The sequence below is a fragment of the Pyrinomonas methylaliphatogenes genome (assembly GCF_000820845.2).
Lineage (GTDB): Bacteria > Acidobacteriota > Blastocatellia > Pyrinomonadales > Pyrinomonadaceae > Pyrinomonas > Pyrinomonas methylaliphatogenes.
Map to the genome: position 1 here is coordinate 514,635 of NZ_CBXV010000004.1, position 57,671 is coordinate 572,305.

46 protein-coding genes, 1 tRNA gene and 2 pseudogenes (2 of these 49 cut by a window edge) are annotated in these 57,671 nt (G+C 59.3%); 31 read left to right on the plus strand and 18 right to left on the minus strand.

The genetic code is table 11. The features are described from left to right. From PYK22_RS06765 to lnt, 3 genes are all read right to left on the minus strand, one after another. A protein-coding gene (locus PYK22_RS06765; protein WP_041975342.1) for a DNA translocase FtsK crosses the window boundary here: on the minus strand, window positions 1–1,028 show its beginning. 1,459 nt of this gene lie to the left of the window's left edge; 1,028 of the gene's 2,487 nt are visible here — the first part of the coding sequence; it begins with the start codon at window positions 1,026–1,028; the stop codon falls past the left edge of the window. A gap of 29 nt (window positions 1,029–1,057) precedes the next feature. Beyond that, a protein-coding gene (gene prfB / locus PYK22_RS06770) for a peptide chain release factor 2 (RefSeq protein ID WP_328286916.1) occupies window positions 1,058–2,174 on the minus strand; the annotation gives its coding sequence in 2 pieces (ribosomal slippage) (window positions 1,058–2,101 and window positions 2,103–2,174; 1,116 coding nt in all). Between the two features lie 60 nt (window positions 2,175–2,234). Next, complete coding sequence (gene lnt / locus PYK22_RS06775; RefSeq protein WP_157770719.1) at window positions 2,235–3,917, minus strand: apolipoprotein N-acyltransferase; 1,683 nt, start codon at window positions 3,915–3,917, stop codon at window positions 2,235–2,237. A gap of 905 nt (window positions 3,918–4,822) precedes the next feature. Here lnt and PYK22_RS06780 point away from each other — a divergent pair. Continuing rightward, window positions 4,823–5,029 (plus strand): 2-oxoisovalerate dehydrogenase, encoded by a 207-nt coding sequence (locus PYK22_RS06780; protein WP_041975346.1) that lies wholly within the window; start codon window positions 4,823–4,825, stop codon window positions 5,027–5,029. Continuing rightward, the gene (locus tag PYK22_RS06785) at window positions 5,026–5,262 is read left to right on the plus strand and encodes a type II toxin-antitoxin system HicA family toxin (protein WP_041975348.1); all 237 of its coding nucleotides are present in this window, start codon (window positions 5,026–5,028) and stop codon (window positions 5,260–5,262) included. Before PYK22_RS06780 ends, PYK22_RS06785 begins: the two co-directional genes overlap by 4 nt. A 358-nt stretch (window positions 5,263–5,620) precedes the next feature. Here PYK22_RS06785 and PYK22_RS06790 read toward each other — a convergent pair whose 3' ends face one another. The 8 genes from PYK22_RS06790 to lysC form a co-directional block, all read right to left on the minus strand. Then, a complete protein-coding gene (locus tag PYK22_RS06790) occupies window positions 5,621–7,360 on the minus strand; it encodes a tetratricopeptide repeat protein (RefSeq protein WP_041975349.1) in 1,740 nt (579 codons plus the stop codon). Between the two features lie 153 nt (window positions 7,361–7,513). Continuing rightward, a tRNA-Glu gene (locus PYK22_RS06795) sits at window positions 7,514–7,589 on the minus strand. A 268-nt stretch (window positions 7,590–7,857) separates the two neighbouring features. Continuing rightward, window positions 7,858–8,910, minus strand: coding sequence for an aspartate-semialdehyde dehydrogenase (asd, locus tag PYK22_RS06800; RefSeq protein ID WP_041975350.1), 1,053 nt, complete (start codon window positions 8,908–8,910; stop codon window positions 7,858–7,860). A 45-nt stretch (window positions 8,911–8,955) separates the two neighbouring features. Further along, a complete protein-coding gene (locus PYK22_RS06805; protein WP_041975707.1) occupies window positions 8,956–9,789 on the minus strand; it encodes a 2,3,4,5-tetrahydropyridine-2,6-dicarboxylate N-succinyltransferase in 834 nt (277 codons plus the stop codon). Between the two features lie 13 nt (window positions 9,790–9,802). Beyond that, a complete protein-coding gene (dapA, locus tag PYK22_RS06810; RefSeq protein WP_041975351.1) occupies window positions 9,803–10,723 on the minus strand; it encodes a 4-hydroxy-tetrahydrodipicolinate synthase in 921 nt (306 codons plus the stop codon). Continuing rightward, complete coding sequence (locus tag PYK22_RS06815; RefSeq protein WP_041975353.1) at window positions 10,720–11,436, minus strand: 4-hydroxy-tetrahydrodipicolinate reductase; 717 nt, start codon at window positions 11,434–11,436, stop codon at window positions 10,720–10,722. Before PYK22_RS06815 ends, dapA begins: the two co-directional genes overlap by 4 nt. A 70-nt stretch (window positions 11,437–11,506) precedes the next feature. Beyond that, window positions 11,507–12,517: a M20/M25/M40 family metallo-hydrolase gene (locus PYK22_RS06820; protein ID WP_041975708.1), complete on the minus strand. Its 1,011-nt coding sequence runs from the start codon at window positions 12,515–12,517 to the stop codon at window positions 11,507–11,509. A 32-nt stretch (window positions 12,518–12,549) separates the two neighbouring features. Then, complete coding sequence (gene lysC / locus PYK22_RS06825) at window positions 12,550–13,941, minus strand: lysine-sensitive aspartokinase 3 (protein WP_041975355.1); 1,392 nt, start codon at window positions 13,939–13,941, stop codon at window positions 12,550–12,552. Window positions 13,942–14,239: 298 nt separating this feature from the next. Between lysC and PYK22_RS06835 the strand changes: the two genes are divergently transcribed. After that, window positions 14,240–16,150, plus strand: coding sequence for a TolC family protein (locus tag PYK22_RS06835; RefSeq protein ID WP_041975359.1), 1,911 nt, complete (start codon window positions 14,240–14,242; stop codon window positions 16,148–16,150). 56 nt (window positions 16,151–16,206) lie between these two features. Then, a complete protein-coding gene (locus PYK22_RS06840) occupies window positions 16,207–16,977 on the plus strand; it encodes a glycosyltransferase family 2 protein (RefSeq protein WP_041975710.1) in 771 nt (256 codons plus the stop codon). A gap of 123 nt (window positions 16,978–17,100) precedes the next feature. Here PYK22_RS06840 and PYK22_RS17720 read toward each other — a convergent pair whose 3' ends face one another. Continuing rightward, complete coding sequence (locus tag PYK22_RS17720; RefSeq protein WP_041975361.1) at window positions 17,101–17,307, minus strand: hypothetical protein; 207 nt, start codon at window positions 17,305–17,307, stop codon at window positions 17,101–17,103. Between the two features lie 153 nt (window positions 17,308–17,460). Further along, a complete protein-coding gene (locus PYK22_RS06850; protein WP_157770720.1) occupies window positions 17,461–18,726 on the minus strand; it encodes a D-alanyl-D-alanine carboxypeptidase in 1,266 nt (421 codons plus the stop codon). 133 nt (window positions 18,727–18,859) lie between these two features. Between PYK22_RS06850 and PYK22_RS06855 the strand changes: the two genes are divergently transcribed. The 6 genes from PYK22_RS06855 (at window position 18,860) to PYK22_RS06875 (ending at window position 25,234) form a co-directional block, all read left to right on the plus strand. After that, window positions 18,860–19,699: a prepilin peptidase gene (locus PYK22_RS06855; protein ID WP_041975712.1), complete on the plus strand. Its 840-nt coding sequence runs from the start codon at window positions 18,860–18,862 to the stop codon at window positions 19,697–19,699. Window positions 19,700–19,793: 94 nt separating this feature from the next. Further along, entirely contained in the window at window positions 19,794–21,233 is a 1,440-nt protein-coding gene (locus PYK22_RS06860) for a sensor histidine kinase (RefSeq protein WP_041975365.1), read from the plus strand. Window positions 21,234–21,287: 54 nt separating this feature from the next. Beyond that, on the plus strand, window positions 21,288–21,476 hold the full coding sequence (locus tag PYK22_RS06865) for a hypothetical protein (RefSeq protein ID WP_041975367.1): 189 nt from the start codon (window positions 21,288–21,290) through the stop codon (window positions 21,474–21,476). 147 nt (window positions 21,477–21,623) lie between these two features. After that, a complete protein-coding gene (locus tag PYK22_RS17510) occupies window positions 21,624–21,770 on the plus strand; it encodes a hypothetical protein (RefSeq protein WP_157770721.1) in 147 nt (48 codons plus the stop codon). Window positions 21,771–22,148: 378 nt separating this feature from the next. Further along, complete coding sequence (locus tag PYK22_RS06870) at window positions 22,149–24,230, plus strand: LamG-like jellyroll fold domain-containing protein (RefSeq protein ID WP_162199811.1); 2,082 nt, start codon at window positions 22,149–22,151, stop codon at window positions 24,228–24,230. 263 nt (window positions 24,231–24,493) lie between these two features. Further along, window positions 24,494–25,234 (plus strand): LamG domain-containing protein, encoded by a 741-nt coding sequence (locus PYK22_RS06875; protein WP_041975371.1) that lies wholly within the window; start codon window positions 24,494–24,496, stop codon window positions 25,232–25,234. 357 nt (window positions 25,235–25,591) lie between these two features. On the opposite strand, the gene PYK22_RS06880 is transcribed toward PYK22_RS06875, so the two are convergent. Next, on the minus strand, window positions 25,592–25,981 hold the full coding sequence (locus PYK22_RS06880) for a winged helix-turn-helix transcriptional regulator (RefSeq protein ID WP_041975373.1): 390 nt from the start codon (window positions 25,979–25,981) through the stop codon (window positions 25,592–25,594). Between the two features lie 125 nt (window positions 25,982–26,106). Here PYK22_RS06880 and PYK22_RS06885 point away from each other — a divergent pair, with 125 nt between their 5' ends. The 17 genes and pseudogenes from PYK22_RS06885 to PYK22_RS06970 form a co-directional block, all read left to right on the plus strand. Next, window positions 26,107–26,700: a protoglobin domain-containing protein gene (locus PYK22_RS06885; protein WP_041975714.1), complete on the plus strand. Its 594-nt coding sequence runs from the start codon at window positions 26,107–26,109 to the stop codon at window positions 26,698–26,700. Between the two features lie 158 nt (window positions 26,701–26,858). Then, a complete protein-coding gene (locus tag PYK22_RS06890) occupies window positions 26,859–27,473 on the plus strand; it encodes an outer membrane protein assembly factor BamB family protein (protein WP_041975374.1) in 615 nt (204 codons plus the stop codon). A 287-nt stretch (window positions 27,474–27,760) separates the two neighbouring features. After that, window positions 27,761–30,073, plus strand: a complete 2,313-nt coding sequence (locus PYK22_RS06895) for an MGH1-like glycoside hydrolase domain-containing protein (RefSeq protein WP_041975376.1) — start codon at window positions 27,761–27,763, stop codon at window positions 30,071–30,073. Between the two features lie 136 nt (window positions 30,074–30,209). Next, on the plus strand, window positions 30,210–30,992 hold the full coding sequence (locus PYK22_RS06900; protein WP_041975378.1) for an SDR family oxidoreductase: 783 nt from the start codon (window positions 30,210–30,212) through the stop codon (window positions 30,990–30,992). Between the two features lie 665 nt (window positions 30,993–31,657). Further along, a complete protein-coding gene (locus PYK22_RS17920; RefSeq protein WP_041975381.1) occupies window positions 31,658–39,898 on the plus strand; it encodes a PKD domain-containing protein in 8,241 nt (2,746 codons plus the stop codon). A 16-nt stretch (window positions 39,899–39,914) separates the two neighbouring features. After that, the gene (locus PYK22_RS06910) at window positions 39,915–40,370 is read left to right on the plus strand and encodes a hypothetical protein (protein ID WP_157770723.1); all 456 of its coding nucleotides are present in this window, start codon (window positions 39,915–39,917) and stop codon (window positions 40,368–40,370) included. 292 nt (window positions 40,371–40,662) lie between these two features. Beyond that, window positions 40,663–41,043, plus strand: a complete 381-nt coding sequence (locus tag PYK22_RS06915) for a hypothetical protein (protein WP_041975384.1) — start codon at window positions 40,663–40,665, stop codon at window positions 41,041–41,043. 1 nt (window position 41,044) lies between these two features. Next, window positions 41,045–41,350 (plus strand): hypothetical protein, encoded by a 306-nt coding sequence (locus PYK22_RS06920; protein ID WP_041975385.1) that lies wholly within the window; start codon window positions 41,045–41,047, stop codon window positions 41,348–41,350. Window positions 41,351–41,599: 249 nt separating this feature from the next. Beyond that, the gene (locus tag PYK22_RS06930) at window positions 41,600–41,914 is read left to right on the plus strand and encodes a DUF433 domain-containing protein (RefSeq protein WP_041975715.1); all 315 of its coding nucleotides are present in this window, start codon (window positions 41,600–41,602) and stop codon (window positions 41,912–41,914) included. Then, window positions 41,914–42,261 carry a DUF5615 family PIN-like protein gene (locus PYK22_RS06935; protein ID WP_041975389.1) on the plus strand — a complete coding sequence of 116 codons (348 nt, stop codon included), beginning with the start codon at window positions 41,914–41,916 and terminating at the stop codon, window positions 42,259–42,261. The genes PYK22_RS06930 and PYK22_RS06935 overlap by 1 nt, the downstream gene beginning before the upstream one ends. Window positions 42,262–43,316: 1,055 nt before the next feature. Beyond that, window positions 43,317–43,568: pseudogene (locus tag PYK22_RS06945) on the plus strand (N-6 DNA methylase); the annotation flags it as partial. 187 nt (window positions 43,569–43,755) lie between these two features. Next, on the plus strand, window positions 43,756–45,513 hold the full coding sequence (locus PYK22_RS06950) for a hypothetical protein (RefSeq protein ID WP_041975396.1): 1,758 nt from the start codon (window positions 43,756–43,758) through the stop codon (window positions 45,511–45,513). Further along, complete coding sequence (locus PYK22_RS06955) at window positions 45,513–46,457, plus strand: hypothetical protein (RefSeq protein WP_041975397.1); 945 nt, start codon at window positions 45,513–45,515, stop codon at window positions 46,455–46,457. The genes PYK22_RS06950 and PYK22_RS06955 overlap by 1 nt, the downstream gene beginning before the upstream one ends. 7 nt (window positions 46,458–46,464) lie before the next feature. Then, window positions 46,465–47,214: a DUF6339 family protein gene (locus PYK22_RS06960; RefSeq protein ID WP_041975399.1), complete on the plus strand. Its 750-nt coding sequence runs from the start codon at window positions 46,465–46,467 to the stop codon at window positions 47,212–47,214. Beyond that, window positions 47,211–48,488, plus strand: a complete 1,278-nt coding sequence (locus PYK22_RS06965; RefSeq protein WP_060635430.1) for a DNA cytosine methyltransferase — start codon at window positions 47,211–47,213, stop codon at window positions 48,486–48,488. Before PYK22_RS06960 ends, PYK22_RS06965 begins: the two co-directional genes overlap by 4 nt. Before the next feature lie 12 nt (window positions 48,489–48,500). Further along, window positions 48,501–48,929 carry a very short patch repair endonuclease gene (locus tag PYK22_RS18310; protein WP_083437674.1) on the plus strand — a complete coding sequence of 143 codons (429 nt, stop codon included), beginning with the start codon at window positions 48,501–48,503 and terminating at the stop codon, window positions 48,927–48,929. Between the two features lie 82 nt (window positions 48,930–49,011). After that, window positions 49,012–50,789, plus strand: a pseudogene (locus PYK22_RS06970) (type I restriction endonuclease subunit R); the annotation flags it as partial. A gap of 308 nt (window positions 50,790–51,097) precedes the next feature. On the opposite strand, the gene PYK22_RS06975 reads toward PYK22_RS06970, so the two are convergent. The 4 genes from PYK22_RS06975 to PYK22_RS06990 all read right to left on the minus strand — a co-directional run bounded on the left by PYK22_RS06975 (window position 51,098) and on the right by PYK22_RS06990 (window position 54,081). Beyond that, complete coding sequence (locus PYK22_RS06975) at window positions 51,098–51,517, minus strand: OmpA family protein (RefSeq protein WP_099606178.1); 420 nt, start codon at window positions 51,515–51,517, stop codon at window positions 51,098–51,100. A gap of 442 nt (window positions 51,518–51,959) precedes the next feature. Next, entirely contained in the window at window positions 51,960–52,532 is a 573-nt protein-coding gene (locus PYK22_RS06980) for a hypothetical protein (RefSeq protein WP_041975401.1), read from the minus strand. Window positions 52,533–52,541: 9 nt separating this feature from the next. Then, window positions 52,542–53,465, minus strand: coding sequence for a hypothetical protein (locus PYK22_RS06985; RefSeq protein ID WP_041975403.1), 924 nt, complete (start codon window positions 53,463–53,465; stop codon window positions 52,542–52,544). Between the two features lie 82 nt (window positions 53,466–53,547). Further along, window positions 53,548–54,081, minus strand: coding sequence for a hypothetical protein (locus PYK22_RS06990; RefSeq protein WP_041975405.1), 534 nt, complete (start codon window positions 54,079–54,081; stop codon window positions 53,548–53,550). A gap of 169 nt (window positions 54,082–54,250) precedes the next feature. Between PYK22_RS06990 and PYK22_RS06995 the strand changes: the two genes are divergently transcribed. The 4 genes from PYK22_RS06995 to PYK22_RS07010 form a co-directional block, all read left to right on the plus strand. Continuing rightward, window positions 54,251–55,465, plus strand: a complete 1,215-nt coding sequence (locus PYK22_RS06995; RefSeq protein ID WP_041975407.1) for a hypothetical protein — start codon at window positions 54,251–54,253, stop codon at window positions 55,463–55,465. Window positions 55,466–55,657: 192 nt separating this feature from the next. Next, window positions 55,658–56,530, plus strand: a complete 873-nt coding sequence (modA, locus tag PYK22_RS07000) for a molybdate ABC transporter substrate-binding protein (RefSeq protein WP_060635432.1) — start codon at window positions 55,658–55,660, stop codon at window positions 56,528–56,530. 58 nt (window positions 56,531–56,588) lie between these two features. Then, the gene (locus PYK22_RS07005; protein ID WP_060635433.1) at window positions 56,589–57,419 is read left to right on the plus strand and encodes an ABC transporter permease; all 831 of its coding nucleotides are present in this window, start codon (window positions 56,589–56,591) and stop codon (window positions 57,417–57,419) included. A gap of 50 nt (window positions 57,420–57,469) precedes the next feature. Then, a protein-coding gene (locus PYK22_RS07010; RefSeq protein WP_157770726.1) for a helix-turn-helix domain-containing protein crosses the window boundary here: on the plus strand, window positions 57,470–57,671 show its beginning. 311 nt of this gene lie beyond the right edge of the window; only the first 202 of its 513 coding nucleotides appear in the window; its start codon is at window positions 57,470–57,472; its stop codon lies off the right edge, out of view.

The window sequence follows — 57,671 nt, forward strand, 5'->3', positions numbered from 1 at the left end:
AACTCGTAGTCATCGATAGGACGCTGGGCGGGGAGTTTGGAACTCCCCTCTTCGCGCGGCTCTTCGTTGATCTCTGTGCGCACTACGGCTGCCGTGCGCAGCATATCCTCGATCTCAGCTCTCGCTTGATCTTCCGTTGTGACGGCGCGTTCGGTGGCGGTTTCTGGAGATGCGCTCGCGCGAAGGTCGGCTCGAGAAGCGTTTGAGGCGGCGAAGCTGGGCATTATGGCCGGTTCGATGGATGGCGCATCGTTCGTTTCCATCGGTTGCGGCGTCGTCGCTCGCATGAACTCCGCGACTCGTTCGGCAGCCGTTTGCGACCGCTCGCGCCCTTTAAGCCTTCGCTCCTTCTCGCGCGCGGCGCGCGCTTGCCGACGAGCCTCGGCCCGTTCCAACGCGCGCCGATGCCGTTCTTCGCGCCAGTGACGGATGCGCTCGGCTGCGCGTGTGAAGAAAGCCAAGCGTTCGCGCAAAAGCTGTGCGATCTTCTCGTAAAAGAGGGCAAATGAGAAGTTCGTCGCCAGGAGCACGCCGACGGCGGCTAGCGCCGTAAGAAGCACGCTCGCGCCGACCGCGTTCAATCCTGCCGCAAATAGTTGCGCGATGGCGCGTCCGATGAATCCGCCCGGTTCGACGCTGCGATCGAAGATCGGCGTTGTGACAGCGAGCGAAAGCAAGGCCGCGCAGCTCAGCAGTAGGAGCGCTAAGCCGCAGGTGCGCGTCAGCGGGGCTTCTAACTCCCGTGTCCGAAAACGTCGCCATCCGATGAAGAACAGGAGCGGAGGGAAGGCGTAGGCGATCAAGCCAAACGTTTGCAGAAACGCGGCGGAGAGATGGGCTCCGACAGCGCCGACGAGGTTGTGCAGATTTTGGTTCGAGGCGGTATTCCACGATGGATCGTTGGGATTGAAAGAGAGCAAGCAGAGCAGAAGCAGTAGGCTCGAGGCGAAGAGCGCGATGGCGAGGATCTCGTTGCGTCGTGTGTTACGCGACGTCTCGCGTTGCGCGTTCGTTTTCGCTGTGGCCATCGTGATCCACCTCCGATGCGCGGAGCAGCCTATCGTTTGGCAGTGCGACGCGAAAGCAGATAGGCTTTGATGAAATCATCGAGATCGCCGTCGAGCACGGCATCGACATCGCCACGCTCATAGCCCGTGCGCGTATCTTTGACTAAACGGTAAGGCGCGAGCACGTAGCTTCTGATTTGCGACCCGAAAGAGATGTCGGCTTTGCTGGCCTCCAGTTCCGCCGTCTCGGCGCGCCTCTTCTCCAGTTCGAGTTCATAAAGACGCGCGCGCAAGATCTGCATGGCGACGGCGCGATTCTGATGTTGCGATCGCTGATTCTGACATTGCACGACTATGCCTGTCGGCAGATGCGTGATGCGCACGGCGGAATCGGTCTTGTTGACGTGTTGCCCGCCAGCGCCGGTCGAACGGAAAGTGTCGATGCGGAGATCCTTCTCATTGATCTCGATCTCGATCTCTTCATCTATCTCCGGGTAAACGAAGAGCGAGGCGAAGGATGTGTGGCGACGTGCGGCCTGGTCGAAAGGCGAGATGCGCACCAAACGATGCACGCCGGCTTCGGCTGAAAGCAGGCCGTAGGCATATGGCCCTTCGACGCGGAAGGTGGCGCTCTTCAGCCCCGCCTCTTCGCCCGGTTGGTAGTCGAGGATCTCGGTCTTGAAACCGCGCCGTTCGGCCCAGCGAAGATACATGCGGAGCAGCATTTCGGCCCAATCCTGCGCATCGACGCCACCGGCGCCCGGATGGATCGTGCAGATGGCATTGCGCGCATCGTTTTCGCCCGAAAGGAGCGCTTCCGTCTCGGCTTGGCTCACCTCCTTCTCTAGCTTTTCGATGAGCGATAAAGCCTCGTGTAAGCTAGCCTCGTCCTCTTCGGCGAATTCGAGGAGCACATGAACGTCCTCGATGGCGCGCTCGAATCCCTCTTGGCGTGAGATGATGCGTTCGAGACGGCTACGCTGCTGGAGAAGCTTCTGCGCCTCTTCTTGATCAGACCAAAAATCTTGAGACGCGGCGCGCTCCTCGATTCGCGCTAATTCCTCGCGCTGGCGATCGATTTCAAAGGAACCTCCCGAGTTGCGCGATACGGTCGCGCAGATCGTCATACTTCGTGTGAAGTTCCTGTAGATCCAAAACCTCTCTCATCGCTCCAATTCCTCTTCAAGAATCTTCTCGTTAGCAAGATCGCGGTCGAAAGTGCGAACGTTAAATTTTAATGCGGCCCGGGAGTCTGGACAAAGTTAACCGGTCGGCGGCGCGGGCGACGCTCAACAGGCTGATGAGCGCGCATAGGGCGACGAACAGGTCGCCATGTGCAGCGTAGAACGTCATCTCTTCACTGGCGCGCTCTACGGGCCAGATGCGCACATCGGCCTGAAAGCTCGGCGTTGCGTCGAGAACTTCGCCGCGCGGCGAAATCCAAGCGCTGATCCCCGTGTTGGTCACGCGCAAAACCGGCCGCCCTGTCTCGACGGCGCGCATGATAGCGTTTGCCAAGTGTTGATGCAATACCGGCGTTTCGCCCAGATAACCATCGTTCGAGATGTTGACCAGTAGATCGGCCCCCCTTCGGACGAACTCGCGCGCGATGGTCGGAAAGGCCGATTCGAAGCAGATGAAGACGCCAGCGCGCAGATCGCCGATAGGCATTAAAGTGTAGCGCGTCCCCGGAGTGAAATCTCCGACGATCGCGCTGATCAAGCTGACGCCGGGCAGCCATTTAGGCAGCGGGATGTACTCGCCGAAGGGCAGCAGTTTGATCTTATTGTACTGCGCGACCAGTTGACCCGATTCATCAAGAAGTATCGCCGAATTGTAGACGCCATTCGCTGGCGCCGGTTCCATCGCGTTAAAGAGCATGAAGACGCGATTGGCTCGCGCAAATTCTGCGATGAACTCGCGAAAACTCGCGTCGCGCGCGTACCGGAAGTTCATCGGCGATTCAGGCCAGATGACGACCCGTCGTGTGTGATCTTCGCTAGATGGCGAGGTCGTGCGAGATGCCGAAGAGTCGATCGAAGTGGCGCGTCGTGTCTGATCTTCGCTAGATAGCGAGGCCGCATCTGACGGAGAAGACGAAGAAGTCGCCGAGCCGAGCGTTGCTCTCAACCCTTCGAGACTCAGTTGGACATGTCGTCGGAGCAGGATCTCGGTTTCGGAAAGCGTGCGCTGAAAATCGGCTGGCACGTTCGGTTGGACGGCGATGAAAAGAGTTGTCGGAGCGGAAAACGCTACGTCCCGCCGATAGCGGGCGCTCAAGATAATCGCTGTCAGGACCGATAAGAGAGCCACGATGCAGATCGAGACTGCGCCCCTCCTTCGCTCAGCAAGCGCTAGAGCGAGAGCCGAATTGGTCATCGCGATCAAGAAACCGACGGCGTAGACTCCGCCCCAGCGGGCCGATTGAATTAGAAACGGGACGTAGGCTTGCGAGTAACCGAGGGCATTCCAGAGTTGACCCGTAACAAAAAAGCGCGCCCATTCAAATGTCGCCCAGAGGAGCGGGAAGAGAAGAAGCGCGCGCCTTCCTAATTTTTGACAGAGCCAGGCCAGAAGCGCTCCCGAAGCGGCTGGGAAGAGACCGAGGATGAGCGCGCCGGGAACGAGCAGGGGAAAGGCCACCCAAGCGGGAAGATCGCCGTAATAGATCATCGCGTGGGTTAGCCACCAGCATGAGCCGTAGAAGAAGAGCGCGCCAATCGCCCACCAGAGGAGAAAGGCCCGTTTTGCGCTTTTCATACGCGCGGTCGTGATGAGGATGGGAATGAAGGCGACCCACGCGAGGAACCAGAGATCGAAGTCGGGAAAAGACGAAACGAGAAGCGCTGCCGACAGCAGCCCGCTTGCCCATTCGGTCGGTTTAGGAACCCGGACCGGTCTCTCACGCAACAAGGCAACTTGGCTGGTTCGTTTGAGCTCTCGCACGAACCTAAAGTTTAGCAGAACATCGGTTGCTGCGCAGTCCTGACCAAAAGGTCGTGTGGCGCGCAGGATTGGACCCGATCTTCCGAAAAAGGTTTGCTAGTTCACCGAAATCTTCTGATGATGTTCGCGGCCCACATCAGTTTGAACGAAATCGTTCAACTGACGTTTCAAAATGAACAGAAAGTGTCAATCAGACAGTGACAAATTTTGTTCGGCTGTCAAGGGCGCGACACTTGCTGTGGATTGAAGGACGGTCTCTTCTTCAGATCGATTTGGACGTTCGGAGCGAGCCGTTTCGAGAAGGGCGCTTGAAAAATGCGGGAGAACCCGGCCCCATTCGAGACCGGGTTCCGAGAAGGAGGGCGCGACGGAGGGGACGCACGGCAGGTTACTGGCGCAGCGGCAGGCTACGCTCAGAGGAGTGTTGGCGGCGGGGTCACGAAAGTTCTTAATAGCCTTTCGTGCTTGCCACCCTCGTATAAGCACATCGCGTGCCAAAACTCGGTCGGGAAGCTGGTTCGGTTAGCCACATGGGGTTCGAAGGTCTGCTTGCGGCCAAGATGGTATACATCTCGAATTTCTTTTCAGAGATGTCATTAGCGTTCGAGGGTCTGCTTGCGGCCAAGACGGACCACTGGTTGCCGTCCTTTTTAGGGTTGAGACCTGCTTGCTGAACAATGGACAAACACAGCTAAATCGGTCATGCTATCTGCCTACCGCCAGTTCGGCGGGGAAGTGACGCCTGTGGACATTGGCTGCAGTGTCGGTGGATGAAGCAGGAAGCAATCGGGACAGGTGTTGTGTGACATTTGTCCATGAGTTGCAGAACGCCTACGCAAACAGTCTATAGTGGCCGACAGGAGGCAAGCATGAACGAGATCATCTTCGTCGTGGAAGAAGCCCCTGAGGGCGGGTACACCGCACGCGCACTGGGGGCCTCCATTTACACGCAAGCGGAAACAGTAGAATCCTTGCGCGAGCAAGTACGTGACGCCGTGCGCTGTCATTTCGACGAGGAAGACAGACCGCAATTGATCCGCTTGCATTTTGTTCATCAAGAAGTGATCGCAGCATGAAGCTGCCGCGCGATGTCTCTGGTGATGATCTTGCCCGGGCGCTTGAGCATTTCGGTTACGATGTCGTGCGCACAACCGGCAGCCACATGCGCTTGCGCACCTACAGGAACGGCGAACATTACGTTACCATTCCGCGCCACCCCACTCTGTACGTCGGCACGTTGGCTTCGATTTTGCGCGACGTGTGTGATCACCTAAAAATCAACAAAGAAGAAATCATCCGCTATCTTTAGAAAAACTGGAGGTTGAGACCTGCTTACTGAACAATGGACAAACACAGCTAAATCGGTCATGCTATCTGCCTACCGCCAGTTCGGCGGGAAGTGACGCCTGTGGACATTGGCTGCAGTGTCAGTGGATGAAGCAGGAAGCGGCCGGGGCAGGTCCTGGACGAATGAGCTGCAGAACGGGAAAAGATGGCAGAATCGTCGTTATGTCCATTTTGGCGAAGCGATTGTAGTGTGATGGCGCATGATGGAAGAGATGATCGCACCACTGAGCTGCTCTCTCGCCGGTCCGATAACGCTTGTCAGCGCAGGTCTGCGTGGCTAGGAGTCATCCGAAGATAAGTTGCTGCATCCGGTTTCTGGCTCATTTGATGCCGGTCTCGACTTGGCGTTGAAGCGCGATAGCTTCCGGATTGTTCGGATCTATTTGGAGCGCGTTCTTCGCGTAGGTCATAGCTTGGGCGCGGTCGCCGCGATCGAGAAAGATGCGACCCAAGGCGATATGCGCTTCGATTAGCCGCGGGTTCCAAAAGATCGCCGTGCGGAGCGCGCTGACGGCGGCATCGAGATCGCCGCGCCGTTGGTGAATGTAGCCGAGAATTAGATAGGCTTCAGCGCTCATCGGCTCTATCGTCAGCGCGCGGCGCAGTTCCGGCAGCGCTTCATCGTCGCGCCCGGCGGCGTACAGCTCACGCGCTTTGGCGAGAAGGTTCTTCGCATCGACATTTGTGCCCTCATCTTGAGCCAGACGATCGCGCGCGGCATCATAGTAGTCTAAACGGTTGAAGTTTTGATAAAGCCGGAGCGGGACTTGACTCAAGGTTTGCGAACGCAGCCACTCTGTCTGCCATCTCGCGTAGGCTGGGAGGAAACGTCTCGATTCGTTATCAGCGGAATTGGCGGCCTCGGCCTTGCCCATCTTCTCGAGCGCTTTGGCGAAGAGAAAGAGGGCTTCGCCATCCCGCGGATTGGCCGTGATGACAGGGCGAAGCTGGTCCGCCGCTTCCGCATATTTGCCCAGCAGCAGGAGGGCGTAAGCGTAGTTGAAGCGAACGAGGGGATCTTCCGGTGCGGATTCGGAAGCCCTTTGCAGAAGGGCCGCGCCCTGTTTCAACAGGCGGTCGCGCTCTTCGACTTTGGCTTCGCTGCGCGCGGCCTGAATGGAGATCGCGCCCGCGTTGTTATAGACGCTCTTCATGCGCGTCTCCGTCGTCAAAGGCAGAAGCGCGCCGAGCGCGCGCGTGAGATCGTTCATGCGCCAATAGGCGATGGCGGCGTAGAAGGCCGCTTCAGCGTAGTGGCGATCGCGTTTCTGTAGTCTGGAGAGATACTCCGCCGCCTCCTTCCAATCTTGACGCTCGAAATAGAATTGGCCCAGCTCGAAAGCCGCCTGCGTGTAGGTCGCTCCTCCGTTGACGCGCGCATATTCGAGCAGCGCGTTCTGCAGATAGGCCTTCTTCTTCTCTGGATCGGTCGTCAGCGTGCCCTTCACATAGCTTTCGAAGGCGCGAGCGGGGACTTTGGTCGCGCGCTCGATGAACTGATTGAGCGAGAAGGGAAAAGCTTTGTCGCGTTGATAGAGGATCTGGTAGGCGAGGCGACCTTGCATCGCTTGTAGCGTCTTGAGCGGTCCGCCGAAATCGAATTGTTGACTGGCCCAACGTCCGTCTGCTAGTTGCTCGCCCAGCAAACGCCCTTCATTGACGCGGATGACGCGCGCCGTCCCCTGTATCTCCGCGGGAGCGTTTTCGCCTTGGACCGGCGTGACTCGATAGGCACCATAAACGACGAGCGTCGCTTGGGCTTCGCGCCCGATCTTGATCGCCGTCGCGCGTGTCGGAATGACGGTCAGCGGCAAACGCAGGCGCTGATAGATCAATTCGCGTTCATCGCTTGCGACGACGCGCAATCCCGGAACGCTCAGAAGCTCCGACAACGCATCGACGAAGCTCTCTCCGATCCAGTTGTATTCTTTGAAGTTCGATGTATTCTCGAACGGTAGGACCAGGACCGTATCGCTGCCGGACGTTTGGGCTACGGCGATCCGGGAGGCCAGATAAAAGCAAAGGCTCAAGATCGAAACGGCATTTAACAACCTTTTCATGATTCAGCCCCCGCTCGGCACGAACGAAGATCTACGCTCGCGCTAGGTTCCGCTCGGATGAATCTCGATGCGCGCGCGTTGCTCGAAAGTTCCCGCTAAAGCGATCAAGGCCGCAACCCTTTTGAGAGTTCTGCGGCCTTTAAGATTCAAATCTGGCGTCCCCGACGGGAATCGAACCCGTGTTACCGCCTTGAAAGAGCGGTGTCCTAGGCCACTAGACGACGGGGACGTGGGCGAACTTCCTGTTCATAATTTAATGACCGGCCCAGTAGTTTCCGCTGCCGGCCATCTTTGATCCGCCATGAGACGGCAGCTTTCGCTTGAGGACCGATCGCTCTTTATCATGTGGATCGAGCGGTGATCAGCCCAAGATTTTGTAAGTTAACTCAACCGTTCCGCCTCTGTCAAATGCGGACGCGACGCTCGATAGAAGGGATGCGCGCCAATCGGAACGCTTCTGAGATATTCCGCTTGCGCCCTCTGGCCGAACAAGCGCTTTAAATGTATTCAAGCGCGACGAGGAGTTCGGCGTTCAAGATCGCCGCGCCCGCTGCGCCGCGTATCGTGTTGTGACTGAGCGCGACGAAACGAAGATCGAAGATCGGATCGGGTTTAATGCGCCCCACGGTAACGCTCATGCCGCCACCCGCATCACGATCTAGGCGTGGTTGCGGTCGGTCCGGTTCCGTGCGGACGATGATCGGATGAGATGGCGCAGAGTGCAACTCAAGCTCTTGCGGCAAGCTGCGCCATGAAGCGAGCGCGTCGGTGATCTCCTCGAGCGAAGCGGCGCGTTTCAATTTAACGCGGATGGCCGCCATGTGGCCATCCGTCACGTTGACGCGATGGCATTGAGCGCTCACCTTCATCGGCGCCTCTTCGATCGATTCGCCGCGCAGTTTGCCGAGTATCTTCAGCGTTTCGGTTTCGATCTTCTCCTCCTCTTTCTCGATGAACGGCAGGACGTTATCGCAGATATCAAGCGATGGGACGCCCGGGTAGCCCGCGCCGGAAAGGGCTTGCAACGTCGTCACGACCGAAGCTTCCACGCCGAAACGCTGATGGAGCGGGGCGAGCGCTAAGGCCAACATGATCGTCGAGCAGTTAGGATTGGTGACGATAAATCCACGGTCGAAGCCGCGCTCGCGCTTTTGTCGTTCGATCAGCGAGAGGTGTTCATGATTGATTTCCGGGATGACCAGCGGAACATCGCGATCCATGCGAAATGCCGATGAATTGCTCAGCACCGGATAACCGGCTCGCGCGAAGCTCTCTTCGATCTCGCGCGCGATGCCGGCGGGAAGGCTCGAAAAGACGAGATCGCAATCGAGCGGCGGCTCCGGCGCCGCGACTTCGAGCGCGCGCACGCCACTCGGCATCTCGCCTGAAAGGCGCCACGCGCAAGCCTCCGCGTAAGGTTTGCCTTGCGAACGATCCGATGCGGCGAGCGCCGTCACTTCAAACAGCGGATGACCGTCGAGCAATTGGATGAAGCGTTGTCCTACGGTCCCAGTCGCACCTAGTATGCCGACGCGATATTTTCTCACCATCGAACTAAAAAATGATTCTCCTTCGAGAGATTCGAAACGCGAATTCTACCTCAAGTAATCTTCCAATTGCACTGCGGCATCGGTCTTCTCGTCGCGGTATTTGACGATGATCGGCGCATAAAGCGAAAGCCCCCAGTCACGTCCGCGCTCGCTCGCGATGGCGCGCGCGCCCGGAACGACGACTGCGCCTTCGGGGATTTCGAGCGGGCGTTCGGCTGTGCGTCGGTAGATCTGCCCGCGGACCAGGTCGTAGACCGGCGTCGAACCGGTCAGCACTACGCCTGGAGCGAGCACGGCGCGCCGCCGCACGATGGTCCCTTCGTAAACGCCACAGCCGCCGCCGATCAAAACTTCATCTTCGATGATGACCGGCAAGGCTCCGACAGGTTCGAGCACGCCGCCGATCTGCGCCGCCGCCGAAAGATGCACGCGCTTGCCGATTTGCGCGCACGACCCGACGAGCGCGTGGCTGTCGATCATCGTCCCTTCATCCACGTATGCGCCGACGTTGATGTACATGGGCGGCATGCAGACGACTCCGGGCGCGACATAGGCGCCATCGCGTATGCTCGAGCCGCCGGGCACAATGCGCACGCGATCTTGAAGGGTCAAAGCTTTGATCGGATAAGTGTCCTTGTCGAAGAAGCGTAGCGACCTATCGTGCGGCGACATCTCGACGAGCGCGCCCATGCGGAATCCAAGGAGGATGCCCTGTTTGACCCAGACGTGGGCGCGCCAGGCTCCATCATCGCCGCGTTCGGCGGCGCGGATCTCGCCGCGCCCGAGCGCCGCTTTGAACTCCTCGAAGAGCGCTCGATCCGCTTCGGAGAACTTCTGTTTCTCGCTCGCCGCCAACGTTTCGATGCGTTGGCGAAGCATCGCGACTCGCCCTTCAGCTTGCGCCATGAGAGACCCCCTTTAACGCGCCCAATTCGGTGAGAATCTCGCGCAGACGCGCTTTGGTCTTCTCTTGAACGGGGACGAGCGGCAAGCGGTAGCGCTCTTCGATAAGTCCCATCATCGCGAGCGCGGCTTTGACTGGCCCGGGACTCGATTCCATGAAGTTGGCCTCCATCAACGGCAGCAAACGATAGTGCATCTGTCGTGCAGCGGCCCAGTCGCCAGCTAGCGCCATGTCGATCATACGCGAAGTCAGGTCCGGCACCTCGTTCGAAACGACTGAGATTAACCCATCCGCGCCGAGCGCGATGAGCGGAAGCGCGAGCGAATCATCGCCCGAGAAGACGCGAAATCCGTTGGGTCGCTCGCGCAGAATGGTCATGATCTGCGCGAAGTCGCCCGAAGCCTCCTTGATGCCGACGATGTTGGGCACTTCGCGCGCCAGCCTCAATGTGGTCTGAGCGGCGATGTTGCACCCGGTGCGCCCAGGGACGTTGTAGATGATGACCGGCAGATCTTGGACTGCTTCGGCGACGGCGCGAAAATGCGCATAGAGTCCCTCTTGCGTCGGTTTGTTGTAATAAGGCGCAACGAGCATCACGCCATCGACGCCGAGCGAGCGTGCGGCCTGTGAGTAGCGGATGGCATCGACCGTCGAGTTGCTGCCCGTCCCCGCGATCACGCGCGCGCGTCCGCGAGCTACCTCAACGGTGATTGCGATCACGCGCTGGTCTTCCTCTTCAGTCATCGTCGCCGATTCGCCCGTCGTCCCGCATGGCACGAGGAGGCGCACGCCGCCGACGATTTGTCGTTCGATCAAACGGCGCAGAGCCTCTTCATCAACTGCGCCATCGAGTTTGAACGGCGTCACCAAGGCCGTCGCGCAACCGCGCAGCCAATCGGTCTTGATCATGATCTTTTCCCCCTTTCTTCTATGATTCGATCGATCAGTTCGGAAAATTCATAACAGCCGCCCTGTTTCGTCACGATCCACTCTGCGGCGAGAAGCGCTCCGGCGGCGAACCCTTCGCGCGTGCGCGCTTCGTGTTGGAGGAGGATCTGATCATCCGTCGAATCGAAACCGACACGATGCGTGCCGGGGATGTGACCGGCGCGCGTGGCCGCAATCGAGATCTCCGCTGGCCAGTGCGGCGCAAGAAGCGCGCGCAGCTTCAATGCCGTCCCCGAAGGGGCGTCGCGTTTTCCCGCATGATGCGCCTCTTCGATGAACGGAGCGTAGTCGCTAAATGGCGCGATCAGCTTCGCCGCATGTGCGACGATGCGATAGAAGAGGTTGGCGCCGATGGAGAAGTTCGCTCCGTAGACCATCGCCCCGCCGCGCTCGTCGAGTATAGCTTGGGCCTGCGGCAGACGCTCATTCCAGCCGGTCGTCCCTTCGACAAGCGGGACGCGCGCGCGTGCGCAAGCTTCGATGTTCCGTAAGACCGCATGCGCCACGGAAAAATCAACCGCTACGGAGCATCCTTGCAGACGACCGGCCAACTCTTCCGCCGTGCGTTCGGCATCGCGCGAAGTGGCGATCACGACGGTCTGATGTCCGCGCGCCTGCGCACGCGCTTCGACGAGTCTGCCCATCCTGCCGTATCCGATCAGTCCGATCTTCATCGTAGCTTAAACGGGACATTCATTTTACTTATGGGTCGCTCGGCAAAAATACGAAAAAAGGCTTTCACTTTCAACGGTCGAGCGCTTTGAGTCGATAGACCAAGCGAACGTACAGGTCAACGGCTTCGAGCAGATCGCGTTTTTCGACATACTCGTGCGGCGTGTGCGCGACGAGGATCGAGCCGGGGCCGAGAAGGGCAGGTTGGCCCCAGTTCCTCAGGTGCGGGATGTCGGTCGCAAAGCGCACGACGCAGGTTTCAAACCCATCGACCGTTATCGTCCGCACGACGGGTGAAAGGGCTTTATACTCTAGTTCGGCATGGCCGGCCACGGCTCGTTCGAGTTGTCTTTTGACCGTCTCAACTTCCGTTACCAGTCGAATATGGAGATCGGCCTGAGCGTGATCGGGGATGACGTTTGGACGTGTGCCGCCGCTGATGACGCCGATGTTGCAGGTCGTTTCACCCAGCAGGTCATCGGCGGGCCAAGTGATGCGGCGCACGGCTTCGAGCGCATCGAGAAGCTTTTCGATCGCCGATTCGCCCTGCTCGGGATAGGCCGAATGCGCGGCGCGTCCAGTGGCACGGAGGCGAACGTGAAGCGCGCCTTTGGTCCCGATCGCCAATTTGTTCTCGGTCGGCTCCCCGTTGATGAGGAAGCGACACTCGGCGGCGAGCGGATGCCCGTTGGCCTTTTGGGCGCCCAGACTCGCCAACTCTTCGTCAACCGTGAAGAGAAGCCCGACATCGCGCACGCCTTCGGCGCGCAATCTCTCCACCGCCGTGATCTGTGCGGCGATGATGCCCTTAGCATCGCAGGCGCCGCGCCCGTAGATCCGCGCCGCATCTTCGCGCGAAGCGATGAAGGGCGGAACGGTGTCCATATGGGTTGACAAGACGATGCGCGGGGAGGCTTTCGGCTGATGCGCGATGACGTTGCTTCGCCCTTCAGCGATCGCTTGCAGTTCGACCTCGTAGCCGAGATGATCGAGATGATCGGCGAGAAAGAGCCCGATCTCCTTCTCCTCGCCGGTGATAGAGGGGATATCGACCAGTTTGCGCGTCAGTGTGAAAAGATCCATCGATCGTTTCCGTCCCATCCGGTTCCGCGGCGTTATCCTTGCTGGGCCGCTTGCTTTTCGTCTTCCGTTTCGAAGATCGCTCGGTGGAGGCGCGCGACCGCTTCTGCGACCCTCTCTTGATCGATGACGAAGGTCAAATTGATGCTCGAAGCGCCTTGCGAGATGAGCGAGATGTTGATGTCGCGCATAGCGCTAAAAACGCGCGCGGCGATGCCGGGCGTTGTGCGCAACCCTTCGCCGACGACGCAGATGATCGCGCGGCGCGGTTCGACTTGGACCGTGCCGAGTCTTTCGAGTTCGCGAACGATCGAATCGAGGGCACGTGTGTCATCAAGCGTCAGCGAAACGCTCACCTCTGAAGTCGTGACGACATCGACGACCGTGCGGTAACGGTCGAAGACTTCGAACAGCGCGCGCAAGAAACCGTAAGCGCCGAGCATGCGCGCCGATGTCACTTGAATGACGGTGATGCCGGTCTTGTGCGCGATCGCCTTGATGCGCGAGACTGAAGTTGACGATTCGGCACAGATCAAAGTGCCTTCCTCGGTTGGGCGGCGCGAATTGCAGACGCGCACGGGGATAAAACGCGCGACCGCCGGCTCGATCGTCTTCGGGTGAAGGACCTTGGCGCCGAAATAGGCCAATTCGGCGGCCTCTGCGTAAGACAAGCGCGGGATCGTGCGCGCCTTAGGCACAAGGCGCGGATCAGCCGTCATCACGCCATCGACGTCGGTCCAGATCTGAACCTCGCTTGCGCGAAGGGCGGCGCCGATGATCGCCGCCGAATAATCGGATCCGCCGCGCCCGAGCGTGGTGGTCCGCCCAGCGGTCGAAGAGGCGATGAAACCGCCGAGGACGGGTATTTCGCCACGCTCGATGAGCGGCAGAAGGTGATTGCGTGTGCTCGCTTCGGTCTCCGACATCAAGGGCGTGGCGCAGCCAAAGGTCTCATCCGTGATGATGCACTGACGCGCATCGATGTTGATCGCGGGCAGTCCCCTGGCGCGAAGGACGGCGGTCAACAGCATGGAGGAGAGTCGTTCGCCGTAGGAGGCGACCTCATCCTGCAGTGCGGGAAGTAGGGCTTCGCGCCTCGCCGCACGCTGCAAGATCTGTTTGAGGTCGGCCTTGGCATCTTCGAGCCGCCGCGCGATCATTTGCGCTTCTTCAGAAGGCAAGAGCGCATTGGCGACGGCGGCGTGACGCGCAAAGTGCGGTTCGAGCTTGAGCGTCGCTTCCTCTACCGCTCCATCGGAAGCGAGATGGAAACTTTCGATCAAAGCGTCGGTCAATTTGCTCATGGCTGAGACGACGATGACCGGCGCTCGGTCCTTATTCGTTTCGATGATCGTCGCGACGCGCGCAAACGCGGCTTCATCCTCGACCGACGTCCCGCCGAATTTCATGATCAGAGGCGTCTTCATGTCACTGCTCGGCGATCCGAATGGAGATCCTCTTTGTTTTTTGTTAAGGGACGCACAAGGGCCGACATCGGGCCGGAACATCCTCAGCGCGCTATTGCGGAAATATAGCGCATGCGTCGCCGAGACGAAAAGCTCAGAGGCGGCGCTGACTGGTTGCCGAGCGGTCGTTCGTAACGTCTCCGGGAGAAGCGGGGGCTCATTTGCGCGATCACTTTATGAAACCGCGCGCGGGCAAGCGACGTAGTAATCTTGTGCACGTTCACCTTCGGGTAGTTCAACCAGCAGGAGATGGAAGTAGATGCTTAAAGGTCTTCTCTTTTGGCAAGCCCGTTCTTCGATGAAAATAGGACGGTGCGCCGCGCTGATCCTTTTGAGCGGCGCGATGGTTCTAGCGCAAACGCCCCCGCCCGCTTCGGCGAAAGAGCCTGTTACGCCAAGGCAGGAAGGTTCTGCTGCTCCTCAAGAGCCGCGCGAGCCGAATCTGCCACAGGTCGAACCGCGTCCCGTGCCGCCATTGCCAAGTTTGCAAAGGGTGGGCGTACAGAAGGATCGCACGCTCTCTTTGTCGCTCAATCAAGCTATACGCTTGGCTTTGGCCAATAACAACGAGATCGAGGTGGCGCGCGACGATGTGCGCTTTGCGGAGAGCGTGTTGCGTTCGCTGGAGGGCATCTATGATCCGGTGATCAGTTTCACGCCGCAAATCTCCAGCACGATCGAACCCGTCTCCAGCGTGTTAGCCGGATCAGACCAGCGTGGAACGGTCAAGACGACCGATTTCAATTTCGGGCCGGCGATGAGCCAGCAGCTAAGGTTTGGCGGAGGCCAGTATCAAATCTTCTTCAACAACCTTCGCCGTTCGACGACTTCAACTTTCAGTCAACTCAATCCGTTCTATTCGTCGAGCCTTGGCGTGCAATTCACGCAGCCATTGTGGCGCAATCGGGCGATCGATCAGAACAGACGGCAGATCAGGATTCAGAAGAAAAGGCTCGAACAATCGGACGCCGATTTCCGTCGGCGCGTAAGCGAAATCATCGCGCAAGTCGAACAGGCTTATTGGGATTTGGTCTTCGCTTTGAAGGATCAGCAGAATAAACTCTCGAATCTCGAGCTGGCGCGCGAACAGTTCAGACAAACGGAAGCGCGTGTGGCGGCTGGGGCCGCTGCGCCGATCGAACGGGCTGAGGTCGCCACTGAGCTTGCCAGTCGCGAGACGGATCTGCTGCAATCGGCGCAGAACGTTTCGATCGCGGAGAACAATCTGAAACAGCTCATCCTCCGCGATCCTTTAGCGCCCGAATGGGCCGCGCAGATTACGCCGACCGATGAACCTAATTTCGATCCGACGCCGATAGATCTAGCGGCTTTGTTGACTGAAGCGAGAGAGAATAGACCCGAACTACAGCGTTTGCGCTTAGAAGAAGATATCAATCGCATCGATCTCGAGTTTTACCGGAATCAGACGCGCCCGCGCATCGACCTGCAGGCAACGGTGGCGACGACGGGATTGGCGGGGACGGCGGTCGTCCCGACCGGCACTTTGACCGGCGGATTAGCGGGCGTGTCGGGGAGCGCGAGCGGGCAAGTGCCGTTGATCTTCGGCGATCCGAACCTCAACGCGAACGCTTTCTTGCTCGCACAGATCAATCAACTGCGGGCGGCGCAAGGGCTGCCACCCGCTGAAGTGCCGCTCATCACGCCGCAGACGCAGACCGTTCCGACCCGCTTGGTCGGCGGGTACGCGCAGACGTTGCATAACCTCTTCAGTTTCGAAACGCGGAACGTGGTCGTGGGAGTGCGGATCGAATTGCCGTTGCGCAATCGGACGGCGGAGGCTAATCTCGCCGGGGCACTGGTCCAGCGCGAACAGTTGGCCGCGACGCGAAGATCGCAAGAGCAGCAGGTCGCGGTCGAAGTGCGCAACGCGGCGCAAGCCGTCGAGACGGCGCGCCAGCGAGTTTTAGCGGCGCGCGAGGCGCGCCGTAACGCCGAGTTGCAGTTGGAAGGGGAGCGGCGCTTATATCAAGTCGGGCGCTCGACGACCTTCCTCCTGTTCCAGCGTGAGAATCAGCTGGCGAATGCGCGTAACGCCGAGATCAGAGCCGAGACCGATTACAATAAAGCCGTCGCGCAGTTGCGCCGCGCCGTCGGCACGATCTTGCGTATGAACAACATCACGATACAATCGCCGCTGACGAAAAGATAGGTCGTTCGGCAGTTTGGCCGGACGGCTTTCCTGTGCTTTTCGCCGAAGTCGCGGATGTGAAGATAACGGCGACCATCATCACGTTCAACGAGGAGGAGAATATCGCGGCAGCTTGCGAATCGGTCGCTTGGGCCGATGAGATCCTCGTCGTTGATGCCGGATCGAGCGATCGAACGCGCGAAGTGGCCCGTTCGTGCGGCGCGCGCGTGATCGAACGGGAGTGGCCGGGCTTCGCCGCGCAGAAGCAGTTCGCTGCCGAAGCGGCGAGCCATGACTGGATCTTCAGCCTCGATGCCGACGAGCGCGTCTCGCCGCGCTTACGTGAATCGATCCTTAGTCTTCGCCATCTCGATGAGGGCGCTTTGGCCGATGGATATCGCGTCGCCCGCCGCTCCTTCTACATGGGGCGTTGGATTCGCGGCGGCGGTTGGTATCCGGACTATCAATTGCGCCTTTATCATCGCGCGCGCGGGCGTTGGCAGGGAGCTTATGTGCATGAGTCGGTGAAGATGGTCGAAGGGGCGCGGGTGGTGATTCTGGAAGGCGAGATTTTGCATTACAGCGTGCGCGATGCGGCGCACCATCACCGCATGATCGGCGAGCGATACGCGCCGCTCGGCGCGCGGCAGATGTATGAAGCCGGTCAACGCACATCACCCATCAAGATCGCGCTCGCTGGTCCAGCCGCTTTCCTGCGCAGTTTCATCCTTAAGGGCGGCTTTCGCGATGGGTTGGCCGGATATGCGATCGCTCGTTTCGCCGCGCATCACGCTTTCCTCAAACATCTGCTGTTGTGGGAGATGCAGCGCAAAGGTGAGAGCGAATGATCAATTCGCCACTTTTTCAGCGATCAATCTATCTAGCTCCATGTTTCAATGTGGGGATAAACAGACCCGATGAGGGTAGAGTCGTTAGGGTGCGGAGATCGCCCGGAAACGCCGGAGCTTCGGTTACTTGATCCAATTCCCGCCCAGTCTGAATTCGCGCCACACCTCGCTGACGGCGCCGAAGAGGATAAAGAGCCCTAAGGCCGCTAAGAAAATGGCAAACGAGAGGACCAGCCATGACGCGACGCCGCGGCTTCTATAGGTCCTGACCGTGGTCCATGCGGCGCCGCCTAAAAGAATTAAGCCTGTTGCTATTTCCAGAATGCGCATAAATTTGAGGTGCCGATCATCACACTAGAGCTACTCAGCTAGCGTAGATCGGCTATCATTCGTTTGTTTCGGTGAAGATACACCGAGAAGGATGCTATTGCAAACGAATTGGATCGAGGCGTCGCCGCGCGAATGGGCTTGGCGAGATTTGATCTACTCGCCGCTCTCTTTGGTTCCATCCATCTCGCTGAGCGAAGGAAGAAGCTGACGGCGCGTGAACGATTTAAGCGAAGCGCGCGGCAGGCTATGCGTGGCCAGCAACTCCGTTAGCAATTCATCCTCCATCTGGCGGCTCTCCCACACGCGGGGACCTTGGTTGAGCAGGGCGAAAAGGACTAATCCGTAGTCGTTCGTGTAGACGATACCCGCCAAGCTGGCCATCCCGCCATCGATCGTCGTCAACGTGCCGGTTTTGCCGACCAGCGCGCCCTCGAGCGGCGTGCCGCGCAAGCGATGGCGAAGCGTCCCGGCATCGGTTCCGGCAAACGGCAGGATGTCCTCCGGATCGAGCCCTTGTCGCTGAAGCTCTTCGACGAGCGCGCGAAGTATCGCGACGATGCCGCGCGGCGTCAGTCGGTTATGGCCCAGACCGGAGCCGCTCTCGAAGAGGAGTTGGTGATTGGGAATGCTGATCTGCTCGGCGAGGAAACGTTGGATCTCTGCTGGGCCGCCGACGAACGCCGCCAAGCGATCGGCGACGAAATTGCTCGAGTGAGCGTTCATGTAAAGCAGGACGTCACGCAAACGATAAGAGTCAATTGTGAAAGTTGGTTCGGTGTCGGGCGGAGCCGCGACAGCCGTCTTCATCGGACCGAGTTTCAGCGCCCGATTCAAGCGCGCCGCGGCTTCCGCGGGCGCGTCGGTGAAGTTGAAACAGAGGCCGGGGGCGACGAAAAGCGTCCCTATCGCCCTTTTGATGCCGAACTTGCGGCGGAGATCGTTGGCGATCAAGCTGGCCTGAATGTCGCCGAAGAGCGGATCGTCGCTCGCTACGTAGAGATCGCCGCGGAAGGTGCCGTTCTCAGTTGTGCCATCGAGATAGACGCGAGTGCGGAAGCGATAGTTAGCTCCGAATCTCTTCAGCGCGGCGAGCGAGGTGGCAAGCTTCGATAGCGAGGCGGGATTGAAGGTGACATCCGCGTTGAGCGAAGCAAGTGTGTGTTTGCCATCGAGCGTCTCGATGAGGACGCCATGGCGCTCGAGCTCTTCGCCGCGCGCCGCGTACCAAGCGGCAACGTCAAAGAGAGGCTTTTCGATCGCCGGCGTTTCGACATCCGCAGCGTATGTGGCGAAAGAGCGCGTGACGATCGGACGCGCGTCGCGTTGGCGTATCTTGAGCGAATAGGGAACGAAGCTGAGCGCCGCGATGATGATCAGACCGCTGAAGACCATCAGCGACACGGACCAGCGAGGCCTCAAGGTCGAATTCCTCCTCTAAATTTTTTATCTTCGATCGACACGCCTTCCCCTCGAGGACGCGAAGCGTTATCATGCGAAAAGCTGGCGCGCGCGTCAAGTTTCGCGAAGAGCGCTGGCGAATGATTCATAGATGATGGTTCAGCAAAACGGCGAGTACGCTCTCCCGATCGTCATCGTCCTCAGCGCCATTTTCGGCGCGGCTATCGGCAGTTTCTTGAACGTCGTCATTCATCGCGTCCCACGCCGGGAGTCGATCATCCGACCGCGTTCCCGTTGCCCGCAGTGTGGCGCGTTGATCGGCGTGCGCGATAACATCCCGATCCTAAGTTTCCTCATCCTCAGAGGGCGTTGCCGTCGGTGCCGGTCGCCGATCCCATTCCGCTACCTTTTGGTCGAAGCGCTGACCGCGATCCTTTTCGTCGTCGCCGCGATGCGCGCAGGGCTCCCGCTAGAACTCGCGTTCGATCTGGCTTTCATCGCCGCCATCGTCGCGCTTATCTTCATCGATGCCGAACACATGCTGCTTCCGAACGCGATCACCTATCCGGGATTCATCGGCGCACTCATAGCGCGCATCTTGGTGCCGCAGGTCGGTGGATCGCATCTTCTAGCCTCATGGCCCGCTTGGGCTCTCTCTCTCTTCGGCGGTTTGATCGGAGCGGCGTTCGGCGGTGGTTTGCTCTGGGTGCTCGGATGGTTCTGGCGACGGGCCCGCGGTATCGAAGCGATGGGATTAGGCGATGTGAAGATGATGATGATGGTGGGCGCCTACCTTGGGTTGGCACGCACGGCCGTCGCGCTGTTTCTCGCTTTCCTCATCGGCGCTGTGGTCGGCGTCGCGCTTTTGCTTCGTCGTCGTGAACGCGATTGGCAGATGATGTTGCCTTTCGGCATCTTCCTCGGGATCGGCGCGCTCGTGAGCCTGTTCTTTGGCGAGGCGATGCTCGCTTGGTACTTGAGCTATTTCGATTGACGGGAAGCGGGCCGACATCTTCAATCATCGGGCTTTGTGTAGTAAGGTTGTGGTGGTCCGAGTTAGTTGAACATTTCGCATCGCGTCTGATCATATGCTGTCACGTTACGAAAACCGCGCGCAGTTGGCTCTGGCCCTGCTTATCGGTTTGCTTCTGTTGGGGAATCTTTTCGCCCTCGCTTTCGTCGCCTTCGCTCCGGGTGCGCAAAATTCGCGCGCGGCGCTTCTGCTCTCGGTCTCGGTCGTGACGTTGATGGTCAGCGTGCCTTTCATCTTGCTCTTCCCGCGCTGGCTTTTGCGCCCTTTCAGGCAGCTTTTCGATGAGGCCGCGCGCGCGCCCATCGCGCAGCCACCGGTTAAAGCGCGCGACGAGACGGAGTTCGTGTTGGAAACCTTTCAAGCAATCGTCGCCGAACTGCGTGCTAAGGCAAATGAGCTAGAGCGACTGAACGAACAAGTGCGCGCGCGCGCCAGATCCGCCGAAGAGCTCAACGCGCGCATCATCGCCAGCATCCCTTCGGGATTGATCGCCTTCAACTCTCAAGGATATGCGACGGTCATCAACGATCCGGCAGCCAAGCTGCTTCAACTCGAAGGCGAGGCGATAGGCAAACGAGCGGACGAGCTTTTTCTGATCGCCCCAGAACTCGTCGAGATGGTAGACGCCTGTTTACAGCGTGGCGAGATCTATCGCCGCGAAGAGGTGACCGCCACCGGAGTTGACGGACGGGCGCGGCGCTTGGGCGTGACGGTAGCACCGATTGCGACGCAGGGCGGCGATGAGGGTAGGGGCGCCTTGTGCTTGATGACCGATATAACCGAGATACTGGAGCTGCGCGAAGCCGTGGCGCGCAAAAAGAACCTCGAAAGCTTAGGCGAGATGGCCGCGGGGCTGGCCCACGAATTCAAGAACGCGCTCGCCACGCTACAAGGGTATGCGCAGCTCCTTCAACGGACGGATCCAGAGGGCGTGCGAAACGTGGCGATCACCGCACTGCTCGAAGAGGTGCGCGATCTTTCGGCGATCGTGACCGCATTCCTCAATTTCGCGCGCCCGCGCCCTTTAACTTTGGAGGAGATTGAACTGCGCGGTCTGCTCGACGAATGTCGGGAGGAGCTAGGGCGATTCTACGAAGAGCGTCTCATCGAATTGATATTCGAGGGCGCTTTCGGTCGCGTCCGTGCCGATGCGATCCTCATGCGCCAAGCTCTGCTCAATATCTTGCGCAATGCGGCTGAAGCGATCCCTGACGGCGCGGCAGAGAGGAAGGTCTTCGTGCGCGGTAGATACGAGCTGGACCAGCGTGGCAACGGTTGGAACGTCATCGAGATCGAAGATACCGGGCCGGGCATCCCGCCGCAGAATCTGGAGCGGATCTTCATACCGTTCTTTACGACCAAACGACAGGGGCATGGCATCGGCCTAGCGTTAGCGCATCGCGTCATCGCCGATCATAATGGCACGTTACTGGCCGCCAACTCGAATCGCGGCGGAGCGGTCTTTACGATAAGACTGCCAGCTTTGGCAGGTTGAATCGCCTTAATGTATCATCTGCCGCAGGCAATTTACACTAGAGGAGCCTTTCAGATGAATAAGATCGGTCCAGTCATTCTCGGCATCGTCGGCATTGTCGTCGTCTATATCACCTTTCACTTGCAGAATATCAACGGTTCCAGAGGTTGGGGCGCGATCGGCGTCGATATCGTTTTCATCCTGCTGACGCTCTTTTTGCTCGCGACAGTGATCTGGCTACTTCGATCTCCCGAAAGACGTTGAGCCTCGGTGCCCGACTAAAAACAATGTGGCGTTAGCTCTGCCGTTTCCGCTCTTTGGAGGAGTGGCTTACGACGATAGAGGGGTGCGCCGCCAGCGGGATGGGCGAACCAGTACTACCAGCGCGAGCGCAACCATGAGGTTGGTTTCATGATTCGAGTGAGAACGTTGATTGGCGGTGGAGAGATGAAGAGCGAAGGGCGGAGAGGCGTTATGGTCGGTGGGCTTTTCAAGCTGCAAGGCGCGTCGCTTGCTGGCGATGTCTCGCTCGAGGATTTTGGAGCCTATCCGGTTTGACGCTGAACGCGCGCACACAGGCGTCGGTTAACTCAGAGGATTTTGATCTTGAATCCATCTTGCCAGAAACAGCGATCGCTCTCGATAGAAAAAAAGCGTTGACTTCTTCTGGGATAACGTGCTAGATCTTAACTGACCCTCGCTTTGCGGCAAGCGAATAGTTTGCCGGACCACTTCGTTAAGTGTCACTTCAGGTCCGCCGTCGCCTCTAAAACACGCCGCAACTTTTTCGCAGTGAATCGAAATGCTTTTGCACCTTCACCGGAAGCGAAAGGAGATTCGATTTTGATCGCCAACTCATGCACGCCAGGTAGCTTTGATCCCTTGTCGCCATCGCTCGCACGCCGAAGCCGTTCGAACTTGATTCGACTTCTGGTTTTGAAGATCGCTCTCGGTTTATGGTCATTAGGGAAGGTTGTTTCCATTACGGCTGCCCAAGGTTGCGTGCAGCTTCCGACAGGCGCCGTCGGCTGGTGGCCGCTCAACGAGCAGAACGGAGCGACTTCGATCAGCGAATTGGTTGGCGGGCACACGGGTGTGCCAGTGAGCGGCCCGGTCGGACCGCTCGGTTCCAACTCACCGGCGCCCGTCGCAGGCGTGGTCGGCGGTGCGCTCCACTTCTATCAAGCGAACACCTACGTGCGCGTCCCAAACCATCCGGCCTTTAATTTCGGCGCGGGCGACTTCACCATCGATGCGTGGATCAATCCCGTTCAGGTCAACGCGCAGCTTTATCAGCCGATCATCGAGAAAGCGCAGGCGCTCAACGCGAGCGGGACCAGCGTCGCCGGTTACAAGATGTTCGTCAAAAACGCCAAGGTCCACTTCGCCGTCTCCGATGGGGCGAGCGTTGTGACCGCCGCCGCGCCCATCGCTTACGGCACATGGCAGTTCGTCGTCGCCGAACGCGCCGGCAACACGCTGCGCCTCTTCGTCAATGGCACGCTCGCCGCCACCGCCGCGCTTCCATCGGGATTTGGGAGCACAAACAACGGTGCGGATCTGTTGATCGGCGGGATCACGCCGCTCGGGCTTCCCGCGGTGCCGCCCATCGGCGAGATCGATCTAGACGAAGTGGAGCTTTTCAATCGCGCGCTCACGCCGGCGGAGATCCAAGCGATATACAATGCTGGTCCAGCCGGCAAATGCTCCGCCGCTTCGGGGCAACCCGATCCAGCCGTGAATAAAGTGATGATCAATCCATCGTCTGGACCGGTCTTTCCGGGCCAGCAGATCACCTATCAAATCACGGTCGGCAACATCGGCTCAGGGCCGTTTGTGGCGCCCTACGTCGGCGTGAGCGATCCGCTTCCGGCGGGATTGACCGGCGTGACCTTCAACGCTCCGCCTCCTTGGAACTGCAGCATCAGCGGCAACGCGCTCATGTGCCAATATCCCGGCCCGGTGACGTTGAATCCGGGACAACAGCTTCCGTCCATCACAATCACGGGCACGGTGAGCGCGGGCGTCGCCGGCATCAAGAATTGCGCGCGCATCTTCTTCCCCGGCGGCGTCGCGGATGCCAATCCGAATAACAATATCAAATGCGATGGACAACAAGTTGCCTCGTGCGTCGCGCCCCCACCGGGCATGGTCGCATGGTATTGGATGGATGGAAGCGCCATCGATACTGCGGCCCTCGGAGGCTTCAACAATCCATCGGCCACCAATGCGATCAGCTTCGTCGCGGGCAAGGTCGGGCAAGGCGTGACGTTCGGCACGGGCGGTTACATCGACATCCCGCATTCGCCAGCTCTCGCCAATCAGCAGTTCACCATCGATGCCTGGGTCGAGCCGAACGGCGCGCCGCTGGGGCCGGCGTCGAACAACGACTTTTGGGGCAGCGTCATCGTCCAGAAAGGATTGCCGCCGCCAGCCGGATACACGAACGTCCCGATCTCGCTTGGGTGGAGCGCGCAACAGCAGAAGTTCGTCTTTACGTTTGGCATCATGACCACAGAGCGAATCGTTTCGACCTCAACTTTCCCGGCAGGGCAGTGGTACCACGTCGCGGCGAGCTACGACGGCAGCACCTTCAAGCTCTACGTCAACGGCGCGCTTGAAGCGCAGATGAATTTGGTCAAAACCATCACATACAGTCCCGCCATTCCGTGGACCATCGGCTCAACAGCGGCTCCGATTCGCGCCGTCGGTTATCCGCGCACGTTCAATGGCATCATCGACGAGGTGGAGATCTTCAACCGGGCGCTCACGCAGGCCGAGATTCAAGCCATCTACAACGCCGGAGCAGCGGGCAAGTGCAAGGCGACGCTTGCGAATCCCAATTCGCCTTCGTCCACATCGCGCCGCGCGCAGAGGCGGAGGAACCTGATATTGGGCGTCGCGGGCGCGGCGCTCGGAGCGGTGCAGATCTTTCAGCGGCGTCGCGGCGAGAGCGCCCCGCAGTCATCGGGCAAGGTCGATACGCCGACGAAAACGCCCCAGCAAGGGCGACCATGAACAGGCAGGCTTTTCGTCACGGAGGCGAACCGGTTTCATGCAATCCTTCGATCCCGAAAGGAGCAAGTTTTATGGAAAGTCTCACCCCATCTGCCCAATCTTCACGCCATCGAAGAAGAGCGCTCGGCGCGGCGCTTTCACTAGCGAAGTTTATTGTTTGCTTGATGATCGGCACCGCGATTGCGCGCTCTCAGATCATCAATCCTAATCCGGTCCCTTTGCCGTGTATGCGGGTGCCACCAGGCATTGTTGCTTGGTGGCCAATGGATGATCCAGCCGGAAGCGCCGTTCTGAAAGATATCATCGGTGGGCACAACGCTGCTCCGGTGAAGTCACCCGTCGGCGCCGCGCAAGCGCCTCAACCGACGGCAGGTAAAGTCGGTGGCGCGATCAACTTCGCCAAGTACTCTGGATCTGGGTACAGCGGCGCCATCGTCGCCAACATCAGCGGGCCGCTGGCGCTCGTCGGATCTGCCGATCTCTCCATCGATGCGTGGATCAAATTCCCGCCGACGTCGGCCCCGGGCGGGCGGCACTACATCATCAACAAGTACGACGCCCCAAACAAAAAGGGTTACGCGCTCTACATCGTGCGTCCCCCCAGTAGCAGTTCTTCGTATCTGGAGTTTTTGTGGGGCGACGGCAACAACGTTTCGACAGTGCAATCGAGTGCATCCATTACGCCTAATCAATGGCACCTGGTCGCTGTGACCTTTGCGCGCAACGTCGGCGGGAACGCGCTCGTCGTCCGCTTATATGTTGACGGCGCACAGCAGGGAATGCAAACCAGCAACGTGTCGAACTTGGGGTCGCTCGCCAACGCCATCGCGATGATGATCGGTTATCAGCCGAGTTCGGCCGATGAGCCGATCACCATCGACGAACTGGAGATCTTCAACCGGGCGCTCACGGCGCAAGAAGTGCAGCATCTCTACAGCTTCGGCTCAGCAGGCAAGTGCAGGTTCAATGTGGTTAATCCAAATCCCAACACCAACCCGAATTGAGGATGGAGATGATCTTGCAGAAAGGCGAAACGAAGGCACTTCGCCTCGATTTGCGCTCGCTCTCAACAGAGCGGCCGCTGCATTGAGCGCAAGGTTGATTCACTGTTGTTCGATCAACTCAGCTCGAAACACGAGGAAAAATACCCTAAGCAGCAGGCTATGCGCTTCAACTAGTCGGAGAGGGACAATCTCTGTGAACGAATTAAAAGTTCAAGTTTAGGGCAGATCGAGTACATCGAACCTTTCGCCCAGGCGCGAAGCAGCAGATGGAAGTTTATCTTTTACTTCTTTTGAAGAGGGAAGAGTCGGCAAAGCAAGATTTCTCTCCCGTCCGAAACGTTTGGAGGATTTCGATCATCATGCTGGTGCGCCCTTGCGGCGTTTGATCTCGTTCACTATTGCCTCCTTTTCCGCTACGCACTCTCTTTCCAACTCTTGTATGGCATCGAGTATGCGCACGAATTTCTGACCGAAAGATGTCAATCTGTATTCAACGCGCGGCGGTATTTCGGGATACGCGCAACGTTCGATGATTCGGTAGCGGACCAGCTTTCGCAGCCTTTCGTTCATCACCTTGGCCGTCAAGCCTTCAATGCTCCGTTCGATAGCGCCAGGCCGACACACGCCTTGCCGGATCAACTCTATGATGGTCAAAGTCCACTTGCAACCTATGACATCTTCAACCATGCGGCTGACGGTCGGCCTTAAGGGCGATTCAGCCGGTGCGATCTTCCCTCTCGCTTTCATAAATTTACACCGAAAAGTAACTACCTAACCGAATTGTGCCTACTTACGAGTCTTCCCCCGCTCAGCTAAATTGTATGACACACCACGACGGTGGTGAAACAGAGATGGTTGACGGAGGAAGCAAGATGAAGGAGAACAAGATCACCGGCTACACTTATGGGACCGATGAAGTGGCGCGCTCGCCTTTGAGCGAACAGGAGTTCGACCTGCTCAAGCAGACCGTGCTCTTCACGGATGAAGACGTTCATTATCTGCGGATGGCGGGCGAGGTGTTTGCCGATCAGGTCGAGGATGTGCTGGATGTGTGGTACGGCTTCGTCGCTTCACATCCTCACTTGGTCTATTATTTCAGCGATCGCGATGGGAAGCCGATCCCGGAGTATCTGACCTCCGTGCGCGCGCGGTTCGGTCAGTGGATACGGGATACGTGCGCCGCGCGTTATGATCGGGCTTGGCTTGATTATCAGCAGGAGATCGCGCTTCGTCATACGCGCGCCAAAAAGAATCGGACCGACCGAGTCGAGTCGATCGCCGATCACATCCCGCTTCGCTACATGATCGCGTTTATCTACCCGATCACAGCGACGATCAAACCGTTTTTGGCGAAGAAGGGGCACGCCGAAGAGGATGTTGAAAAGATGCATCAAGCGTGGTTCAAATCGGTGGTAATGCAAGTCGCGCTGTGGAGCGCGCCATACGCTAGACCGGGAGACTTTTGATCTCAGAGCGAAGCCTTGAGCGATACGGGCGAATCGCCACGCGCCCGCTTTGACCGGATAGAGCGCATCTTCCGATGTAAACCTCTTCATAAAACCGGTTTCGCTTTCGAGCGCATTCTCGTTCCCATCGAGAGAAGATTTCAGGTATTTTTATCTCGATGGCGAGAGGTTGGATCGTTTCAGTTCTGTTTTTGCCGATCGTGATGAGCGGGTGTATAACGGCAGTTCGCGGACCTGCCGTCAGCGTTTCGCCCACGATCACGCCGGATGCGATCTATGTCGCCGATTCGAGCGGGCGCATACATTCTTTCGGCACAGATGGCCGCGAAGCGTGGGTTTACCCATTGGCCGATGAGTTGGCTCGCTCCTACGGGCGGAGTTCGCGTGATTTTCAGGTACAGTCATTGGTCGCCGAAGGCGATAAGCTTTACGGCCTCGCTGTGCAGTTGACCGGCGGACATGCCGGTGAGGTCTATCTCTTCGCGCTCGATGGCGCGCGCCTCGCATGGCGACAGGTCGTGCCGACGCCAACTCGACAGGGGAGAGCTTTGGCTATCGGCGCGCGAGCGCTTTTCATGGCGGGTGATGATGGCACCCTATACGCTTTTTCGCTCGCGGACGGTCGTTTGCTCTGGCAGCATCAGACGAGCGGTGGACCGCTCGGGCCACCGTTGGTTGGCGCTGACGGGAACGTTTACGTGGTTGGCGCAGGCAATCGCTTGCACGCCATCGCACCCGACGGACGGGAATTGTGGCGTGTTGAGGTGCGTTAGAAGCACGTTTTGATCTCAGCGGTTGCTTTCGCTAAAATCCCTAGCCTGAGCGAACAAGGAGCTGCGAGGAGGGGGAACGTGCGCCCGTATCCCGGTAGCGCGGCGCGTGTAAAGGCCGCGCGTGAAGGCGAGCTAGGGGGGGACAGCTCTTCGTCTATGACCTGGCAGAGCAGGACTTAGGAGCGGGTTCCAGTCTCGGCAACGACAAGTGTTGGGTCACTTCGAAAGCCACCGGAGCAATCGAACAGCTCTTCAGCCTTGATGCTGGTCGTGCCATCGCTGGCGCCGTGAACATTAGGTACAGCACGGCGCAACACGGTGTGTCTTACCGCGCAGCGGCAGCGAGGGGCGATGAAACGCTCCGTTTCTGCCGCCCGGAAGCGCGCGTGCAGCTCGAAGAGAGCCGGCATGGTCGATTCCGGTTGCATCCCGCCTATCAGAAAAGGAGCTTTGAATTGGTCGGCGGGTTGGAGGTCAGCGAAACGCTCTTCGTCCCGCACACGGCGCGGGTAGACCCGGCGGTTGTCTACCAATCGATCACGCTGCGGAATCAGGCGGCGCGGCGACGTGCGGTGCGCATTTACGCCTACGCCAATCTTCGCGGCGAGGCGGCGAACGATGTCGTGGGTCGATTCGACGAATCGCTCGGCGCGTTGTTCGCTTGGAACGAGAGCGTGTCCGATTGGGTGCGCGTTTTCGGCTTCAGCTCGCCCGCCACGGCGTACATGACAACGCACGATGTGAGCCGCGCTTACGATCCGGTGAACGTGTTGCCGTTGACCAACGACGTTTCGGCGCGCGGTTCCATCTTCGGCATCGTTCAGGTTAATCTTGAACTCGCTCCGGGCGAGGAGGCGGAGCTGGCTGTCATCCTCGCCTTTTCGCCCGCAGGCGAGGGGGCGGCGCGCGAGACGTTCGCTGCGGCGCGCGATTTCCGTCGCGCCTTTCAGGAGACAGTCGAGCATTACCGCGCGAAGCTGGCGACTTCGCAGCTTGCGACGCCGGATCCGATCATCACGCAGGGTGTGCAATGGGCTAAAGCAAACATGTTGCGCGTAATGGGCGATTACCCGGTGGCGCGCGCCTTCACCAACGAACCGGGCGTTTCGTCGAACGTCGTCATCCGCGATCTCGCTTGGTTCGTCTATGGTTGCGATTGGTTGGACCAGTCAGCCAGCCGGGAGATGTTGCGCGTCGCCGCGCGTATGCGCTACCCGACGGGCAAGCTCGCCGAATTCTTCAACGCGCTCGACGGTCGGATCGAAGATTACGGACTGAACATCAACGATGATACGCCGCTTTTCATCCTCGCCGTCGGCCATCACTACCAAGCGACCGGCGAGGCAGATTTTCTGCAAGAGACTTTCCCGGCAGTCGAGGCGGCAGCGCGCTATATCCTGTCGCAGCGCGATGAACGCGGGCTGGTCTTCTGCACGGCGCATGGCGAAAACGTTTGGGGGATCGCCTCATGGCGCAACGTCATCCCGGATTATTCAATCAACGGTGCGGTGACGGAAATCAACTCGCTCTGCTACGGCGCGTTGCGCGAAGCGGCCCAGCTAGCGCGTGCCAGCGGGCACGACGAGCTAGGCAGGGAGTTCGACCAGCAAGCGGAGCGGTTGAAAGCGGCCATCAACGAGCATCTTCTCAACCCCGACAACGGCATCTACTACCTCAACATCGACGTTGATGGAAATCGTCATACGGATGTCACAAGCGATGAGGTCTTCCCGGTGATGTTCAAAGTGGCTCCCGAAGAGGTCGCTTTTCGGATCATCTCACGCTTGAACGGCAGCGATTTTTGGACCGAAGCCGGGTTGCGCACCGTCTCGCGACAGAGCCCATATTACGATCCATCGAAGCACGTCGGACTGCTCGGCGGCGTCTGGCCGGGCGTGGTCTTCTGGTATGCGTTTGCCGCCGCGAAATACCACCCAGAGGCGATGGTGCGTGGGTTGCACGATGGCTATCGCGCGTATCTGGCTGATCCACGCAAGAACAACACCGTGCCGGGTCAGTTTAGCGAGTGGTTCGACGGCGAAAGCCTCGTCAACCGCGGGATGCGTTTGTCTCCGTGGGAACCGCCGCGATACCTCTGGGCCGCGATCGAAGGACTGGCGGGCGTCAACATTGAAGGCGAGCGGTTACGCATCGAGCCGCGCTTGCCGCCCGATTGGAAGTGGTTGGTGTTGCGCCGTCTCCCTTATCGCGGGCGCACGATCAGCTTCGTCGCCGTGCGCGAAGACGGCGCGCTGCACATCTACGCGACCGATCTGCTCGACTCGCCGCATGCCGTGACCGCGTGCGGCGAAGATGTTTCCGAAAGGGTCGGAGTCTGGAGCGATCAAGCGTCGGTGGCGGCTTTCGCTTGTGATGAGGAGCTATGCTTGTTCATCGGCAACAGTGCAGCGCAGACGTTGATCGTCCCGTTCGACCTCGATGATCTCATCGATGGCGAGCGCGTTTATAAATTGCGCGTCTATAACAGCGAATACAGTGGATGGGTCGAAGGCGGAGAGAACCGGGGCGAAGATCTCCGCGTACTCGCGGTTTCGATTGAACCGCACGGTTTCTTCATCGTCCATTTTCGACAAAGATGAGGCAGATCAAAGACCGCCGACTCAAGCCGGAGGTGTTCAGCCGAATGAGGGTGTCGCGAAGAAGCGGCGGCGGACGCCGCTGCGCGGCTGCTACATCATCCAGCTCCGACGGGAACGAAGAGCAGGAGGGGAGCAAATGAGATTGAAGGATCGGATCGCATTGATCACCGGGGCTTCCAGCGGAATCGGACGCGCCATCGCGCTGCGCTTCGCCGGGGAAGGCGCCCATATCGTCATCAACCATTTTGGGCAGCAAGCGCAGGCGAAGAATGTCTGTGAAAGGATCGCGGCGCACGGGGTGCGCGCGCTCAACATCGAAGCTGATGTGTCACAAGTGGCAGAGGTCGGCCGCATGGTTGATGCGGCCGTCAACCACTTCGGACGCATCGATATCTGCGTCAACAATGCTGGCGTGCAACGTGAGGTCCCTTTCCTCGAAGTGACGGAGGATGACTGGGAGTTGATGACCAAGGTCGATCTCAAAGGCGCATTCTTCGTCGCGCAAGCCTGTGCGCGCGACATGGTAAAACGGCGGCGTGGAAAGATCATCAACATCTCATCGGTCCATCAGGAGATCGCGAAACCGCGTTTCGCGCCCTACTGCGCGGCCAAGGGCGGACTCGGCATGTTGACGAAAACGCTGGCGATGGAGCTGGCCGAGTACAAGATCAACGTCAACGGGATCGCTCCCGGCGCGATCGCGACACCGATGAACGAGGACGTATTGGAAGACCCTGAGGCCAAAGCCTCCGTTTGCCGTGAGATCCCGTGGGGCCGATTCGGTCGTCCGGCAGAAGTCGCCGCGTTGGCGGCGTGGTTGGCTTCGGATGAAGCCGATTACGTCACGGGCGCGACCTATTTCATCGACGGCGGACTGACCCAACAGGTGGTTGAGTACCGGTCGCCGCATGGCGGTTGAGGATTGCCGGATTGTTGAAACAAGCAGACAGGTGCAGCGAAGTTTGTCGAACAACGTCCCCTGTCGAAAACCGACTTCCGCCACCAGCGTCGCTTATCACGCTCATTAATCTGGTGGCCGGACGCGAAAGAAATATCGTCGTCACGGCCAGCGCACGCCGCGTCGCTTTGCTAAGCGAATAAGATCGACCTCGCTGCCGGAGCCTGCTTGGCTACCATTAGCAAGCTGCGAAAAAAAGACCTTGACAAGGGATGATCGCAAGTCGTGTTGTTTGCTCGTCCCACCTTTCGATTCAGGAGAGAAAGGCTCCTCGCCACGGTGGCGCACGTCGTACTCTCTCGAAGTCGACGATGATGATCGGTCGCAGGGGAGCCGTTGGCTCACGGCATGCTCGTCGAGCTAGTCCTTCGTGGTGACCGTCTAGCTCCACCGGCGACGAAATCCACCCGTGAATCGGGAGGCGAGCACTGAGGTTGTTTTTGATTTTGCGAGCGCGAACCGTTGGGCGGTTCGGTGTTCGGTTCATCCAAGTTCATCAAAGGCTTGCTTCGCGACCCCGACCGAGACGATCCCTCGACGCGAAGAGCACACTCGAAGAGCACAGTGGCTGACCGGATAACTCCGGTTCGATGCTGATTTAATCTCTCTGTTCCATCTAGGAGGAGATGGTCATGACGCACTCGCCGCGCGTGGTCCATCGTTCGGTCATTGAATTCGGCAAGCGATTCCTCAGTATCGCGCTTGTCTGCATGCTGCCCGTTGCGCAGGCTCCGGCGGCACCCAAGATGCTCCACATGCAGGCTACCGTGTGGTGGGCCGATGTCGTCTTTTGGCTGCGCGCTGTCGAGGCTGGCAACCGCGCTAAACCCCGGGCTGAGTTGCGCCAAGAGCAACAGAGCGAACGGGCGGCGCGGCTTGCGCGGTTGGAGATCTTGCCGGGCACGGCGACGGTGGTCGCGGGCAGTCGCGTCGTCTTCACGGCCATCGGGCGAGACCGACAAGGCAATCCCATCGGCGGACTGGAGGTTGTCTGGTGGTGTCGCGAGGTCGAAGGCGACAAGCAATGGCGGTTGATCGGCGGAGCGTTCGATGCTCGCGTCGCTGGCAGTTACACGGTCACGGCCGAAAGCGGCGGTCTGGTAGCGCAGGCGAGCGTGACGGTGACTGGCGAAAACGGGCAAACGAGCGGCGGCGCGCGCCGTCGCGCTTTGCGCGCGCGTGCGAGTCGGCGCGTATCGTCGAAAGATGGTCCAGCGGCACGCTCTTCAGCCGAAGGCGCCGAGCGTGCCGGGTCGCCCGACGGCAGCGGCGTGGAGCAGGCGCTTATGCGTCCGCCGGACGATTCCGGTTGGGGTGAAGACAACTACTGGGCGGCGGATGATCCGGTGAATCGCGTCGGTGATCCACCCGGTTATCCGCAAGACGACGGTGCCGGCAGCGGCAACTTTCAACTGGCAGCGCCCGTGGTGAGCCTGCCGGGGCGTGGCCTGTCGGTCGCGCTGACGCTCGCCTACAACTCGCGCGTTTGGACCAAAGCCGGAAACGAGATCAGTTTCGATGCCGACCGCGGATGGCCCGCGCCCGGTTGGGCTTTGGGGTTCGGCAAGGTCGTCGGCATGGGGCTGGGTGGTTCGATGATCATCGAGCCGGACGGGACGCGCCGCGCTTTCACAGGAAGCGTGACCAACTACGGCAACGGCACGGTCTACTTCACTGGACACACCACCGACGGTAGTCTGATCGATTACCAGACCCATTCGTACAACGGCGTCATCAGTTGGGCACAAGCGAAGCTGCCGAATGGGACTGTGGTCAATTACGGCGCGGCGGGCGATGGAGCGGTCTATCCGACTCAGATCATCGACGCGAGCGGCAACTACATCACGGTCGCCTATGTCGACAACCGCGGACCGCGAATTCAAGCCGTCACCGATACGCTCGGGCGCGTGATCGAGTTCCACTACGACGCCAACGGTCTGTTGACGGCGGTCACCGGGCCGGGACTCGGCGGCGCGCAGCGCACGCTTGTGCGTTTGCACTATCGGCCGCTCGCGTTGAACTACGGTTTCACTGGGCTCAACGTTCACGTTCGCGCTTCTACAGTGTGGGTCTTAGATGCAATCTACTATCCGGCAACTCAGACGGGCTACTGGTTCGGCGACGCGGAGTCGTATTCATCTTACGGGATGTTGGCCAAGGTCGAAGAGCACCGGGCGATGAACTTCACGGCTGCCTCGTTGACCGAGCAGGGCACAGTCGAACCAGGCCTGATGACGCGCCGACAAGTGTACAACTACACGCTCGGACCAGACTACAGTTTAACGGACGCGCCGACCTACACGACGCTCACCGAAAGTTGGGCCAGCATGGACACTGATCCGGCCGTCACGCAGTACGCCATCTACCAGAACGCATCTCCGCGGCGAGTGGAGATCACGCGCCCGGACGGAACCAAAAGTATTCAATACTCGTTCAACGCCCCCAATCAGTACAACGACGGGTTGCTCTATCAAGACGAGTTGCGCGACGCGAGCAACAACCTGCTCATGCGCAGCGCGGTCACATGGGAGCGCGGCGCTTACGATTCGCCGCGCCCGGCGCGCATTGAGATCACGGATGAGCGCGGGCAGATGACGGCGACCGAATTCAGCTACGGTCCGGCCTACAACCAAGTGACGGAGACGCGCGAGTACGACTACGGCGGGGCGAGTCTCCGGCGTGCAACGCGCACCGAATACGAGACGAGTGCGAACTACACTAACCGGCACATCTTCAACCTCGCGCGCGTGGTGGAGACTTACGCGGGCGACGGTACGACGCGGCTTTCGCGCGTCGAATACGTTTACGATTCGGCGACGCTGCAAGATGCCCCCGGCGTGGTGCAGCACCTGCCGTCGCACAACCCGTACGCGCCGCCTGTGGAACTATGCCAGTGGCAAGACGATCCGAACGATCCAGATTACCAGAACCCGGGATGCGTCGCTTGGGATCCGCGTTGCGATGGCTACGTCGATCAGATCTATGTGTGCGACACATATCCACAGTACGATCCGAGCACGGCCTATCGCGGCAACGTCACGCAGATCAAGAAGTACGTTGATGCCGCCAACTTAGCTGATCCGATCACCGAAACGCGCCGCTACGACATCGCGGGCAATCTAGTCGCCGCTTCGACCAGTTGTTGTGAGCAGACTTCGTGGAACTACACCGTCGATACGCAGTACGCTTATCCGCAAGGGCAAACGCGCGGCGCGGCCGATGCTTCCGGCCCGCGGGTGACGACCAGCACCGTCTACGATTTCAGCACCGGCCTAGTGCTTTCGACGACGGACGCCAATGGTCGGACCAGTCAGACCGTTTACGATGCGAATACGCTGCGACCGCAGATGGTCTACGCGCCGACCGGAGCCTACACCGCTTACGCCTATGATGATGTGGCGATGGTCGTCAGTGAGACGACGCGCACCGCCGACGGCGCGATCGCGAGTCAGAGCGTACGGCGGTTGAGCGGGCTGGGCCAGATCAAGCGCGAAGAAGCGCTGGCGCCGGGCGGCGCGTGGGATGTGGTCGAGTCGCAGTACGACGAGCTGGGCCGACTCTGGCGCCAGACGCGTCCGTATCGGGCTGGGCAAGAACAGCCGCAGTGGAGCGAGACCGTCTACGATACGCTGGGGCGCGTCGTCCTCGTGCGCATGCCCGATGGGAGCGAGGCGCGCGTCTTCTACAACGAGAGTCAGCGACCTGACGTGGCCAGCAACGAGCCGGGGCAGACCGAACGCCATGTGGATGCATGGGGGCGACAACGGTGGTTAAGATCGGATGCGGACGGACGTTTGGTCGAAGTCGTCGAACCCAATCCGCAAGGTGATGGATCAGTCTGGTCCGGCGGTTTGGCGACGCGCTACGTCTACGATCCGCTCGGCAATCTGGTGGAAGTGGTTCAAGGGGCGCAGCGGCGGCGCTTCCGCTACGACTCTCTAGGCCGACTGACACATCAGAAGCTGGCCGAACAAACGGCGACATTGAACGACGCTGGGCAGTATGTCGGAAATGGTAGCTGGGGTGAAGTCTTCGCCTACGACGAGCGCTCGAATTTGATCTGGCGCGTCGACGCCCGCGGCGTGCGCACCGTCTTCAACTACAACGGCGATCCGCTCAACCGGTTGCAATCGGTCACGTACGACACGAGCGGCGCCGGACAGCCGGTGGCGCCCGCCGCCACGGTGCGTTACGAATACATGACCACCGGTGACCTGACGCGCGTTCGGCGCGTAGTGGCCGAAGGCGTGAGCACCGAGGAGTACGAGTACGACGGCGAGGGTCGAGTTAGCCGCCAGCGCGTGATCTTGGCCACGCGCCCGAACCACCCGCTCGAGACCGACTACCTTTACGACACGCTGGACCGCGTGACGGACGTGCGTTATCCGGCGCAATACGGCCTGGGTACGGCACCGCGCAAGGTGGTCCACCACGATTACGATGTTGCGAGTCGGTTGAGCAGTTTGAAGGTCGATGGCACGCCTTTCGCTTCGAACCTGCAGTACAACGCCGCGAGTCAGACCACCTCGCTAACGGTCGGCAGCGGCGCCGGTCAGTCGGTCGAAAACTACTCGTACGATCCGGCGACCGGACTCCTCGTCAACCAGCAGGTCCTGCGCGGTGGCACACGGCTGCTCGATCTCAGCTACGACTACGTGCGTCCGGGGACGACGGGTGGGCGGACCGGGCAGCTGACGCGGCTCATCAACAATCTGGATCGCAACAAAGACAAGACGTATGAGTACGACATGCTGGGACGTTTGATGCGCGTGACGAGCGGCAACAACCGATGGTGGCAGCAATACAGTTACGACCGCTACGGCAACCGCACGCGCGTCGATGTCGGCGGGCAACTGGCGCTCGGCGCGGTGGAAGGCGCCGGTCAGCAGTCAGTCGGCGCAGCGAGCGACAAAGGGAAAGACGCCAGCGGCGCGCGGCTGATCGCCATGCCCAAGGTGGAATTGCCGACCGAGTTGCTTGCGTGGCGCTTGAATCCGCTCGAAGGATTGGATCCGTGGCGCGTCGTGAGCGACGCGCCCTTTTCGCCCTTTGCCGGCTTGTGGCAAGCGACGGGGACCGCCCAGCGCGTGGAGATAAGACCCGGCAACATCACATTGCGCGTGGGCGAACGGGTCCGTTTTCAAGCCACGGCGCATGATGCACTGGGGCGCGCAGTGCAGACGGGCCGCCTCGTCTGGCGTGCTTTCGATCTCGGCACGGGGCGTCCGGTGGTGATGCCGCCGACGGGCGAGTTCACAGCGCGGAGGGTGGGACGCTACCGTCTCTTCGCCAAACATCAAGCCGGGCCGCGCGCCCACGCCGTCTGGAGCAGCGTGACGGTGACGGTGATCGAAGCGCGCGCCGGAGCGAACACAACAAAGACGAGCCAAGCGACGGGCGACGCAGCGCCACGTGAGCCGAACGCCGCGACGACAGTAGAACCAACGCGGCCCAATTGCCCGCCGGAAGATCCGTGCTATCCGACGTGCGATTGCGGCGGGTGGAACGAGCCGCCGGTGGCAGTGCCGGGCGGTCCATACGGCGGCATGGCCGGGCAAGCGATCCAGTTCGACGGCTCGGGCTCGTACGATCCGGACGGCTGGATCACCGACTACTGGTGGGATTTCGGCGATGGCAACACAGGCAGCGGCCCCACCGTGCCGCACAGCTACGCGCAGGCCGGAACCTACACCGTGCAGTTGACGGTGCGCGATGACAGTGGGCAGATGCGCAGCGCTACGACAAGCGTCACGGTGAGCGCTCCGCCGCCAGCGCCTTACAACAACGCCGCCTTCGTCACACAATCGGTGCCGACGACGTTGATCACCGGGCAAGGGACGGCCGTTTCGATCACGATGCGCAACACGGGGACGACGACATGGCGCGCAGCGGATGGATACAAACTAGGTTCGCAGAACCCGCAAGACAACACCATCTGGCGCGATGGGCGCGTCATGTTGCCGCACGACGTCGCTCCGGGGCAAGAGGTGACGTTCGAGTTTTCGATCACGGCACCCGCACAGGCTGGGACGTACAATTTTCAGTGGCGGATGGTGCGCGAAGGGGTCGAATGGTTCGGCGACTGGACGCCTAACTTAGCCATCACCGTTTCGGAGCCACCACCGCAATACGAGGGCTGGTTCGATGGGGCTGACTGCGTTCGGCTCACAGGTTGGACCTGGGATCGTGTTCGACCCGGCGTCCGGCAGTCGGTGGATCTATTTGTTGATGGAAACTTCCTCGCGCGGGTGGTGGCGGATCAGTACCGTGCGGATCTGGCAACAGCGGGCATCGGCGATGGGCAGTACGGGTGGAGTTACGCCCTGCCTGAGAGCTTGCGCGACCGTCAAACCCACACGATCGTTGCACGCATCGCCAACAGCGGGTATGAGTTGGGTAGTTCACCTAGACAGGTGCAGTGTGCGCCGTGGCGCGCAGCCAGCTTCGTCCGGCAGGAAGTCGCCACTGAGATGGTGGTGGGGCAGCAATACAACGTGTCGGTGACGTTGCGCAACAGCGGGAGCGGAGTGTGGCGCGCGGCGGACGGATACAGGTTAGGGTCACAGAATCCGCCGGACAACACGACATGGGGAGTGAATCGGGTGGCGGTGCCGACGGATGTGTCGCCCGGCGCGGAAGTGACGTTTCAATTCACAGTGCGAGCACCGGCCACGGTTGGACAGTACAACTTCCAGTGGCAGATGGGGCAGGATGGAGCCGGGTGGTTTGGCGACGTGACGCCGAATGTAGTTGTCAACGTGGTGCCGCCGCCGAACCAAACGCCAGTGGCGGTTGCAGGCGGGCCGTACAGCGGGCAAGCGGGGCAAGCTGTTCAGTTCGATGGGCGCGGTTCATACGACCCGGATGGCCAGATCACGAGCTACGTGTGGATGTTCGGCGATGGAACGGGAGCGAGTGGAGCGACGCCTGTGCACGCCTATTCGCAAGCTGGCACCTATACAGTGACGCTCACGGTGACGGACAACAATGGTGCGCAAGCGAGCGCACAGAGCACGGCGACCATCAGCAATCCGCCGCCCGCACCGACCCCGACGCCAACACCAACACCAACACCTACGCCGACACCACCGAATCGCAGGCCCATCGGCTGGCTTGATGGGATCGACAGCAATGGCATGGCCTTTGGTTGGACGCTTGATCCGGACGCGGCGGCCGAATCGATCGAGGTGCTTTTCTATGTCGATGGTCCAGCGGGCACAGGGCGGTTTGCTGGCACGGCGCGTGCCAATCAGCCACGTCCGGATGTCAATCAGGTGACCGGCTATCCTGGCGATCATGGTTTCAATTGGCGGATAGGGGAGGAGTTTCGCGATGGAGTGAGTCATAGTTTGTGGGTTTATGGGGTTGACAGAGCGGGACAAGGTGGAGAGGTTGAGTTGTTATCGGGGGCGCCAAAGCAGTTTAGGCTGAGCCCTGGGGGAGTAACGCGCGACGGGCACGCGTCGTTGAGCTATGATGAAGCGAGCAACCGGATCAGCGTGGCTGGGTGGGAGTACGATGCGGCAGGCAATCAGACGCGTATTCAGACAGGCAGTGGCGGGTGGCAGCGGCTAGAGTACGATGCGGCCGGTCGTCTGGTCAGAGTTAGAGATGAAGCAGGAGGTGTGCTGGCAAGCTACACGTATGGTGCGACGACCGAGAGATTGATCAGTGAGGAAGGGGATGTACGCACCTACTATCTGTGGAGCGGGAGCAGAGTCATCACAGAGTACACGGAAGTCGGCAGTTCTACAGAGCCGGTCTGGACGAAGCAGTACGTCTATCTAGGTGCGAGACTGTTAGCGACAATCCACCCATCAGGTGAAGGAAATGAGAGAGTAGAATTCCATCATCCGGACAGGCTTGGGACACGACTAGTGACCAACAATCAAGATGGCTCGTACTATGAGCAGGTGACGCTGCCATTCGGAGTAGGACTCGAAGCTGAATCGAGTGGTGCGACGAACAGGCGGTTTACCTCGTATGATCGCTCGTCAGTGACAGGGTTAGACTATGCGGTGAATCGGCACTACGATCCACAGCAAGGTAGATTCACGCAGGTCGATCCGATCGGGATGAAGTCGGTTGACCTGACCGATCCACAGACGTTGAATCTGTATGCCTACGTCAAGAATGATCCGGTAAACTTCACCGATCCGAGTGGGTTATTGCGGGTTGCGGTGGTGGTCAACTGTCGGACGAACTGGGTGTGGAAGGAGCATGTGGAGGGTGGAGGCGATTGGTACGACAAGGGCGAGGTGTGCGAGTTGATGGTGATCGAGGTCGGTGGAGGAGGTGAGGTTGGTGGCGGCGGAGGCGGCGCGCCTGTGCCGGTGCAGAGGCAGAACAACGCGCCACAACAGAATGATTGTCAGCGGTTTGCCAGCATTGTTGAGCGAATTGCAAATGAAACTATCGGGTTACGTCCCGACATTCCGGGGTTAGATGTTCAGTTGTTCATGAATCGGATGGCTACTACATTCACTGAATTTCCTAGCGCCACGCTTCCAGCTGTAATTGGTCTTGAAGGGCGCAGTCGCCCTGCCATGACGTTTGGAAGCAGCGGATTTGCTCGACCATATTTCGAGCCGGATGCTAATCAGGTGAGGCACGCAGTTGGTGGGCTGATCGCTGGTTACGTGGGAATTCCGCTTGATGATCCAGTATTTGGCCTGGGGATGAACAACAGAGAGAACCCTGCTGACCCTGTACATGGGGTGCCGGACATCAACTTGAACAATCAAACAGTGCCAATGGGGCGGAGATTAGCTATGAACGCTAATAGTCTCGCTGTTCGTGGACCCGTTGGCGCAGCAGCCGCGAGAGCGCTGGCAGATTGGATCAGGAACACCCTTTGTGAGGGTTAACCGGAGGGCAAACATCGTGGAACGCAATCCAGGCTTTCGCGCGCTCGTCTGGACGTCGATAGTGACTGCCGCCATCGGCATAGGGGTGTTGTTCGTTGCACGCGCGCGTCACGAAGCGATCAGCAGCAACCCGAGCCAACCAGCGGCCTACGAAATCCTTTCCGACGAGATGGGGACTCTGATTTGTATTGGGGTTCCGGTAGATACAAACGAAGAACAGCTACGGGCGACGTTGGTCAAGGTTGCCGATGAGCATCAAGACGACGCGGCCAGAGATTACATGACGTCAATGTATCTTTGGGTGGAGGCTTATCTCGTCAAAGATGGGCAGCGGAGCCGCGTCCCTGCGGGAAGCTTACGAAGGTTCGTACCGCCCGGAAACGCTGAGGAAAGAAGAAGGATGAAGATCGATCGAGGGGCGTGGGATAGTTTTGCCATCACACTTGATGAGGCTAAACGCACTCTGCAGTGACAAACGGTCCTGCAATCGTTCAACCGATACAGCTATTGTGAGAATGATCTGGTGTGTAGGTCCAGAAGGGTTAGTGCCGAAGATCATGTGTGAGGTGATAGGGAATAGTGAGACAGGCTATAACGTGTATTGTGTGTGGGGGATTGGAGATGGTTTAAATGAAGTTGGTGGCAAGGGTTGAGTAAATGAGGCTAATGGCGGAGGCGGCGCGCCTGCTCCGCTGCAAGGCTCTGCTTCGCAGCCACATCCAGCGCCATCAGTCAGACCGGAGCAGAAGGAGTTCGATGATTGTGTGAAGCATGCCTATGCAGAGTATCGGAAACAGTGCCCGAAGACAACTGGCAACGCCATCGTCGGTGGCATTGGCTTGGGGTTGGGCGCAAGCTTCTTCATCGGAATTCGAGGGCTTGGGCTGGGCTTAAGGGGAGGGCAACATGCACTTGAGGACACCACGCTACCGTTTGTTGGGCGCTTGTTACAGGCGGGTGATGAACTATCCAAAGGCTGGATATGGAGCGGTGCAGTTGGCGCTTTCAGTGGCAAGCTCGCTTGGGAGGCCATCAAACAAGCTTTTGCGAATGATCGGAAGTTGACGGAAGCTATAGGAGAATTGCAAGAAGAAGTATCCTTTGGCCGAACACCGGATCCCGTTCTTCACGATATGAGGAGGTAGCGTGGATGAGTCAACGTGGCAGGGTGCGCTGTTTACACGCCAGTTCGTTTTGATTTTTCTCGCCGTGTTCATCGTGTGGGGAGTGCTGGAAATGATCGGCGGGCTGCTGCTGCTCAAGGGAAAGAAGCTAGAAGAGCGGATCTTCGGGCGGCTCTTTTTACGTGGGATGGCGACATTCTTTTTCAGCTTGCTCTCGCTAGGGATTCTGTTGACAGGCGGCGAGATCGATCCAGAAGCGCTGTTGTTCATCACGATCGGGATGTACGTGGTGGCGGAGTACGCCATCTGGCGCGCACTCAAACGGTGATCCTGCGACGAGGAAGTGAATGCTGAAGCTGGCAGACCTCAAATTCAATCTCTGGCGAGCGATGAATAGAAGGTGGGTGGTAGGTTTGCGGGATGAAAGCAGCGAACTGGCGATCAATGGCGGGGGGCGAGGAGTCACCATCGTTGCCCGTTATGACGAGCAAGTGTGGGGAGTATGTTTGCTTCGTCTTCGATGGTTTATACTTGCTGAGCAAACGAAGTCGGAGCAGAAGAGAGGGGGATGAGCTTTATGAACCGAGCGACAGCTTACGAGCACATCGTTCTTGACGAGGCTGGCGTGCCGACGATCGAAGGGACGACGATGAAGGTCGTCGAGTTAGTGTTGGAGATGTTGGCTTATGGGTGGAGTGCTGAGGAGTTGCAGTTTCAGCATCCATACTTGACGTTAGGGCAGATCCATTCAGCATTGGCTTACTATTGGGATCATCGAGAGGAGTTCGAACGCGAGATCGAGCGACGGCTAGAGCGGGTTGAGCAGATTAGGCGTGATGTTGGTCCGTCGGAGTTGGTCGAGCGTCTCAGGAAGAGAGGGTTGCTGGCATAGTGTCGGTCATTCTCTACATGGATGTTCACATCCCACGGGCAATCAGTGTTGGACTGCGCGCGCGCGGCGTTGAGGTGATAACAGCGCAGGAGGACGGAGCTGCGGAATTAGATGACGCGGCACTGCTCGATCGAGCGACCGAGATCGGCTGCCCACTCTATAAGCAAGATGATGATTTATTGGCCGAAGCGCATCGGCGGTGGCTTGCCGGGGAGCGGTTTGCTGGGGTTATTTACTCGCATCAATTGCGCAGTCCGATTGGCAAATGCATTGCCGCTCTCGAATTAATTGCAAAGGCTTGTGATCCTGCTGATTTGGAGAACAGGATCGAATTCATTCCGTTCTAGCTGTTACTCAACTACCGCACACGCAGAGTTTTCTCACGATCAATGTCTTTACTTTCGTTATGTGGTGAACTGCGGGACAGTGCGGCAGATAGACAAGGTGGTAGGTTACAGTCGGGACCAAGCCGGGCAGGTGGTGGCGGTGACGGGGGCGAACCGTGGCGGGGAGAGAGTGTATGCGCAGAAGATTCGGTATCGGGCTTCGGGGTTGGTGAAGCAGGTGAGCTACGGGAATGGGCGACTGAACTTCGTGGATCCGATGGGTATGTTTAGACAAGGGCCATGTCGCAGTGGATACGACTACGCAACCGGTGCGTGTCGGGACACGGACGGAGGCGGTGGAGGAGTTAATTGGTTGCTGTGGCGATCTTACTTTGGCAGTAGTCCACAGCCCTCCATCTCGGACGATTGGAGCGGAGGTGGTGGCGGCGGAGGCGGCGCGGCTGCGCCGGTGCTGACTCAGACTGTGTCGATTAAGGGCCCTTGTAATGTGCCGGACTTTGCTAGTCTTTCTCAGGTAAAACAGAGTCAATTAGAGCAACTCGGGGTAAGCGCGAGTCAGTGGAATAGCTTGAGCAATAATCAACGGCTTGGATTTTTCAATGTTACCGGAGCCATCGCTGCCGCAGGGCTGTCACTGAGCGGATGGAGAGTACATTGGGATGCCGGAGGTATTCAGCAAGATCGTACGATCTTCGTTGCTGGTGCAGGGGCCACCAATTTATTAGTTCAAGTACAAGCATCAAATTCTTTCTCCCGCGACATTGGAGGTAGGCATGGAGCACACAGTGAGAGCTACCGACGGAATGTGTTCAGCAAGAGTTTGCAGCTTTCTTTCACTCGCGATGGTAAGTACCTTGATGCAGACATTGACCGCTTCTCGCCATTGGCCGTTGATCGGCTATCCCATGATAGGTAAAATGTTTCATCGGAGCGTCGTGTGCGGCTGTAAGACGCGTGTTCCGGCACGCGCGACACCGCAAAACGATCGAATGGATTAGACATGACAAAACGAAAAAAGGACAAGAACACGACAAGCACCAACGGCGACACGGTGGGCTATGAACCTCGGCTTTATGGTGGACCGCACCCACCGCGAGCTGACCGACGAGGACATCCAGAAGATCGCCGACACCTACCACGCCTGGCGCGGGGAGAAGGAGGCGGGGGAGTACCGGGATGTCCCCGGTTTCTGCAAGAGCGCCACGTTGGAGGAGATCCGCAAGCACGGCTACGTGCTCACCCCGGGCCGCTACATCGGCGGTCCCGAGCAGGACAAGCACGACGCACTTTTCGAGTCCGAGATAGCGTGAGCCTGTCACAATGACACTACCGGCAACCCGAGAGGGGCCGATGTCTTTTGTTGCTCTTGCACGAGCCTCGACGGCGGGGCGCCGAAACTAGTATTACTTCGTTTACCATCAACTATCGCGGAAAAGGAGGCAAACTCTCGCCATGACATCTAAACCGAAGTGGTATTTCGAACCTGTCGGACCGATGGGCGGCGCGACGGGGAATGCGTTCGCGAATGTCCTCCAGGCTGCCGGAATCGACCCCGAAGCAGAACTCGCCCGGGAGGCGATCCAGAATTCGTGCGACGCCGCGAAGGAGGGGCCGAGACGAGTGCGTGTGGTGTTCCGTATCGTAGCGCTCGAGGGAGACGCCAAACAGCGCTTCATCGAGGCTCTTTCGCTCGCGCAGGGGATCGGGAAACGCATGAACTATGTCAGCCTCGCGCGCGACAACTGTCTCGCCGAGCCTGAGCGCCCCCTCCATCTGCTCTTCGTAGAAGATTACGAGACCAAAGGGTTGTCCGGCGACCCCCACCAGCGGTGGTCGCACTTCCATCGACTCTTGTTGTCCGTCGGTGACAGCACTAAAGCGCTCGAGTCGAGAGCAACCGGTGGCTCCTACGGCTACGGTAAGTCCGCACTGAGCCTCAATTCGCGCCTGCGCACGATCGTCGCCTACAGCGCATTCAGGCCCGATGAAACCGGCGCCACCGCCCGACTCATGGGCTGCGCGTATTTGGATGCTCACGAATTCAAAGGCAAGCAGTGGACGGGCCGGGGCTGGTTCGGGGTTCGGCGCGCCGGCCACGAGATTATCGTCGACCCACTCCGGGACGAGGAGGCGCACGCGTTCGCGGAACTGCTCGGGTTCCGCAGCCGCCGCAATGAAGAGCATGGAACTTCGATTCTCATCGTCGACTCTCACGCCCACGATCACCAGCGGATCCTCCGCGGGATAGAAGAGTGGTGGTGGCCCCGGCTTCTGGACCAAGAGCTCGAAGTGGTGGTGGAAGCTGAAGGCAAGGAATATTTTCCCCAGCCGAAGCAGCGTCAGGATCTCCTGCCGTTCATCGAGTGCTATTCGCTCGCTGTCGAGCGTGCGCAGCCAGCCGGGCCGCATCAAAAAAGCGACAGGTTCAATCGACTGCGGGGGCTTTCTCTCGGCGGTTACGGCTTGCAGGTTCTGCCTGCCGATCTGGCCGACGAGTTCCCGGAAGAGAAGCTCGGCCGTGTCGCGCTGATCCGCTCGCCCAAGATGGTGGTGGAGTACGCGCAGATGGGAAGGTCGACCCCCGCAGCGGTCGGCGTGTTCCTGGCTGACTCCGACATCGACGACATCCTGAAGCTGTCGGAACCACCGAATCATGACCGCTGGGATCCGGAGTCGCGACGGCTCGAGGTCGCGAAGCCCGACGAGGACACTGCACGCGAAGTCGTGCGGCAGGTTCGAAAGCGCCTGAAGGACCAGATGCGGAAGCTCCAGGCGCAGGCGAGCCCGCCGAGACCGAGGGAGGAGCGTCGGCTGCGCTTCCTGGAGCGAGAGCTCGGTGCTCTGTTCCGGCCGCCGATGCGGGGCGACGGCTGGGAAGGCGTTACGGACCCTGTGGAGATCCGCTTCCGCGAAGGGCCTGCTATTCGACCATGCAAATCCGACAGCATCGAAACCTTCGCCACAGTGGCACTGAGGCTCCGGTCGGATGCAGAAGACGATTCGACCGAAGCCATCGTTCGAGTTCGTGTCCCGGTTCTCGAAGACGATCACGGTAGGGAAGGCGACCTTTTGCAGGTCACGATCGAATTCGAGAACGGCAATCCAGCTATCACCGGTCAGACCGAGTCTGAATTCCCCATTGAGCTTTCCAAGAGCGAGTGGCGCGTTTTTAGAGTGCGCAGCGCCCCTTACGACCATCGTTGGGCCACGAAGGTCGACGTCCAAGTCGAATCACAGGAGGGAGGATCGTAATGCCGCGTTGGCAACGTACAGAAACCAGGGTCGTCAGGCCATTTCCGACTGCTGAGTCCTGCCTGGTAGGTGTGAAGTTCAAACTTACCCGCGATGCGGAATTCGACGACCGGACTTCCTTCGATGTTTCCGAGGTGGAATTGGACCGACTTCAGCCAGAGTTTCGATTACAAGTGGATCCGTCGCCGCTCAGAGCGCAGGGGTCGGGATTACCTGCACCGAGCGATCTCGACTTGGTGATCCGGCTCGCCGATGCGAGGCTTCATCGCAGCGAGGTGGTTTTTAAAGAAGCGGTCGAGAGTCTGCCGGAGACGTGGCATGTACCGACGGACGTCAGCAAGGAATTTTCTTGGAAGTTCGGTGCGGATGTCACTGTCGCCCTGGTGTTGAGATCGGAGCGGTCGCCGCAACCAGGGCAACCCTTCATGCGCGGCCAATGGGTGGCGCGCAAGGATTTCTCGGTTCGTTCGAAGGCCGAACCCCGCGCGTTTCCCGTAGAGCGGTGGACGGCAGATGATTTTGCGCGGCAGGGATTGCCGCGAGACAGCGTTTACTGGATCCAGTTCATCGCTGACGATCTAAACAGGCGGTTTGATGACCCGGGCGAGGCCTTCCGGGTGTGCCTGCGTGCGGATGTATACGATGCGCTCGTTCAGGCCCAAGACACTCCACAGGGACGCGCCCTGTTTTCGACTATCGTCGCAGAAATCCTCACCGAGGTCCTCTGGCGGGGTCTGCAGAGTCTCGATGCCAGCGAGGAGATTGAGCGGGGTGGCCTCCTGCACTCGGCCCTCGCGAGAGTCGAGAAAGCGACGAATGCCACCCAGGACTCACTGCGGAGGCTCGTCGAAGACGGGGAACTATCCAGCCTCCGCACATTCGCCCAGGCAACAGTCGGTATGCAGCGGGCCTTAGCGAAGCTGGGTAATATGAATATACAGTGAGGTAACTATGCGTTATGTCGCACTGAAATCCGAGCATGCACTCGAGACGCTCGAGGCGCTGCGGCAAGCTGAACCGGTGGATGAGAGCCGGGTGCTGGAGTTCCGCGGCTCAGGCGAGGATATCGAGAAGGATATTCCAAAAATCGTCGAGTGCCTTAACAAGATCAAATTGAGATTCCCTGAACGTCTTAGCCGGCGGGACCCGAAAGGTGGCGAATTCGAGGCGCAGGCATGTGTCGAGGTGCACCGGAGGCTGCCTTTCGATCCGCAGATGCTCGCGGACTACGAGTGGTGGATGTGGCTGGCAGTCTTTCGCTTCCGCGAACTGGTGGAATGGCGGCACGGAGGCGAAACAGGGCGGGCAGCCCCGGCGAACTTCGGGATAGGGAACGGAAGCGAGAACCTTCTGTATCGTATGTGGCTGCGAGCCGATGCCGGTTACGATCCGACCCGTAGCGACCCCTACGAACTCGCACGACGCGGGGACCAGGATTTCTGGCGCAGCCATGTCTTCCGACAGGGCTACGGCAGGTGCCGATCGCTGGTCAGGGCGTTGATCCGCTACCAGTTTCCAGACAATTCACCGGAAAACCCAGTTCTCAAGACCGCCGAGATCCGCGAGTTAGCGAAGCGCCTTCGGAGGCTGCACCCAAACGTCGTTTTCGAGTACTTGGATGAAGAAAGCGCATACGAACTGATCGTAAAAGAGGCCGAGCTTGCGAAGCGGACACTGGCCGGGAGTGTCAGCGGGCAATGATCGAGGAACGGTACAGAATTGACAGGCAGTGGATCAAGAGGGAGCTGACCGTCGGAAACAGATCCTTCGTCAACCGAATGTCAGATATCTCGCGTCTCGACGACGAGGCTCCGGCCTGGTCGAAGTGGTGGCGTTCCTATCTCCGCGGCGCCCGAGTCGAATTCGATGGTCACGCGATCGGGAACGTGTCGATCGTGGATCTCTTTTGCGGCTGCGGCGGACTGACGTTAGGGGCACAGGAGGCTGCTCGCGCGGTGGGTCTCCGGCCGTGGGTCTGCCTCGCTGTGGACGTGGACGAGGAGGCGCTCGCTGTCTATGCAGCGAACTTCGCCCCAACCAGAACTCTGCGTGCCGATGTGAGCAGCCTCGTCGACTTTCAGGTCTGTGGATGGGGCGATGGAGCTCGTTTTGCCTACCCTCCTGAACTGCTACACCCGAAGCTGCGCGCCGCAAAGGGCAGCGTGGATCTTGTCGTCGCCGGTCCGCCTTGCGAGGGGCATTCGAATCTCAACAACCGAACGCGGCGAGCCGACCCGCGGAACTTGCTGTACCTCGATGCTATCGCAGTCGGAGTTGCTATCGGTGCCACCGCTATCGTTCTGGAAAACGTGCCGGACATCGTCAACGACCGCTCCCGTGTGTTAGAGACAGCGGTCGGGTTGTTGAAAGGATGCGACTACGAGACGACTCAAGGTGTGCTCGCGGCCGACCTGTTAGGGTTGGCGCAAACGCGCAAACGCTTCTTCCTAGCAGCGTCACGGGCAGGTGTCGTTCCTCTCGAAGAGATAGCACGTGCAATGGCCAAGGAACCAGCCTCGACCGTGCGATGGGCGATAGAAGATCTTACTGACACGAAACAGGATTCGATTCTGGATGTGCCAGCCGCGCTATCTCCAGAGAATCGCCGTCGTATCGATTACCTATTCGACAACGACCTATACGATCTTCCGGACCACATGCGGCCGGCATGCCATAGAAACGGCCACACCTATCCCTCTGTCTATGGACGCCTCCGCTGGGATGAGCCTGCCGGGACGATCACGACGGGGTTTGTCAGTCCGGGCAGAGGCCGTTTCGTGCATCCCGAACGCAGACGTACGTTGACCGCACACGAGGCTGCTAGACTCCAGGGCTTCCCCGACTGGTTCGTATGGTGTCCGAGCGACCACAAAGCACCGAGCAGGACCCAGCTGGCGAAATGGATCGGGGATGCGGTACCGCCACTGCTCGGGTACACAGCAGTCGTTTCTGTGCTGCCGAGCTTTCTACGGTAGAGGAGTGGCTGTATGTCGCGCGAACCCAAATGCCCCGGCCCTTCGAGTCCCGAACGTTCTCGTATCATGCGCGCCGTCGGTCGTCGTGACACAGAGTCCGAACGTGTGTTGCAATCTCAATTGGAAAAACTAGGGTTACAGTTCGATAAACACGTGTCAAGTTTGCCTGGATCACCAGACTTGGTGTTCACGGACAAACGCCTGGCGGTATTTGTGCACGGCTGTTTCTGGCATCGACATGAAGGCTGCAAACTCGCGACGACACCAAAGTCAAACACAGAGTACTGGGAGGCTAAGTTCATTGCCAATCGCCAACGCGACGCTCGCAAGATCCGGCAACTACGGAAATTGGGCTGGAAGGTCCTAGTAGTCTGGCAATGTCAGATCAAAGCGGATCCGGCTAAAGTAGCATGGCGCATAATGAGGAGGCTACGAAGATAGGGGAGACGCTGGGTCCCCTCGTGATTGTTCCGGTCTAGCACGGGTATTCGAGAAACCTCGCGAACACAAACTTGCGCGGAACCACATGCGCGATGCCCTCCCCAACGCTTCCTTCATCGGGTTCACCGGCACGCCGATCGAAAAGGCCGACGCCAACACCCGCGCGGTCTTCGGCGACTACATCTCGATCTACGACATCCAGCGCGCGGTGGAGGATGGCGCCACGGTGCCGATCTACTACGAAAGCCGGCTGGCCAAGCTCGCGCTCGACGAATCCGAGCGACCCCGGATCGACCCGGACTTCGAGGAGGTCACCGAGGGCGAGGAGGTCGAGCGCAAGGAGCGGCTCAAGAGCAAGTGGGCCCAGCTCGAGGCCATCGTCGGCGCCGAGAAACGCTTGCGCCTCATCGCCCAAGACATCGTCGAACACTTCGAGTGGTGTGCATGAGCCGGCGCATCTGCGTCGAGCTCTACCGCGAGATCGTCAAGCTGCGGCCGCAGTGGGCCAGCGAGGATGACGACCAAGGTGAGATCAAGATCGTGATGACCGGCTCGGCCTCCGATCCGCCCGACTGGCAGCCGCACATCCGCAACAAACCGCGACGCGAGGCGCTGGCGAAGCGCTTCCGCGACCCGAACGATCCGCTGAAACTGGTCATCGTGCGCGATATGTGGCTCACCGGCTTCGATTGCCCCAGCCTGCATACCCTCTACCTCGACAAACCCATGCGCGGCCACGGGCTCATGCAGGCTATCGCGCGGGTAAACCGGGTGTTCCGCGACAAGCCGGGCGGCCTGGTGGTGGATTACCTGGGCTTGGCGCACGAACTCAAGGCGGCGCTGGCGACCTACACCGAGAGCGGTGGTACCGGACAGACCACCCTCGAGCAGGAACGTGCGGTGGCGCTGATGCAGGAGAAGTACGAGATCTGCTGCGGCATCCTGCACGGGTTCGATTGGTCGGATTGGGCGAGCGGCGACGCGCAAGCGCGCATTGGCCTGTTGCCCGCCGCGCAGGAGCAGGTGTTGTCGCGCGTGAACGGCAAGGAGCGGTTTCTGCAGGCGGTGCGCGACCTGTCGAAGGCCTTTGCGCTGGCGGTGCCGCATGAGAAGGCCCTGGAGATCCGCGACGACGTGGCCTTCTTTCAGGCCGTGGCCGCAGCGCTCACCAAGACCCTTGATGTAGGGGCGCACGGCCGTGCGCCCCTACTGGACCACGCCGTCCGCCAGATCATCGCGCGCGCGGTGGCGCCGGAAGGTGTGCTGGACATCTTCGCGGCGGCCGGCCTGAAGAAACCCGACCTCTCGATCCTCTCCGAGGAGTTCCTGGCCGAGGTGCGCGGCCTGCCGCAGCGGAACCTGGCGGTCGAGCTGCTCCAGAAGCTGCTGAAGGGGGAGATCAGCACGCGTCGGAGGCAGAACGTGGTGCAAGCCCGCTCCTTCGCCGAGATGCTGGAACAGACCCTCCGTCGCTACCAGAACCGCGCCATCGAAGCGGCGCAGGTGATTGAAGAACTCATCGCCCTGGCCCGCGACATGCGCCAGGCCAGCGCGCGCGGCGAGAAGCTCGGCCTCAGCGAAGAGGAGCTGGCGTTCTACGACGCGCTGGAGACCAACGACAGCGCGGTCAAGGTCCTGGGCGACGAGACGCTCCGGACCATCGCCCGCGAGTTGGTCGAGACGGTGCGGCGGAACGTCACCATTGACTGGACCCTGCGCGAGAACGTGCGGGCGCAGCTCCGGGTACTGGTAAAGCGCATCCTGCGCAAGTACGGCTACCCACCGGACAAGCAGGAGAAGGCGACCCAGACGGTGCTTGAGCAGGCGGCCTTGCTCTCTGTGGAGTGGGCGGCTGCGTGAAAGGGGCGTCTACCGCCGGTTGCAACGGATAATCCGCTGCGCGGCCCGTCGTTGATGTCACAGCCAGTCTCTATCGAGTGCGTGGCAAATTAATGTTTCAGTGTTTAGCAGGGTGCCCCCACGAGTGGGGGACAGCCGTGTGATTGACTTTCTCCTCCTCAGCCCTTGCGAGCGGGGATTCTTGCTCGCTCGTCGCGCGCGGGGGCGCTAGTCGATGCGACTGCAAGCGGATGGGACGCCCATCGCTCGCTCGTCGCGCGCGGGGGCGCTAGAGCTACGTCGGACCCGGCAGACACGGGCGGATACTTTCACTTCGTTGCTTCTGCACCTGTGGGCTTGATGATCACCTCAACGCGACGATTCTTTTGACGCCCTTCAGGGTTATCCGAGCCATCAGGGTTCGTGTTCGGAGCGATCGGTTTCGTTTCTCCGAAACCACGCGTCTGCAAGCGATCGGGGCTGAGGCCGAAGTTATCAACGAGATATTTTTTGACCGAGGCGGCACGCCTTTCGGACAAGGTTTGGTTGTACTGATCGCTGCCTTTGCTGTCGGTGTGACCGTTGATCTCTACTGGCGCCTCTTTGTAGTAGGAGATCAGCTCGTATAACTTTTGCAGTGTCGGTCGGGCATCTGCTCGTATGTCGTACTTGTCGAAATCGAAAAGGATGTTCTCCGGCAGATTGATGAGGATGCCTTGGCTCGTGCGCTGCGCATTCAAGTCGGTCATGATCTGTTCGACGCGTTGGATCTCGGAGCTTTCGACCTGCTGAACTGCGATCTGGGAAGACGGGTCGCTCCCACCTGTTTGCGAAGTTTCTTCGACGGCGCTGGTTTCCACACGAGACGGTTCAAGGCGTGTGGTCGTTTGTTCAATGCGCAGGCGCGCTGTTTCGGTTGCCGCCGGATCAGCCTTCCTGTCTTGGCTGCTACGCTCCCTTTGCCCCCGCAACCAACGCTGAGCAAAAACGTCGCTAGGATGACGATCTCAACAGTGAAATTCCTTTGAGCGTTCATAGAACCTCCGCCAGCAGTCCGGCAACTTCGGTTGCCGAGAGATGGAGGTCGTCAGGACTCTGCTGCCGCCTCACGATCGGTCTCCACTCGATTGCGGTCAACGTTTGACTGTCGAACCGACCAGTTGCTGACTCGAAGTCGGGGATGATTGACGGTTATCTCCGCACCGGAATATTGTCGATCACCATTTTAGGATTGACGCTAAAATACTGATTGCCCCCAAATTTATCGTTGGTCGTTAAGGTTAGGGAAGTCGCGCTCGGAGCGATGCGCCCGAGAAAGATCGCTTTGCCTTGCAGCGTCGTGCGTGGCGCCACCCTGAGCTCGGGATTTTGCGCAGGCGGCGAGAAATTGTACTTGTTCCCGACGTTGTCGCGTAGAACCAAACTGTCGTTCAGCTCGTTTAATTTGATCTCTTTTTCGTAACCGTTCGTGATCGTGAAATCAATCGTGATATGATCCGGTTTAAATGCCACATGAGTGACCCTCAACACCGAACCGTTCGCATGATTCGTTTGCAAATCGAGGTCTTGATCGTCGGGAAGCGGGCGGCCCGTCAGCGCTGGCGAATTCTTCGTCTCGTTTGACGGAGAGGAGCTGGCCTTCTCAGTGCGTGTGGGATTTGGTTGTGGCGCGTTTGCAGTCTCCAGCAAACCAGATAGCCTCTGGCAATTGATGCTCAGTGAAATCAATGCTGCCGAGATCAAAGTGATCCATTTTTGCCTCATCTCTGTTGCTTACTCTCCGACAGGTAAATCTTCAATGACGATCTTCGGATCGTTGCTGAAATCCTGTGTGCCACCGAAACGCGCGTTGAAATGTAGGCTCAGGCGGCGTGCTGATGGGGCAAGACGTCCGGCGAAATGCAACGTGCCGCTCATGCGCGCGCGCGCCGGAAGGCGCAACTCCGCGTTGTTCGGTGGTGGGATCAGATAATATCGATTGGCTTGTTCGTCTTGCATGAACGTCTCGTCGTTGCTCTCGGCGAGTTTCACTTCATCCTTGTGACCGTTGACAGCGAGGAAAGAGACTTTGATCTCGTCATCTTCAACGACGACCTCGGTCAGGGTCATGCTCAAGCCGTTCGGATGCATCGTCGTGCTCTTGTTGAGAGGTCGGCGACGCACTAGCGGTTCTGCAAAGGCAGCGTCGCGCCAACTCGCTGCCGGAATATGTGCAAGGGCGAAGGCGGGCGCGTAAAAGTTGTTGCCATATTTCGAGTTCGTCAGCAACGTTAATTCGCGAGCGCCGGCTTTCAACGGTCCGGCGAACTCAACGCGCAACGCGGTCATGCTCCGCGCAGGAATTTCGATCTTCTCGTTTTTAGACGGATACTCTCCGCCGACATCGTCGCGCAAGAGCATTGGATCGGTTGCATCGCTCAATTGCATCGGACTCTTGTTGCCATTGATGGCACGCAGGCGCAGGGTAATAAGATCATTTGATATTTCGACGCTCTCGACCCAGAGACTCACACCGTTTGCTTGAAAGGCGTGCAGCCCCATGACGCGCGCTGGCGGCGTCACGCCGGGCAAGCCGCAGCTCAACAAACTGGACGCAAGCCACAGAATGAAGAAGATGACCAAAGGGTTGAGCTTGTTCTGAGCGCGCGCCAAGCGATTTCTGCGCTCGAAACCGTCCGTCTTTGTGAACGCCGCCATGGGGATGGGACAGCGTTGCATGATGATGTAACGAACGTGTTACTGAATTTTTACTGAGGAGTTAAATCATGGGACTGCGCGGTCAACAGCCGTGGATGAAAGTGCTTGGCTGGCGTCTGGAGAGTTTCGGGCAAGAGGCATGTGCCGAAGCTGGCGCTGGAGTGGAAGGGTGGCGGGTTTGCGTCTGATAACGTTTCCAGAGACAGCGCGACTCCGGACCGGAAGCGTCGTATATGCCATCGCTTCCGCCCTTGCCTCCTTCAGCAGTGTTCGGCAGACCCAAGCGCTTGCGGTCCCGCTCCTCGGCTTTGGCTACGACTTCGCCACGACAATGATCTACAATCAGCGTCGTTGAAGGAACAGCCGTTTTGAAACGGCTCGACCTCGGTTGTGAGGAGACATCGCCATAGAAAGAAAGGGAAGACAAAACAACCATAGGCTGAAGATAGTTGAGACGCCCGACGCTTTCGTCCTTTTTCAACGTGAAGCGGATCTCGACGATTTTCAACTTGAAGCGGATCTTGACGATGATGTGGACTTTCTCAAACCCTACTTCTATCCTCTTTTTCTCAATCTGAGCGGCCTCTTGGAGGGCAGCTTGGTCGCTGTACAGCATTCCGGCGGCGCGCGCTTCAAGTACCTTTCCGTTCCAAAGAGGCGGAACCGCTTCTTGCAGAAGGTTATGCTGAACTCCTTTATCGGCGGTTTACCGTACCTTCTAGCCGCCAGAGATTTCGAGACAGCGCTTCTGGATCTAAACGAGCGAACTATTTTCAACCGATCCCATGTGTTTCCGAATCGGACGAAGAATATTTTCTAGCGATCGCTCTGCCCGCGATTTTCTAGCGATCGCTCTGCCCGCGGATATAGGCGAGCTCGTCAAGCCGCGAAAGTTGGCCGGAAAGACGCTGCTGCCCGGACCCAAAATCTTATTCCCCTCCCTGCATCTTTCTCAGGTCGAAGGAGCAGCGAATATCGTGAAATCAACCAAAGATGCAAAGGAGATTGGCTTGTACTTTGGCGGGCTACATGAGTACTATGCGCGCTTTCCCACGATACTGGCCGAAGACTATGCGAGTGTTGTGGAGAGCTTCGCGGGGAACGATTTCGGCAAGCAGCCCGCTTTGGCGCAGAACGGCGAAGACTTGGCACTTCTAAAGCAGGCGGCTTTTCTCCAATTCGTTGATCGCGCTTTCACCCGCCAGATCTTTCTCGATGCCTGTGGAATATACGCCGCTTGGTGCTGGACGGATAAAAGCAGGGACTTCTCTAAGGATTTCGACGAGGCTGCCGCGGTGGATAGCTTTCCTTTCTACTTCCATAGAGAGAAGATTTCGGACGTCTGTCGCTGCTCGCCGCATCTTCCCGTGCTGGCACAGCTTTTGAACCGCAAGGGCGTTGATTATGGCGCGCACCTTGGATATTTCTACTTCTCTCCGAGACTGGACCAATTGCGCTTAAGTGTCATCGTCTTCTGTGCTCTGCTTGACACCACAAGCGGGGAGGTAAGCCTCGAACTCTTGTGGCCTAGCTTCGGTCTATCGAAGATCAATTTCCTAAACGTGCCGGAGTTAGAACGGCTCTACGAGTTGGAATTAGCCCTTTTGGAGCGGGAAAGGGACAAGGCCGTGCAGCTGAGGGGCGAAGGACTGGGGCTGGCACTTGGCAGCCTCAAATTCATGTCGTACATGGGTGGGAAAGTGAAAGTAATCTATGCGCCTAAGTCTCTCTACACGGAAAGGGAAGAAGACTTCACCGATTTGGCAGGCATCCACGAAAGCTTTGCGTTTGCAGAGTACTGGATAGACACCGCGCTCCCCAAATTCTGCCCCCGGTGCGGCCTTTTCTTGGCTTTCACGGATGAAACGCTGCTGTCGGCGATCCGAGACGAAGAATCCACCCATGACACAAACCAAGAAACGGATGAAACGCTGCTGTCGGCGATCCGAGACGAAGAATCCACCCATGACACAAACCAAGAATCCGACCGAGTAAACTAAGTATGGCCAGGAGACGGAAGAGGCGCGCGTCAGGCAGCGTGCAAACTACGAATCCAATCGAGTAAACTGAGGCGCACCCGCTCACGCGGCGCAATGATGCGAGGATAGACGATCAAACCAGGAACCCAACCGAGTAGACCGAGGGCGCGCCGACGACGATCTACAGATGAAGCGTAGAAGAGAGGCTAACTGATGAGAGAGGATCTTGGAAACAGGCGCGCGCCCGCTGAACTTCGGGCGCACGCTGGTCGCGCGAGAAACGCTCTTGGGCGCATTGCGCTCGTGTTGGTTTTAACAGTCATCTGCTGCGCCGCCGCGTGCGAGCGCAACCGGACGCCCGCGACGGAGAAGAGGGAAGTGGTCGTCTTCGCCGCCGCTTCGCTTACCGAGGCGTTCAGGGAGATGGCTACCGAGTTCGAACGCGCGCGGCCCGGGCTGCGCGTCGCTTTCAACTTCGCCGGCTCCGCTCAACTACGAACCCAACTCGCCCAGGGGGCGCGGGCGGACGTTTTCGCTTCTGCCGACGAACGGAACATGAACGCAGCGGTGGCTGAAGGCACGGTCGCGCCGACTCCAGCGCTTTTTGCCCGCAATCAGCCGGTGATCGTCGTGCCAGCGGACAACCCGGCGCAGATCGCCGCGCTCGCCGATCTCGCCAAGCCGGGCGTGCGGCTCGTGCTGGCCGCGCAGGACGTTCCCATCGGCGGCTACGCCCGCGAGGTTCTCGCCCGAGCAAGCCGAGCGCCGAACTACGGCGGCGACTTCGCGGCCCGGGTGCAGCGAAACGTGGTGTCGGAAGAGACCAACGTCAGGGCCGCGCTCGCCAAGGTCGCGCTCGGCGAAGCGAGCGCGACCTTCGTTTACCGAACGGATGTCACGGCGGACGTACGCGACCGTGTAAGGATCATCGAAATCCCGGATGAGTTCAACGTCGTCGCCGAGTATTACATCGCGCCAACCAAGAACGCACCGAATCCGGCGGGCGCACGAGCTTTCATCGATTTCGTCCTCTCGGACAGAGGCCAGCAAGTGCTCGCCGAACGAGGTTTCAAGCCCGCGCGGTGAACGGACGGCGTACTACGACTGACGCCACCGGGCGTGCGACCGGGGTGGCATCTGGCAGATGTCTAAGCGAGAAAGAGATTTCGATGTGATCACCGCGCGCGCGCCTCTGACCACAAGGCTGGCGCCGGTTGGATTGGCCGCATTGCTTGTTGGCTACCTCGCAGTGCCGCTTCTCGCGCTCATCTGGCGCGGGGCAAACCGAGGGACGGTGCATGCCTTCAGCGATCCACTGGTGCAGGCAGCCCTGTGGCTGACGCTCAAGACGACGGCACTGGTGGTGCTGATCGCGATCGTGCTGGGCACGCCGCTCGCCATCATCCTCGCGCGGCGAGAGTTTCGCGGCAAAGCGCTGGTGGAAGGGCTGGTGGAGCTTCCGATCGCACTTCCGCCGGTGATCGCCGGCGTCGGGTTGCTCATGGCCTTCGGGCGGCGCGGCATCTTCGGTCCAACCTTGGAAGAGTTCGGGATCACGTTGCCTTTCACCACCGCAGCCGTGGTTTTGGCACAGCTTTTCGTCAGCATCCCATTCTACGTGCGGGCGGCGACGCTCGGCTTTCGCGCCGTGCCACGCGAACTGGAAGAGGCCGCCGCCGTGGATGGCGCCGGCGGTTGGGCCACCTTTCGGCACGTGACGGCACCGCTGGCGCTCCCGGGCATCCTTTCAGGGGCTTTGCTGTGCGGAACGCGCGCTGCTTCCGAGTTCGGCGCGACCCTGATGTTCGCCGGAAACCTCGCGGGTCGCACCCAAACCTTGACGCTGGCGGTGATGACAGCGATGGAAACGGACATCTGGCGCGCGCTGGCGCTGGCCGTGTTGCTCATGATGATCGCCGTGGGCGTGGTCATCGGGGCACGCGCACTCGTCGGCGGGCGAGACGCGCTCCTCTAAGCACTCCGACGTAGTAATGTCGTAGAATCTATGGCAGGAGGGAACCTGCCTTGATTCGAGTTAAACTGAATGCCGAGCAGCGGGAGGAGCTGCGGAAACGCAGCCATGAACGGGGCATTCACCCCCGCACTCGTGATCGATTGGAAATGGTGCGGCTGGCCGACGCGGGATGGAGCATTCCCCGCATCGCGCGCCACTTGGAATACCATGAACAGACCGTCCGCAAGTACATCAAGCGATTTGTCGCAGGCG

Excerpts from the sequence above, each read along its gene's own strand:
- PYK22_RS06780 (WP_041975346.1), top strand. The coding sequence starts at position 4,823 with ATGAACGAGATCATCTTCGTCGTGGAAGAAGCCCCTGAGGGCGGGTAC.
- PYK22_RS06785 (WP_041975348.1), top strand. The coding sequence starts at position 5,026 with ATGAAGCTGCCGCGCGATGTCTCTGGTGATGATCTTGCCCGGGCGCTT.
- PYK22_RS06790 (WP_041975349.1), bottom strand. The coding sequence starts at position 7,360 with ATGAAAAGGTTGTTAAATGCCGTTTCGATCTTGAGCCTTTGCTTTTAT.
- asd (WP_041975350.1), bottom strand. The coding sequence starts at position 8,910 with ATGGTGAGAAAATATCGCGTCGGCATACTAGGTGCGACTGGGACCGTA.
- PYK22_RS06805 (WP_041975707.1), bottom strand. The coding sequence starts at position 9,789 with ATGCTTCGCCAACGCATCGAAACGTTGGCGGCGAGCGAGAAACAGAAG.
- dapA (WP_041975351.1), bottom strand. The coding sequence starts at position 10,723 with ATGATCAAGACCGATTGGCTGCGCGGTTGCGCGACGGCCTTGGTGACG.
- PYK22_RS06815 (WP_041975353.1), bottom strand. The coding sequence starts at position 11,436 with ATGAAGATCGGACTGATCGGATACGGCAGGATGGGCAGACTCGTCGAA.
- PYK22_RS06820 (WP_041975708.1), bottom strand. The coding sequence starts at position 12,517 with ATGGATCTTTTCACACTGACGCGCAAACTGGTCGATATCCCCTCTATC.
- lysC (WP_041975355.1), bottom strand. The coding sequence starts at position 13,941 with ATGAAGACGCCTCTGATCATGAAATTCGGCGGGACGTCGGTCGAGGAT.
- PYK22_RS06835 (WP_041975359.1), top strand. The coding sequence starts at position 14,240 with ATGCTTAAAGGTCTTCTCTTTTGGCAAGCCCGTTCTTCGATGAAAATA.
- PYK22_RS17720 (WP_041975361.1), bottom strand. The coding sequence starts at position 17,307 with ATGCGCATTCTGGAAATAGCAACAGGCTTAATTCTTTTAGGCGGCGCC.
- PYK22_RS06855 (WP_041975712.1), top strand. The coding sequence starts at position 18,860 with ATGGTTCAGCAAAACGGCGAGTACGCTCTCCCGATCGTCATCGTCCTC.
- PYK22_RS06860 (WP_041975365.1), top strand. The coding sequence starts at position 19,794 with ATGCTGTCACGTTACGAAAACCGCGCGCAGTTGGCTCTGGCCCTGCTT.
- PYK22_RS06865 (WP_041975367.1), top strand. The coding sequence starts at position 21,288 with ATGAATAAGATCGGTCCAGTCATTCTCGGCATCGTCGGCATTGTCGTC.
- PYK22_RS17510 (WP_157770721.1), top strand. The coding sequence starts at position 21,624 with ATGATTCGAGTGAGAACGTTGATTGGCGGTGGAGAGATGAAGAGCGAA.
- PYK22_RS06875 (WP_041975371.1), top strand. The coding sequence starts at position 24,494 with ATGGATGATCCAGCCGGAAGCGCCGTTCTGAAAGATATCATCGGTGGG.
- PYK22_RS06880 (WP_041975373.1), bottom strand. The coding sequence starts at position 25,981 with ATGAAAGCGAGAGGGAAGATCGCACCGGCTGAATCGCCCTTAAGGCCG.
- PYK22_RS06885 (WP_041975714.1), top strand. The coding sequence starts at position 26,107 with ATGAAGGAGAACAAGATCACCGGCTACACTTATGGGACCGATGAAGTG.
- PYK22_RS06890 (WP_041975374.1), top strand. The coding sequence starts at position 26,859 with ATGGCGAGAGGTTGGATCGTTTCAGTTCTGTTTTTGCCGATCGTGATG.
- PYK22_RS06900 (WP_041975378.1), top strand. The coding sequence starts at position 30,210 with ATGAGATTGAAGGATCGGATCGCATTGATCACCGGGGCTTCCAGCGGA.
- PYK22_RS17920 (WP_041975381.1), top strand. The coding sequence starts at position 31,658 with ATGGTCATGACGCACTCGCCGCGCGTGGTCCATCGTTCGGTCATTGAA.
- PYK22_RS06930 (WP_041975715.1), top strand. The coding sequence starts at position 41,600 with ATGAACCGAGCGACAGCTTACGAGCACATCGTTCTTGACGAGGCTGGC.
- PYK22_RS06950 (WP_041975396.1), top strand. The coding sequence starts at position 43,756 with ATGGGCGGCGCGACGGGGAATGCGTTCGCGAATGTCCTCCAGGCTGCC.
- PYK22_RS06955 (WP_041975397.1), top strand. The coding sequence starts at position 45,513 with ATGCCGCGTTGGCAACGTACAGAAACCAGGGTCGTCAGGCCATTTCCG.
- PYK22_RS06960 (WP_041975399.1), top strand. The coding sequence starts at position 46,465 with ATGCGTTATGTCGCACTGAAATCCGAGCATGCACTCGAGACGCTCGAG.
- PYK22_RS06965 (WP_060635430.1), top strand. The coding sequence starts at position 47,211 with ATGATCGAGGAACGGTACAGAATTGACAGGCAGTGGATCAAGAGGGAG.
- PYK22_RS18310 (WP_083437674.1), top strand. The coding sequence starts at position 48,501 with ATGTCGCGCGAACCCAAATGCCCCGGCCCTTCGAGTCCCGAACGTTCT.
- PYK22_RS06975 (WP_099606178.1), bottom strand. The coding sequence starts at position 51,517 with ATGACCGACTTGAATGCGCAGCGCACGAGCCAAGGCATCCTCATCAAT.
- PYK22_RS06980 (WP_041975401.1), bottom strand. The coding sequence starts at position 52,532 with ATGAGGCAAAAATGGATCACTTTGATCTCGGCAGCATTGATTTCACTG.
- PYK22_RS06985 (WP_041975403.1), bottom strand. The coding sequence starts at position 53,465 with ATGGCGGCGTTCACAAAGACGGACGGTTTCGAGCGCAGAAATCGCTTG.
- PYK22_RS06990 (WP_041975405.1), bottom strand. The coding sequence starts at position 54,081 with ATGCTGTACAGCGACCAAGCTGCCCTCCAAGAGGCCGCTCAGATTGAG.
- PYK22_RS06995 (WP_041975407.1), top strand. The coding sequence starts at position 54,251 with ATGTGTTTCCGAATCGGACGAAGAATATTTTCTAGCGATCGCTCTGCC.
- modA (WP_060635432.1), top strand. The coding sequence starts at position 55,658 with ATGAGAGAGGATCTTGGAAACAGGCGCGCGCCCGCTGAACTTCGGGCG.
- PYK22_RS07005 (WP_060635433.1), top strand. The coding sequence starts at position 56,589 with ATGTCTAAGCGAGAAAGAGATTTCGATGTGATCACCGCGCGCGCGCCT.